The 56,616-nt window shown below is 71.9% G+C and carries 54 protein-coding genes (2 of these 54 running past the window's edge); 25 read left to right on the forward strand and 29 right to left on the reverse strand.

Annotated elements, in window-relative coordinates; all coding sequences use genetic code 11:
• Nucleotides 1-246, reverse strand: the 5' portion of a protein-coding gene (locus LCN96_RS41050) for a Clp protease/crotonase-like domain-containing protein (RefSeq protein ID WP_225267804.1). Its footprint begins 132 nt before the window's first position; 246 of the gene's 378 nt are visible here — the first part of the coding sequence; its start codon is at nt 244-246; its stop codon lies off the left edge, out of view.
• 157 nt (nt 247-403) lie between these two features.
• Here LCN96_RS41050 and LCN96_RS41055 point away from each other — a divergent pair, with 157 nt between their 5' ends.
• Nucleotides 404-1,330: a U32 family peptidase gene (locus LCN96_RS41055; protein ID WP_225267805.1), complete on the forward strand. Its 927-nt coding sequence runs from the start codon at nt 404-406 to the stop codon at nt 1,328-1,330.
• A gap of 222 nt (nt 1,331-1,552) precedes the next feature.
• Nucleotides 1,553-2,182, forward strand: coding sequence for an isochorismatase family cysteine hydrolase (locus LCN96_RS41060; protein WP_225267806.1), 630 nt, complete (start codon nt 1,553-1,555; stop codon nt 2,180-2,182).
• 3 nt (nt 2,183-2,185) lie between these two features.
• On the opposite strand, the gene LCN96_RS41065 is transcribed toward LCN96_RS41060, so the two are convergent.
• Nucleotides 2,186-3,259: a class I SAM-dependent methyltransferase gene (locus LCN96_RS41065; protein WP_225267807.1), complete on the reverse strand. Its 1,074-nt coding sequence runs from the start codon at nt 3,257-3,259 to the stop codon at nt 2,186-2,188.
• A 116-nt stretch (nt 3,260-3,375) separates the two neighbouring features.
• Here LCN96_RS41065 and LCN96_RS41070 point away from each other — a divergent pair, with 116 nt between their 5' ends.
• A complete protein-coding gene (locus LCN96_RS41070) occupies nt 3,376-4,809 on the forward strand; it encodes an aldehyde dehydrogenase family protein (RefSeq protein WP_225267808.1) in 1,434 nt (477 codons plus the stop codon).
• Nucleotides 4,810-4,828: 19 nt separating this feature from the next.
• Entirely contained in the window at nt 4,829-5,704 is an 876-nt protein-coding gene (locus tag LCN96_RS41075; RefSeq protein ID WP_225267809.1) for a tetratricopeptide repeat protein, read from the forward strand.
• Nucleotides 5,705-5,882: 178 nt separating this feature from the next.
• Here the strand turns inward: LCN96_RS41075 and LCN96_RS41080 are convergent, their stop codons facing one another.
• The 3 genes from LCN96_RS41080 to LCN96_RS41090 form a co-directional block, all read right to left on the reverse strand.
• On the reverse strand, nt 5,883-6,836 hold the full coding sequence (locus tag LCN96_RS41080; protein ID WP_225267810.1) for an alpha/beta fold hydrolase: 954 nt from the start codon (nt 6,834-6,836) through the stop codon (nt 5,883-5,885).
• 90 nt (nt 6,837-6,926) lie between these two features.
• On the reverse strand, nt 6,927-7,328 hold the full coding sequence (locus LCN96_RS41085; protein WP_225267811.1) for an RNHCP domain-containing protein: 402 nt from the start codon (nt 7,326-7,328) through the stop codon (nt 6,927-6,929).
• A gap of 1 nt (nt 7,329) precedes the next feature.
• Complete coding sequence (locus tag LCN96_RS41090) at nt 7,330-7,677, reverse strand: RNHCP domain-containing protein (protein WP_225267812.1); 348 nt, start codon at nt 7,675-7,677, stop codon at nt 7,330-7,332.
• Between the two features lie 287 nt (nt 7,678-7,964).
• Here LCN96_RS41090 and LCN96_RS41095 point away from each other — a divergent pair, with 287 nt between their 5' ends.
• Nucleotides 7,965-10,085 (forward strand): acyl-CoA dehydrogenase, encoded by a 2,121-nt coding sequence (locus tag LCN96_RS41095; RefSeq protein WP_225267813.1) that lies wholly within the window; start codon nt 7,965-7,967, stop codon nt 10,083-10,085.
• On the opposite strand, the gene LCN96_RS41100 is transcribed toward LCN96_RS41095, so the two are convergent.
• Both LCN96_RS41100 and LCN96_RS41105 read right to left on the reverse strand, forming a co-directional pair.
• A complete protein-coding gene (locus LCN96_RS41100; protein WP_225267814.1) occupies nt 10,086-10,754 on the reverse strand; it encodes a class F sortase in 669 nt (222 codons plus the stop codon). It lies immediately after the preceding gene.
• A 103-nt stretch (nt 10,755-10,857) separates the two neighbouring features.
• Nucleotides 10,858-11,442: a hypothetical protein gene (locus tag LCN96_RS41105; RefSeq protein ID WP_225267815.1), complete on the reverse strand. Its 585-nt coding sequence runs from the start codon at nt 11,440-11,442 to the stop codon at nt 10,858-10,860.
• Nucleotides 11,443-11,606: 164 nt separating this feature from the next.
• Here LCN96_RS41105 and LCN96_RS41110 point away from each other — a divergent pair, with 164 nt between their 5' ends.
• The 3 genes from LCN96_RS41110 (at nt 11,607) to LCN96_RS41120 (ending at nt 13,140) form a co-directional block, all read left to right on the forward strand.
• Nucleotides 11,607-11,801, forward strand: a complete 195-nt coding sequence (locus tag LCN96_RS41110; protein WP_225267816.1) for a hypothetical protein — start codon at nt 11,607-11,609, stop codon at nt 11,799-11,801.
• Between the two features lie 6 nt (nt 11,802-11,807).
• Entirely contained in the window at nt 11,808-12,620 is an 813-nt protein-coding gene (locus LCN96_RS41115; RefSeq protein WP_225267817.1) for an MBL fold metallo-hydrolase, read from the forward strand.
• Between the two features lie 151 nt (nt 12,621-12,771).
• Nucleotides 12,772-13,140 (forward strand): hypothetical protein, encoded by a 369-nt coding sequence (locus LCN96_RS41120; RefSeq protein ID WP_225276285.1) that lies wholly within the window; start codon nt 12,772-12,774, stop codon nt 13,138-13,140.
• Here the strand turns inward: LCN96_RS41120 and ligD are convergent.
• The gene (ligD, locus tag LCN96_RS41125; RefSeq protein WP_225267818.1) at nt 13,137-14,138 is read right to left on the reverse strand and encodes a non-homologous end-joining DNA ligase; all 1,002 of its coding nucleotides are present in this window, start codon (nt 14,136-14,138) and stop codon (nt 13,137-13,139) included. The two genes, LCN96_RS41120 and ligD, sit on opposite strands and share 4 nt — an antisense overlap.
• A 312-nt stretch (nt 14,139-14,450) precedes the next feature.
• Here ligD and msrB point away from each other — a divergent pair, with 312 nt between their 5' ends.
• Entirely contained in the window at nt 14,451-14,852 is a 402-nt protein-coding gene (gene msrB / locus LCN96_RS41130; protein ID WP_225267819.1) for a peptide-methionine (R)-S-oxide reductase MsrB, read from the forward strand.
• 173 nt (nt 14,853-15,025) lie between these two features.
• Here msrB and LCN96_RS41135 read toward each other — a convergent pair whose 3' ends face one another.
• The 3 genes from LCN96_RS41135 to hemG form a co-directional block, all read right to left on the reverse strand.
• Nucleotides 15,026-16,138, reverse strand: coding sequence for a hypothetical protein (locus LCN96_RS41135; protein WP_225276286.1), 1,113 nt, complete (start codon nt 16,136-16,138; stop codon nt 15,026-15,028).
• A 574-nt stretch (nt 16,139-16,712) separates the two neighbouring features.
• The gene (hemQ, locus tag LCN96_RS41140; RefSeq protein ID WP_225267820.1) at nt 16,713-17,414 is read right to left on the reverse strand and encodes a hydrogen peroxide-dependent heme synthase; all 702 of its coding nucleotides are present in this window, start codon (nt 17,412-17,414) and stop codon (nt 16,713-16,715) included.
• A gap of 5 nt (nt 17,415-17,419) precedes the next feature.
• Nucleotides 17,420-18,823 (reverse strand): protoporphyrinogen oxidase, encoded by a 1,404-nt coding sequence (hemG, locus tag LCN96_RS41145; protein ID WP_225267821.1) that lies wholly within the window; start codon nt 18,821-18,823, stop codon nt 17,420-17,422.
• A 107-nt stretch (nt 18,824-18,930) separates the two neighbouring features.
• On the opposite strand from hemG, the gene LCN96_RS41150 reads away from it, so the two are divergent.
• On the forward strand, nt 18,931-19,875 hold the full coding sequence (locus tag LCN96_RS41150; RefSeq protein ID WP_225267822.1) for a DUF4349 domain-containing protein: 945 nt from the start codon (nt 18,931-18,933) through the stop codon (nt 19,873-19,875).
• 11 nt (nt 19,876-19,886) lie between these two features.
• On the opposite strand, the gene hemE is transcribed toward LCN96_RS41150, so the two are convergent.
• On the reverse strand, nt 19,887-20,963 hold the full coding sequence (hemE, locus tag LCN96_RS41155; RefSeq protein WP_397351793.1) for a uroporphyrinogen decarboxylase: 1,077 nt from the start codon (nt 20,961-20,963) through the stop codon (nt 19,887-19,889).
• A 271-nt stretch (nt 20,964-21,234) separates the two neighbouring features.
• Between hemE and LCN96_RS41160 the strand changes: the two genes are divergently transcribed.
• From LCN96_RS41160 to LCN96_RS41185, 6 genes are all read left to right on the forward strand, one after another.
• A complete protein-coding gene (locus tag LCN96_RS41160) occupies nt 21,235-21,435 on the forward strand; it encodes a hypothetical protein (RefSeq protein ID WP_225267824.1) in 201 nt (66 codons plus the stop codon).
• Between the two features lie 60 nt (nt 21,436-21,495).
• On the forward strand, nt 21,496-22,092 hold the full coding sequence (locus LCN96_RS41165; RefSeq protein ID WP_225267825.1) for a DUF3000 domain-containing protein: 597 nt from the start codon (nt 21,496-21,498) through the stop codon (nt 22,090-22,092).
• 45 nt (nt 22,093-22,137) lie between these two features.
• The gene (locus tag LCN96_RS41170) at nt 22,138-23,364 is read left to right on the forward strand and encodes a ribonuclease D (RefSeq protein WP_225267826.1); all 1,227 of its coding nucleotides are present in this window, start codon (nt 22,138-22,140) and stop codon (nt 23,362-23,364) included.
• A 130-nt stretch (nt 23,365-23,494) separates the two neighbouring features.
• Nucleotides 23,495-24,640: a Gfo/Idh/MocA family protein gene (locus LCN96_RS41175; protein WP_225267827.1), complete on the forward strand. Its 1,146-nt coding sequence runs from the start codon at nt 23,495-23,497 to the stop codon at nt 24,638-24,640.
• Complete coding sequence (locus tag LCN96_RS41180; protein WP_225267828.1) at nt 24,637-25,803, forward strand: dihydrodipicolinate synthase family protein; 1,167 nt, start codon at nt 24,637-24,639, stop codon at nt 25,801-25,803. The genes LCN96_RS41175 and LCN96_RS41180 overlap by 4 nt, the downstream gene beginning before the upstream one ends.
• Nucleotides 25,800-26,663: a sugar phosphate isomerase/epimerase family protein gene (locus LCN96_RS41185; RefSeq protein WP_225267829.1), complete on the forward strand. Its 864-nt coding sequence runs from the start codon at nt 25,800-25,802 to the stop codon at nt 26,661-26,663. Before LCN96_RS41180 ends, LCN96_RS41185 begins: the two co-directional genes overlap by 4 nt.
• A 14-nt stretch (nt 26,664-26,677) precedes the next feature.
• On the opposite strand, the gene LCN96_RS41190 is transcribed toward LCN96_RS41185, so the two are convergent.
• From LCN96_RS41190 to LCN96_RS41235, 10 genes are all read right to left on the reverse strand, one after another.
• Nucleotides 26,678-27,307: a response regulator gene (locus LCN96_RS41190; RefSeq protein ID WP_225267830.1), complete on the reverse strand. Its 630-nt coding sequence runs from the start codon at nt 27,305-27,307 to the stop codon at nt 26,678-26,680.
• Nucleotides 27,283-28,371, reverse strand: coding sequence for a sensor histidine kinase (locus LCN96_RS41195; protein ID WP_225267831.1), 1,089 nt, complete (start codon nt 28,369-28,371; stop codon nt 27,283-27,285). The genes LCN96_RS41190 and LCN96_RS41195 overlap by 25 nt, the downstream gene beginning before the upstream one ends.
• 7 nt (nt 28,372-28,378) lie before the next feature.
• Entirely contained in the window at nt 28,379-29,077 is a 699-nt protein-coding gene (locus LCN96_RS41200) for an ABC transporter permease (protein ID WP_225267832.1), read from the reverse strand.
• Nucleotides 29,074-29,787 carry an ABC transporter ATP-binding protein gene (locus tag LCN96_RS41205; RefSeq protein ID WP_225267833.1) on the reverse strand — a complete coding sequence of 238 codons (714 nt, stop codon included), beginning with the start codon at nt 29,785-29,787 and terminating at the stop codon, nt 29,074-29,076. Before LCN96_RS41205 ends, LCN96_RS41200 begins: the two co-directional genes overlap by 4 nt.
• A 78-nt stretch (nt 29,788-29,865) precedes the next feature.
• Nucleotides 29,866-32,436 carry a PEP/pyruvate-binding domain-containing protein gene (locus LCN96_RS41210; protein ID WP_225267834.1) on the reverse strand — a complete coding sequence of 857 codons (2,571 nt, stop codon included), beginning with the start codon at nt 32,434-32,436 and terminating at the stop codon, nt 29,866-29,868.
• 76 nt (nt 32,437-32,512) lie between these two features.
• Entirely contained in the window at nt 32,513-33,433 is a 921-nt protein-coding gene (locus LCN96_RS41215; protein ID WP_225267835.1) for an alkaline phosphatase family protein, read from the reverse strand.
• Nucleotides 33,434-33,458: 25 nt separating this feature from the next.
• Complete coding sequence (locus tag LCN96_RS41220) at nt 33,459-34,232, reverse strand: sugar phosphate isomerase/epimerase family protein (protein ID WP_225267836.1); 774 nt, start codon at nt 34,230-34,232, stop codon at nt 33,459-33,461.
• 37 nt (nt 34,233-34,269) lie between these two features.
• Nucleotides 34,270-35,262: a LacI family DNA-binding transcriptional regulator gene (locus tag LCN96_RS41225; protein WP_225267837.1), complete on the reverse strand. Its 993-nt coding sequence runs from the start codon at nt 35,260-35,262 to the stop codon at nt 34,270-34,272.
• Between the two features lie 150 nt (nt 35,263-35,412).
• A complete protein-coding gene (locus LCN96_RS41230) occupies nt 35,413-36,555 on the reverse strand; it encodes a hypothetical protein (RefSeq protein WP_225267838.1) in 1,143 nt (380 codons plus the stop codon).
• Between the two features lie 214 nt (nt 36,556-36,769).
• Nucleotides 36,770-38,161, reverse strand: coding sequence for an LCP family protein (locus LCN96_RS41235; protein ID WP_225267839.1), 1,392 nt, complete (start codon nt 38,159-38,161; stop codon nt 36,770-36,772).
• Between the two features lie 353 nt (nt 38,162-38,514).
• On the opposite strand from LCN96_RS41235, the gene LCN96_RS41240 reads away from it, so the two are divergent.
• The 4 genes from LCN96_RS41240 to LCN96_RS41255 all read left to right on the forward strand — a co-directional run bounded on the left by LCN96_RS41240 (nt 38,515) and on the right by LCN96_RS41255 (nt 43,042).
• Nucleotides 38,515-39,252, forward strand: a complete 738-nt coding sequence (locus LCN96_RS41240; protein ID WP_225267840.1) for a hypothetical protein — start codon at nt 38,515-38,517, stop codon at nt 39,250-39,252.
• A gap of 61 nt (nt 39,253-39,313) precedes the next feature.
• Nucleotides 39,314-40,477: a thiolase family protein gene (locus LCN96_RS41245; protein ID WP_225276166.1), complete on the forward strand. Its 1,164-nt coding sequence runs from the start codon at nt 39,314-39,316 to the stop codon at nt 40,475-40,477.
• Nucleotides 40,474-42,561 (forward strand): 3-hydroxyacyl-CoA dehydrogenase NAD-binding domain-containing protein, encoded by a 2,088-nt coding sequence (locus LCN96_RS41250; RefSeq protein ID WP_225267841.1) that lies wholly within the window; start codon nt 40,474-40,476, stop codon nt 42,559-42,561. The genes LCN96_RS41245 and LCN96_RS41250 overlap by 4 nt, the downstream gene beginning before the upstream one ends.
• Nucleotides 42,562-42,658: 97 nt before the next feature.
• Entirely contained in the window at nt 42,659-43,042 is a 384-nt protein-coding gene (locus tag LCN96_RS41255) for an SSI family serine proteinase inhibitor (RefSeq protein WP_225267842.1), read from the forward strand.
• A gap of 9 nt (nt 43,043-43,051) precedes the next feature.
• On the opposite strand, the gene LCN96_RS41260 is transcribed toward LCN96_RS41255, so the two are convergent.
• Nucleotides 43,052-44,524 carry an amino acid permease gene (locus LCN96_RS41260; protein ID WP_311132053.1) on the reverse strand — a complete coding sequence of 491 codons (1,473 nt, stop codon included), beginning with the start codon at nt 44,522-44,524 and terminating at the stop codon, nt 43,052-43,054.
• A 102-nt stretch (nt 44,525-44,626) separates the two neighbouring features.
• On the opposite strand from LCN96_RS41260, the gene LCN96_RS41265 reads away from it, so the two are divergent.
• Nucleotides 44,627-45,262: a DedA family protein gene (locus LCN96_RS41265; RefSeq protein ID WP_225267843.1), complete on the forward strand. Its 636-nt coding sequence runs from the start codon at nt 44,627-44,629 to the stop codon at nt 45,260-45,262.
• Here the strand turns inward: LCN96_RS41265 and dxs are convergent.
• Nucleotides 45,210-47,090, reverse strand: a complete 1,881-nt coding sequence (dxs, locus tag LCN96_RS41270) for a 1-deoxy-D-xylulose-5-phosphate synthase (protein ID WP_225276168.1) — start codon at nt 47,088-47,090, stop codon at nt 45,210-45,212. The genes LCN96_RS41265 and dxs overlap by 53 nt on opposite strands.
• 133 nt (nt 47,091-47,223) lie before the next feature.
• Here dxs and LCN96_RS41275 point away from each other — a divergent pair, with 133 nt between their 5' ends.
• From LCN96_RS41275 to LCN96_RS41285, 3 genes are read left to right on the forward strand one after another with little or no spacing between them, the layout of a single operon-like run.
• Nucleotides 47,224-48,111 (forward strand): neutral zinc metallopeptidase, encoded by an 888-nt coding sequence (locus LCN96_RS41275; RefSeq protein WP_225267844.1) that lies wholly within the window; start codon nt 47,224-47,226, stop codon nt 48,109-48,111.
• A 54-nt stretch (nt 48,112-48,165) separates the two neighbouring features.
• Entirely contained in the window at nt 48,166-48,975 is an 810-nt protein-coding gene (locus tag LCN96_RS41280) for a neutral zinc metallopeptidase (protein WP_225267845.1), read from the forward strand.
• 36 nt (nt 48,976-49,011) lie between these two features.
• Nucleotides 49,012-49,761, forward strand: a complete 750-nt coding sequence (locus LCN96_RS41285; protein WP_225267846.1) for a neutral zinc metallopeptidase — start codon at nt 49,012-49,014, stop codon at nt 49,759-49,761.
• Nucleotides 49,762-49,763: 2 nt separating this feature from the next.
• Here the strand turns inward: LCN96_RS41285 and LCN96_RS41290 are convergent, their stop codons facing one another.
• The 5 genes from LCN96_RS41290 to LCN96_RS41310 all read right to left on the reverse strand — a co-directional run bounded on the left by LCN96_RS41290 (nt 49,764) and on the right by LCN96_RS41310 (nt 54,938).
• Nucleotides 49,764-50,969 (reverse strand): ROK family transcriptional regulator, encoded by a 1,206-nt coding sequence (locus tag LCN96_RS41290; protein WP_225267847.1) that lies wholly within the window; start codon nt 50,967-50,969, stop codon nt 49,764-49,766.
• Between the two features lie 35 nt (nt 50,970-51,004).
• Nucleotides 51,005-52,267, reverse strand: a complete 1,263-nt coding sequence (locus tag LCN96_RS41295; protein WP_225267848.1) for a sugar ABC transporter permease — start codon at nt 52,265-52,267, stop codon at nt 51,005-51,007.
• Nucleotides 52,264-53,028, reverse strand: a complete 765-nt coding sequence (locus LCN96_RS41300; RefSeq protein ID WP_225267849.1) for an ATP-binding cassette domain-containing protein — start codon at nt 53,026-53,028, stop codon at nt 52,264-52,266. Before LCN96_RS41300 ends, LCN96_RS41295 begins: the two co-directional genes overlap by 4 nt.
• A gap of 60 nt (nt 53,029-53,088) precedes the next feature.
• Nucleotides 53,089-54,204, reverse strand: a complete 1,116-nt coding sequence (locus tag LCN96_RS41305) for a sugar ABC transporter substrate-binding protein (RefSeq protein WP_225267850.1) — start codon at nt 54,202-54,204, stop codon at nt 53,089-53,091.
• A 167-nt stretch (nt 54,205-54,371) separates the two neighbouring features.
• Nucleotides 54,372-54,938 (reverse strand): DUF6461 domain-containing protein, encoded by a 567-nt coding sequence (locus LCN96_RS41310; protein WP_225267851.1) that lies wholly within the window; start codon nt 54,936-54,938, stop codon nt 54,372-54,374.
• Nucleotides 54,939-55,106: 168 nt separating this feature from the next.
• On the opposite strand from LCN96_RS41310, the gene LCN96_RS41315 reads away from it, so the two are divergent.
• Nucleotides 55,107-56,616, forward strand: partial view of a LamG-like jellyroll fold domain-containing protein gene (locus tag LCN96_RS41315; protein WP_225267852.1) — the 5' portion only. 1,361 nt of this gene lie beyond the right edge of the window; the window shows 1,510 of its 2,871 coding nt (coding positions 1-1,510); it begins with the start codon at nt 55,107-55,109; the stop codon falls past the right edge of the window.

Raw genomic sequence — 56,616 nt, forward strand, 5'->3', positions numbered from 1 at the left:
CGCCTCCTTGGCCGCCCACATCGACAGCGGCGCGTGGGACAGCAGCCGCTGCTCCACCTCCGCCTGCCGGGCGGCCGGCGCGTCCGGCTCGCACAGCTCGGCCACGAAACCCGCCGCGCACGCCTCCTCCCCGGTGAACATGCGGGCCCGCAGCAGCATGTCCAGGGTCAGCGCGTTGTGCTGGGCGGGGCGGTTGAACACCACGCGCAGCACGGGGCCGTCGGCGGTGACGAGCAGCTCGCTCATATCTTCTCCTTCGTGGACAGCAGCCTGCTCCGGGGTCGGGTGATAGCGACGTCGGGGAACCGGGCAGAGCTGGAGCTGCAGGGCGAGGACGACGCCGGCCGCCGCACCACACGCCCGGACGTACCGAAGTGATCTACAGCGAGGAGACGAACCCCTGATGACCAGCCTTACCGACCTCCACGCCCTGATGTCCAGGCTCGGGCACCCGGTGCTGCAGTCCGCCGGGCCCGACGCCGGGTCGCGGTTCGCGGACGGGGCGCCGTACCGCTTCGAGATCCCCAGCGTCGAGGGGCCGGAGGTGCTGGAGGCGGTGGTCGCCGAGGCCGACCGGCTCGGCGTGCCCGTCGCCAGGACCTCGCAGGGCAGCGGCGTGATGATGCTGACCGACGACGACATCACCCGCATGGCCCGGATCGGGGCCGAGCGCGGCATCGAGGTCAACCTCTTCCTCGGGCCGCGCGCCGCCTGGGACACCGGCGGCCAGGCCAAGCTCACCCAGGCGGTCGGCGCCGCCGCCCGGGGCAACGCGATGGTCGCGGCGTGCGTGGCGGACGCGCTGCGCGCCTGCGCCCTGGGCATCCGCAGCCTGCTGGTCGGCGACCTGGGCACGCTCGACGTGCTGCGCGCGCTCAGGTCCGACGGGACGCTGCCCGCGAACCTGGTGCTGAAGACGTCGGTGCTGATGCCGCTCACCAACGGCCCGACCGCCGCGATCTACGAGCGGCTCGGCGCGACCACCGTCAACGTGGGCACCGACCTGACCGTGCCGCATCTGGCCGAGATCAGGGCCGCCACCGGGCTGCCGATCGACCTCTACCTGGAGGTGCCGGACGACCAGGGCGGGTTCGTCCGCTTCTACGAGGCCGTGGAGATCGTCCGGGCCGCCGCGCCCGTCTACCTGAAGATGGGGCTGCGCAACGCGCCCAACATCTACCCGTCGGGCGGGCATCTCGGGGTGGTGCCCAAGGAGCTGGGACGCGAGCGGGTGCGGCGGGCGGCGCTGGTGCAGCGGCTGATCGAGCAGCTCGACCCGGCGCTGGCCAAGCCGTCGCAGACCTCCGACCTGGGCGTGCCCGAGGTCTGACGGGCCGGGTGATCGGAGACGTGGACGTGCCGGAGGGTCTGACCGGCGGGTGATCGCCAGACTTGGACGTGCCCGAGGTGTGGTGGGCGGGTGATCGGATCGTCATGTGCGGCGAAGGGTTTGGAGAAGGGCCGCGCGTGCGCTCCCGTCCGGCGCGCCGGCTCCGTGATGCTGGGCGGGTGCTGCCTGCGGCGGGGCCTCGCCCGCGGATCGGAGTCCACCTTGTCCCAGACGTACGACCCACGGCACACGGCCGTCCTGCTGGTGGACCCCTACAACGACTTCCTGTCGGAGGGCGGCAGGATCTGGCCGCGCGTGGAGGCGGTGGCCACGCGGGTCGGGCTGCTCGACCATCTGCGTGCCGTGGTCGCCGCCGCCCGTGAGACCGGCGTACGGGTGATGTTCGTGCCGCACCGCCGCTGGGAGCCGGGCGACTACGAGACCTGGGACCACCCCAACCCCACCCAGCGCGGCATCATGGAGCGGCACAGCTTCGCCCGCGGGACCTGGGGCGGGGAGTTCCACCCCGACTTCCAGCCGCGGCCGGGCGAGGTCGTGGCCAGGGAGCACTGGGCGCAGAGCGGCTTCGCCAACACCGACCTGGACATGCAGCTCAAGCAGCACGGCGTCACGCACGTCGTGCTGATCGGGCTGCTGGCGAACACCTGCATCGAGTCCACCGGCCGGTTCGCCATGGAGCTGGGCTACCACGTCACGCTGGTGCGCGACGCGACCGCGGCGTTCCTGCCCGAGATGATGCACGCGGCGCACGAGCTGAACGGCCCCACCTTCGCGCACGCCATCACCACGACCGGCGAGCTCACCGCCGCGTTCGGCGCGGCACGGTCCTGAACGTCAGGCATGCAGGCGGTGGACCGTGAGGGGGCCGCCGCCCCACCGGCCGATCGCCTCCTCGTCGGCGAAGGCGAGCACCCGCATCATGTTCCCGCCGTCGCTCAGCTCCACGTTGCGGCGCAGCCGGGTGACCAGCTCGGCGGGCAGCCTGGTGGTGCCGGCCTCGATCGTGTCGCCGTAGTGCGGGGCGAAGGCCACTCCGGCGAAACCGCACCGGCCGAGCAGCGTGCGCACGGTCTCGGAGGAGTAGAACATCAGGTGGTTCTTGGTGAAGCCGCTCCAGTTGCTCCCGTACGCCTTGAGCAGCAGCGAGTGCGCGTTCACCGTCAGGATGAGCAGCACGCCGCCGGGCGCCAGCAGGTCGCGGAAGCGCCGGAAGTCCTCCAGCGGCCTGGGCAGGTGCGCGAGCACCGACCACAGGGTGATCACATCGAAACCGCCGGCGGCTATCTCCGGCACGTCCTGGGGCGCCCCGAAGTAGGTGCGGGCCTTGCTGAGCCGCTCGTTGGCCTGCTCGACGGACTCCGGCGACAGGTCCACCCCGTAGGCGTCGAAGCCGCGCTGCTCGGCCAGCTCCAGGAACAGCCCGACGCCTGAGCCGAAGTCGAGCAGCCGCCGCTCCTTGCCCTCGTCGAAGACCGGGGCGAACGCCTTCATGGTCAGGTCGTAGCGGCGCTGCCGGTTGGCGGCGTACTTGCCGGTCAGGAAGTTGCTGTAGCCGGTGGCGTACAGGTCTCCGAGGCGCTCGGGGCGGACGTTGGGGTTGCGGTAGAGGAAGCCGCAGGACGGGCAGCGCACGACGTGGTAGCGCCAGCCCTTCCCGCCCGTGGGGGTGAACAGCGGCTGCTGGCGGGACTCCCCGCACATCATGCAGCTCAGGAACTCCTCGATCTCGCCCAGCGGCCGCAGCCGCTCGTACTCGGCGAGCGACATGACCGGCGCCCGTCTGATGAGCAGGCGCCACTGCGCTTCCCTGATGAGCCTCTCGCCTGGACGGACGTAGACCCTCTGGCCCCACGGGACCTGGTCGTAACGCGAGCCGTATGCCAGCCGGCCGAGCAGTTTGGATGCCATAGCCACCACCTTTTGTGCGTTTGTGCCCGGGCGCTTCGCGGCTATGCACGCGTCTTGTGCCGCTTTGCATGATCTTTAGGCTGGCCGCGCTTGTTGAGCAAGCATATGCTTGGTTCATGCCTGAGTTCCGCAACCTCATCGGCGGCGAGCTGGTCCCCGCCGCCCGCACGATGGACACGGTCAACCCGGCCACGGGCGAGGCGTGGGCCACGATCCCCGCCGGCGGCGCCGCGGAGGCCGAGGCGGCCGTCGAGGCGGCCACCCGCGCCTTCCCCGCCTGGTCGGCGCTGCCCGCCCTGGCCAGGGCGCACTACCTGCGCAAGGTCTCGGAGGTGTTCGGCCGGCACGCCGAGGAGCTGGCCAGGCTGGAGACGCGCGACAACGGGCGGATCCTGCGCGACACCCTCAAGCGGGACCTGCCCGGCATGGCGTACCTGTGGCAGCTGGCCGCCGGGCAGTGCCTCGACGCGGTCAAGGGCGACACCGTGCTGCTGGGGCCGGACACGCTCGGGCTGACACGGCGCGAGCCGTACGGGGTGGCGGTCTGCATCATTCCGTGGAACTCCCCCATCTCGACCTTCTCCGCCAAGGCCGCGTACGCGCTGGCCGCCGGGAACACGGTGATCGTCAAGCCGGCCGAGCAGGCCAGCGCGTCGGTGCTGCGGCTGGGCGAGCTGCTGGCAGAGGTGTTCCCGCCCGGGGTGCTGAACATCGTCAGCGGCCTGGGCGAGGAGGTCGGCGACGCCCTCGTCCGGCACCGCGGCGTCGGCAAGATCAGCCTCACCGGCTCCACCGCCACCGGCCAGGCCATCACCCGGGCCTCGGCGGACGCGCTCAAGCCGATGACGTTCGAGCTGGGCGGCAAGTCGCCCAACATCGTCTTCCCCGACGCCGACCTGGACGCCGCCACCCAGGGCGTCACCGTGAACTCCGTCTACACGGGCAACGCCGGCCAGGTGTGCGTGGCCGGCTCGCGCATTCTCATCCACCGCTCGATCTGGGACGAGCTGCTCGGACGCATCGAGCGGGCCTGCGCCGGGCTGGTGCTCGGGGATCCCCTCGACCTGGCGACGACGATGGGGCCGATCGTGTCCGCCGGCCAGTACGAGCGGGTCACGTCGTACCTGGAGCTGGCCGAGAAGGAGGGCGCGCGGCTCGTCTTCGGCGGCCGGACCGGCGCGGACGTGGTGCCCGCGCTGCCCGGCGGTTACTGGGTGGCGCCCACGCTCTACACGAGTGAGGACAACGCGCTGCGCGTCTGCCAGGAGGAGATCTTCGGTCCGGTGGCGGTGGCCATCCCGTTCTCGACGGAGGAGGAGGCGGTGGCGATCGCGAACGATTCGCCGTACGGGCTGGCCGCCGGGGTGTGGACCCGTGACCTGGGGCGGGCGCACCGGCTCGTCCGGGATCTGCGCAGCGGCACGGTGTGGGTGAACACCTTCAGGCAGATGCCGCCGGGGCTGCCGTTCGGCGGGGTCAAGGACAGCGGCTACGGCCACGATTCGGTCCTCGAGTACACCCGCGAAAAGGCGGCCATCATCCAGATTTAGTTGGATAGATTTACGCCTCATGAGCGAGGGGATCAAGGACCATTCCGAGCTGTCCGAGGCGGCCGCCCAGTCGCGCGCCTCGGTGCTGCGCAGCCGGGCCGAATCGTACATCGCGCTCTCGCGGCACGACGCCGCGATCGCGGACCTGACCGAGGCCATCGCCCTCGCGCCCGACAACGCCCGCGCCTGGCGGCTGCGTGGTGAGAGCCACCGGGTGACCGAGCGGTACGAGGCCGCGCTGGAGGACTTCGGCGAGGCGCTGCGCCTGGAGCCCGACAGCGCCTACGCCCTCGGCTCGCGCGGCCAGACCTACGCGGCGATGGGGCGCCTGGACGACGCCATGGACGACTTCGAGCACGCGCTCACCCTCGCGCCGGAATCGTTGTGGATCCTGGAGGCCAAGGCCGACGTCCTGGTGGAGCTGGACCGGCTGGACGAGGCGCTGGCGGAGCACTCCAAGATCATCTCTTTGAACGAGGAGCTGCCTTACTCGTGGGTCGCGCGCGGCGACCTGTACCAGCGGATGCAGCTCTACCCGGAGGCCATCGACGACTACACCAAGGCGCTGGAGGCCGACCCCGACTACGTGCGCGCGCTCAGCCGGCGTGGCGAGGCCCTGCGCATGATGGACCGGTACGAGGAGGCGCTGAGCGATTTGAACCGGGCGCTGGAGCTGGAGCCGGGCAATGATCGGGCGCTGGGGAGCCGGGGGGCGGTGCTGAGCGAGCTGGGGGACAACGAGGCGGCTCTGCGGGACCTGGATGCTGCCATCGAGTTGGATCCGGAGTATGTGTGGGCGTTTCGGGTGCGGGGGGAGATCTTGCAGGAGCTGGATCGGCATGAGGAGGCGATCGCGGACTTCACCCGGGCGTTGCATCTGGACTTCGGCGACTGATCACGGTGGCCAGCGGTCCTGGGTGGGCTCATCGCGGCATGGCGGGCGGCTCAGCACGGTGGGTGCCCAGCGCGGCGAGCCGCCCAGCACGGATGGGCCCCAGCACAGCGGGCGCTGCGCACAGCGGGCGCTCAGCACAGCGGGCCGCTCAGCACGGCGCGTAACCCCAGCACGGCCATCAGCTCAGTGACCGGCGGCGGCCCTCCGTGGCGAGCCATTCCAGGGCCGCCATCCCGGACGACGGCAGGACCGAGATGTGGCCGTCACCGGGCGACACGCGCAGCTGCGCGGTAGGACAGTGGCGGGCCAGCCAGCCACCGTGGCCGACGGGCACCACGCGATCCCGGTCGCCGTGGACGAGCAGGATCGGAGCGGTCACGGCGGCGACGTCGCAACCCCACGGGCTCACGTAGGCCAGGTCGTCGGCGATGAGCCCGCCGGGACCCGACGCCACCGCTGGACCGACCACGCTGTCGAACCAGGACCACTCCCCCTCGAACGCCGCGTGGTCCTCCTGGGTGAACATCTCCGGGTCGTACTCGGCCGCCGCCTCGTGACGTTCCTTGACCGCCCGGCCCTGGACGGCGGCGCGCAGGGACGCCTCGCAGGAGGGCGCCATGCCCGCGAACCAGTCGAAGGCGCTCGCCCCGTGCGCGACGCCCGAACCGGCGGCATCACCCGACACCCGGTCACGCGCGGAGCCCGGCACCCCAGCCGGCCCGCCATGCGACGCGAGGCTCGTGTCCGGAAGCGGCGCGAGACCGGACACGCTCACCGCGGCCAGCACGCGCTCACCCAACAGGGCGGCACAGGCCAGAGCGTGGGAGCCGCCGCCGGAGTGACCGATGACGGCGAAGCGCCCGAGGCCGAGCGCGTCGGCGAGGTGGGTCGCGTAGCCGGCCACCGAGGCCAGGGTGCGGCCCGGCTCCGGGGTGGAGCCGCCGTAGCCGGGGCGGTCGTAGGAGATCCAGCGCAGGCCGAGTCGGTCGTCGAGGAGGGGCGCGGGTGGGGCGCCGATGTTGGGCGTGCCGTGGTGCCAGAGGACCGGCAGGCGGTCGGTGGCTCCCGGGGCCGTGTCGTAGACGTGCAGGACCCGGCCGTCACCGATCGTGAGTTCGAATTCCGCTGCCACGGGACAAGCCTAGCCCTCTCCGGGAGCGCGAAGGACAGCGCGGAACGAACGGCCCGCCGGGACCGCGTACGGCGGCCCCGGCGGGCGGTGTCACAGGGCCAGCAGGGCGCTGACCGGGAGGCGGGAGTCCGACAGCGGGCGGATGGCGATGCGGAGCAGCGCCAGCGCGTTGTCGTCGCCCGCGATGCGGTTGGCGCTGAGCCCGCCGCACGACTGGCAGCAGTGGATGATCAGCCACTCCCCGTCACGCCGGACGGTGACGCTCAGCGCCGCCATCCGGCCCCGGCAGCCCGCCCGCCGATCCCCCGGGATGCGGTGATCGACGTGCAGGCTGGTCAGGCAGTGCGGGCAGTGGTTGCGGTGCGCGGTGCCCGGCGCGATCATGGGCACGTCCATGCGGCATCCGACGCAGCGGAACGCGTCGGCGGGCTGGCCGTGGTGTATCGGTTTGCGCCGTTGCGGCCGTTCCCGGCCGGGGTTCCTCCTGGGCATGTCACAGATCACCGAACGCCTCGAGCGGGAACGGCGGCTGCGCCAGCGGCCTGACGGCCATGCGCATGAGGATGAGCTGATTGTCGTCCCCGCAGATGGGGTTCGACGTCAGCTCACCGCACCGGGTGCACCGGTGGATGAGCATCCACTCGCCGGTGCGCAGGACGGCGATCGAGATGGGGATCATCCGTGACCTGCACTCGTCGAGCAGGTGCAGCGAGTGCAGGCAGCTCGGACAGTGGTTGCGACGGGCACCGTCCGGGGCGTTCGCGGTGACGGTCAGGCCGCAGCGGACGCACTGGAAGGTCTCGGTGCTCGCGATGGAACGAGGTTTGCCGTTGGCAGACAACCTGGGTACTCCTTGCCGGAATGGTCATTCTCAGGACAGCAAGGGAGCCCTGGCGTGCCTCGCGGGCATGCTTGTTGAACGGCGGCTGGTCGTTAGGGGCAGGATCCGCCTAGGACACGGCGAGGCGCGCAGGGCGCGGTGCCAGGCATAAATCCCCCTCCTTGACGGGCGCGAACGGGCACCCGGATGCTCCACCGAACGGACGTGCACGAGCGTAACGGGGCATGTCCGCCGATCGCCAACCATTTTCGGTGGCCATTGACCGAACTAAGTTCTAGGGTCGGTTCATGGGGATCGGTCTCACCGAGGAGCACGTGGCGCTGGCGGCCTCCGTACATGGAGTGGCCGGTCGGGGCGCCGATCATGCGGTGCTGGCGGGGCAGGGGTTGCTGGGGCTGCATCTGCCTGAGACGGGTGGCGGCCAGGGATACGGGCTGCTGGAGCTGTGCGTGGCGCTGGAGGCGCTGGGCGAGCGGCGGCTCTGCGGAGCCTATCTGCCGACCGTGCTGGCCTCGGCGGTGCTCGAGTGGTGCGGGAGGGCGGGCTCCGGGCCGGCCGAGGACTTCCGGGTCGGGTTGCTGCGGGGGCTCGCCGATGGGTCGCTGACCGCCGCCGTCGGGTTGCTGCCCGGGTGTGCGCTCGGGTCCGCGCAGGCCGACCTGTTCGTCGTACCGGATGATGACGGCGGGTGGGCGGTGCTCGATCGAGCCGACGTCACCGCCGAGCCGCTGGAGGGGGTCGATCCGGACCGGCCGCTCTGCTCGGTCACCGCCCGCGCCGTGCCCGCCGACCGGATGCTCGGCCCCGCTCCGGTACGGGAGCTCGCCGCCGTGCTGCTCGGCGCCGACGCGTGCGGGGTGGCGGCGTGGGCCGTGGCGACGGCGGCCGATCATGCCAAGGTACGCGAGCAGTTCGGGCGGCCGATCGGGCAGTTCCAAGGGGTCAAGCACCGGGTGGCGGGCGCCCTGGTGGCCCTGGAGCAGGCCCGCGCCGCCGTCTGGGACGCCGCCAGAGCCCTGGACGAGGGCACCGCTCTGCCAGGCGACGTCCACAGCGAGCCCGGCGAGGCGCCGCTGGCAGACAAAGTGCGCCTGGCCGACAAGGCGCCGCTGGCCGACGAGGTGCGGCTGGCGGTGGGGGTGGCGGCGGTGCTGGCGCCCGATGCCGCCGTCCGGTGCGCGGCGGACGCGATCCAGGTGCTGGGCGGCATCGGCTACACCTTCGAGCATGACGCGCACCGCTACTACCGCAGAGCCCTGTCCGGCCGCATGCTGGCCGGCGACCCCGGCCCCTGGGCGGAGGGGGTGGCGCGGCTGGCGGTGGCGGGGGTGCGCAGGCGGATGGAGCCGGACCTGCCGGAGGAGGCCACCTCCATCAGGGACGCCATCAGGGCGGAGGCCGCGTCGCTGCGGGCGCAGGAGCAACCGGCCAGGCGGGCCAGGCTGGCGCGGGAGGGCTGGATGATGCCGCATCTCCCCCGGCCCTGGGGCCGGGGCGCCACGCCGCTGGAGCAGGTGATCATCCATCAGGAGTTCCGCGACCTCCGCCGCCCGAACCTGGGCATCGCCGCCTGGGCCGTCCCGTCCATCGTCCGGTACGGCACCCGCGAGCAGCAGGAGCGTTTCCTGCCCGGAACGTTCACCGGCGAGATCGTGTGGTGCCAGCTCTTCAGCGAGCCCGGCGCCGGCTCGGACCTGGCCGGGCTGGCGACGAAGGCCGTGCGGGTGGAGGGCGGCTGGTCGCTGACCGGCCAGAAGATCTGGACGTCGCTGGCCCAGTACGCCCACTGGGGCATCTGCCTGGCCCGCACCTCCCCGGACAGGCCCAAGCACGACGGCATCTCCTACTTCCTGGTGGACATGTCGTCCCCCGGCGTCACCGTCAGGCCGCTCAAGGAGATCAACGGCGACGAGATCTTCAACGAGGTGTTCCTGGACGACGTGTTCGTGCCGGACGACCTGGTGGTCGGGGCGGTGGACGAGGGCTGGCGGGTGGCCCGCGACACGCTCTCGCACGAACGGGTCGCGCTCGGCGACTCCTGGGGCCCGGGCTCGCGGCACACCGACATGGCCACGTTCATCGGCCGGCTGCCCGCGCTCAGGCAGGCGCAGTGGGAGCAGGCGGGCCGGCTGTGGGCCGAGGGGCAGGGCGTCTCGGCGCTCGGGCTGCGGGTGACGCTGTCGCAGCTCGCCGGGGCCGATCCGGGCGCGGCGCCCAGCGTACGGAAGCTGCTCGGCATGCGGCACGCGCAGGCGATCTCGGAGTTCTGCTGGTCGCTGGAGCCTTCCGACCGGTATTGGAGCCGCATGATCCTGGCCACCCGCGCGTTCACGATCGGCGGCGGCACGACGGAGGTGCAGCTCAACATCATCGCCGAGCGCGCGCTCGGCCTGCCGCGCGATCCCTGATCAGCTCCGGGGATGGTACGGGGCCGCGAGGTGGGCGTACACGATCGTGTTCTCCTCGTAGCTGTGCGCCCGCTGGTCGAACGCGCCGCCGCAGGTCACCAGCCGCAGCCCCGGGTAGCGGAGCTTGCCGTAGACCTTCTTGGCGGGGAAGCCGCGCTTCGGGGTGTGCTCGACCTTGTCGACGACGAAGACGGCCACCGAGCGGTCGGCGCGCAGCACCTGGATCTGGGCGCCGCGTCTGACGTCCTTGAGCCGGGCGAAGACGGCGGGGCCCGTCCGCGTGTCCAGGTGGCCGGTGATGACGGCGGCGCCGCGCTGGCCGGGGACGGGGCCGTAGCGGTACCAGCCGGCCAGGTTCGGGGGGTCGAAGGGCGGGTTCTGGATGGCCCCCTCGGCGTCCAGGCCCAGCTCCATGAGAGGGGCGGCCACGCCGATGGACGGGATGTAGACGGCGGTGGGCCGGGCCGCGCGCATGGGCTCTGCCACCTTGGACGGTGGCACGCCCGGCAGGTCCTTGAGCGGTGCGGTGGCGGGGCGGGACTGCTGTGCGGCAGGGGCGGTGGCCGTGTCGCCGCCTCCTCCGAGCGCGCCGCTGAGCCCGAGGCCGATCAGCAGCACACCCGCCATCGACACGGCCACCGCCACACCCAGCAGGAGCCGGTTCGCCACCGCTCCTCGCACGGGCCGGTCCCCCGCCGCGAGCCGCGCGTCTCGGTCTACCGGCACGCCCCGCACGGGCCGGTCCTCCGCCGCGCGCCGGGGCGCGGGCGGGTCAGGCGGCATCCCTGCGGCGCCGCACTGCGAAGCCGGTCAGCCCGGCGCCGGTCAGCAGCGCCACCCCGCCCACCGCGAACGGCCACACCGGCTCGCCGTCCGCCAGCGCGCCGCCGCCCGTCTCCGGATGCCCCTTGGGCACCCGGTGCTCGTCCTCCCCCGCCGGACGCCACGGCGGCGCGCTCCCGGAAGGCCAGGAATCAGTGGGTACGGGCACGCTCGACCACGACTCGTTGGGCTCGGGAGCGTTCGACCAGGAATCGTGTGGTTTGGGGGAGTCCTCGGCTCCAGGCGCGCTCGGCCACGAGTCGTCGTGCCCAGGTGCGCTCGACCACGACTCGTCGTGCCCGGGCGCGCTCGACCACGAGTCATCGGGCTCGGCGTCGCCGGACCAGGAGTCGTCCGCGCCCGTGGGGTCGTCGCAGAGCAGCGGCAGGTGCACCCGGCAGGCGGGATCCGCGCCGGCGACCTGGGGATCGGTGCCGGCCGAGGCGGGGCCGCCGAGGCCGACCGCCAGGCTCACGCCGGCCACCACGAAGGCGGTCGCCGCTCCAGCCGCTGCGAGACGTCGCGCTCTTGCCATGAGAAGGCTCCAGACTCGGTTGTCGCCCCCCGATGCACAAGAGAGCCTTGCGAACTATTAGACCGCCAGTCAAGTAATGTGACCGAAGTGAAACCGTCCAGACACGGAGGGTTTGGCGCGCGCCAGGTGTGGCAGGGGATACCCCGCAAAGGGGGACAAAAGCCATGAGCAATCCGCAACAGCCTGAGCTGCGCAGGTCAGGCAAGGCCAGCACCGACTCCAAGTCCGCCGACGCCGCGCGGGAGGCGAAGGGCGGCGCGCGGCGCTCCGGCCGTCCGCACGGCACGGACAAGGGACGCAAGGGAGGCGGCAAGGGCGGCGGCGTGCCCCCGGCCCAGCGACCACAGCATCCGGAGTGAGGTCACGTGAAGGGAAGCCTGCAGTTCATCGGGAATGCCACCACGCTGATCCGTTACAACGGCTTCACGCTGCTGACGGATCCGAACTTCCTGCACCGGGGCCAGCGGGCCTACCTGGGGTACGGGCTGACGTCGCGCCGCCTCACCGACCCGGCCGTGGAGATCGAGGACCTGCCGCCGCTGGACGCGGTGGTGCTGTCCCACATGCACGGTGACCACTGGGACCGCGTGGCGCGCAGGGGCCTGGACAAGGCGACGCCGGTCGTCACCACCACCGCGGCCGCGAGCAGGCTGCGCCGCCAGGGGTTCCGCAGGAGCGTGGGGCTGGCGAACTGGCAGCAGCACGAGCTGCGCGGCCCCGGCGGCACCGTACGGATCACCGCGCTGCCCGGCAAGCACGCGCCGGGCGTGGCGGAGGCGCTGCTGCCGCCGGTGATCGGCACGATGCTGGAGTTCTGCAACCAGGACGAACGGGTGGAGCTGCGCATGCACATCAGCGGCGACACGCTGCTCGACCGCCGCCTGGACTCGATCCCGCGCCGCTTCCCCGAGATCGACCTGGCGATCGTGCACCTGGGGGGCACCAAGCTGTTCGGCACGCTGATGGTGACCATGGACGGCGAGCAGGGGGCGGCCTGGGTGGATCTGATCAATCCGCACACGGTGGTGCCGGTCCACTACGACGACTACAGCGTGTTCAGCTCACCGCTGGACGACTTCCGGCATCACATCGAGCAGGCCGGGCTCGCCGATCGGGTGGTGTACCTGGAGAAGGGGGAGACACGCGAGCTGGCGCCGCATCACCTGGTGCGCCGCTGACCCGCCCCGGCCACTGGTCTCACCCACCGCCGACTCGGCTCGACGCCGACGTCGGCCACCCGCCGTTTCCCGCCCGGCCGAGCCGATGATGCACTACGATCTGCGACGGCGTCGTTTCTCAACGTGAGCATCGTCGGAAGCAGGCGGTCATATGAAGCACGCGCTCAGGCCCGCCGCGGCCTCGCTGATCATCGTGGCGGCGATCGGCTGCGCTGACACGGCGTCCCCGGCCGGCCAGCCTCACGTGATCCCGATGCCGGGCACCCCGGCGGCCGAGTTCGCGGTGCCCGCCGGCCCGCCGCCCGCGCTCGTCTCGCCTCCCGTGCCGGTCCCGACGCCGCTGCCGGAGTCGAAGCCGGAATCGGAGCGGGCGCCCGAGTCGGAGCCCCAGCCGGAGCGGGAGCCGGAGTCGGAGCCCGAGCCGGAGCGGGAGCCCGATCCGAGCAGCGACTCGGACGCGGAGCCCGCGACCGAGCCGAGCCAGGACACCGCCCGCAGGGGCCGCGACGGCTCGCGCTAGGTGTCGGACCTGGCCTTGCTCGGCTGCACGCGCTTGGGCTCGCCGGGCATCTTCGGATAGTTCGGCGGGTACGGCAGGTCGCCCCGCTCGTCCTCGGCGTACAGACCGAGGAGGGGCTCGATGGAGTACGCCCGGTCGTCGATGGCCGCGTGCACGTCGCCCAGCTTGGCGAAGCGGGCGGGCACCGTACGGATGTCGAAGTCGCGCGGATCGGCGTCGGCGAGCTCGTCCCACGTCAGCGGCGTCGAGACGGGGGCGTGCGGCTGGGCGCGCACGGAGTAGGCGCTGGCCACGGTGCGGTCCCTGGCGTTCTGGTTGTAGTCGATGAAGACCCGGTCCCCCCGCTCCTCCTTCCACCAGGCCGTGGTCACCAGGCTCGGGTCGCGCGCCTCGATGGCCCTGGCCAGGGCGATGCCCGCGTGGCGTACCTGGATGAAGTCCCAGCGCGGCTCGATGCGGACGGCGATGTGCGCGCCGCGGTTGCCCGAGGTCTTCACGAAGCCTGCCATGCCCAGCTCCGCGAGCACGTCCCTGGCCAGGAACGCGGCCCTGCGCGCGGCGTCGAAGCCCAGCCCCGGCTGCGGATCCAGGTCGATGCGCAGCTCGTCGGGGTGCTCGACGTCGGCCGCGCGGACCTGCCACGGATGGAAGTCGATGGTGCCGAGGTTGGCGCAGTAGGCGATCGCGGCCACCTCGGTGACGCGCAGCGACTGCGCCGTACGCCCGCTGGGGAAGGTCACGGTGACCGACTCCAGCCACTCGGGGTGCTTGGGCGGCATGCGCTTCTGGTAGATGGCCTCGGTCTGCACGCCGTCGGGGTGGCGCTTGATGTTGGTGGGCCGGTCCTTGAGTGCCCGCAGCGCGCCCTCGCCGACGCTCACGTAGTACTCGACCAGCTCCCGCTTCGTGGCGCCGATCTCAGGAAAGTAGACCTTGTCGGGATTGGTGACCTTGACGGTCCGCTCCCCCACCTCGAGCTCTATGTACGGCGATGCCATGCTCCCGAACCTACTCCAACCGGGGTGGGCCCGTCCCGGAGCCGCCTCGGTGGCGGGACCGAGGGCTCGACGAGACGGGCCGCGAGACCATCCGCCGCCGTTCCGGGCGCTGGCGCGCCACCCGGCCGGCCGTGGCGATCCCCAGCGGCGCCAGCACGGGCGTGGGCTGTGCCGCCTTGCGGGATCTGCGGATGATCACCCCTTGGCAAGGAGGCGATGACACCCCCTTGCCTACAAAGACGCAAATTCACCCCAGAACAGATGCTTCACCCTGCGGAGATCTCTTTTTGCACGATCTCGTACGCTGGAGACATGGACAAGGTGGTCAAGAGCGAGGCGGAGTGGCGGGCCGAGTTGTCGCCCGAGGAGTTCCACGTCCTCAGGCAGGCCGGCACCGAGCGCCCGTTCACGGGGGAGTACGTCGACACCAAGACCGAGGGCGTGTACTCGTGCCGCGCCTGCGGGGCCGAGCTGTTCCGGTCCGACACGAAGTTCGAGTCGCACTGCGGGTGGCCGAGCTTCTTCGAGCCGTCCGGTTCGGACGCGGTGCGGCTGATCGAGGACCGCAGCCTCGGCATGGTGCGGACCGAGGTGCGGTGCGCCCGGTGCGACTCCCACCTGGGGCACGTCTTCCACGGGGAGGGATATCCGACGCCGACGGACGATCGTTACTGCATCAACTCGATCTCGCTGCGGCTCGAACCCAAGGGGTGATCAAGCGGCGACGCGGCGTATCGATCGCCTCCCGGGGGTACGAGTGCCGCGTGCGCTTTGTCCATCTGCGCCACCGATGGGTGACCATCGAGACGATCGGGCGCGTCGTCACCCAACGGTGCGAGGTGTGCTCGAAGACGCGGGTCCGGGTCCGTTGACCCGGGCCTCGCCGGTCAGCCCGGGGCTGGATGGGTGACGCGGCAGCTCCGGTCGCCGGGGCCGAGAATGTTGGCGAGCACCGGATTTCCGTTCTCGCCGAACCGGGCCTGGACGAACACCACCGGATCCTCGACCCCGCGGCTGCGGAGGTAGGCGAAGCCGCGTTCGCAGAGGACTACTGCGGTCAGGGAATTGTCCGCCGTTTCCGGCAGGTCTGTATAAATGCGCAGATATCCGCCGACGCTGCGGACGTCCTTGAGGCGTTTCATGACCTTGTCGTTCGGGCCCCAGTTCGTACGGAAATATGCCACCGCCTGGTGGTCCGTGTGGCGGGAAGGGCCGTCGGCCCGGTAGTCGGCGCCGTCCTCCGGAGCGGGGCCGTCCGCCAGGACGTCGTCGGGGGTGGTGGTGCCGGGGAGCGTTCCTGGTACGGCGTTGCCGATGCGGGCGGGGGTGGTGGCTTGTCCCGGGGCCTCCGAGCGCTGCGCCTCCCGGGCCTCGGCGCCCGCTCCGGGGTTTCCCCGTACGCCCGACTTCGCTACTCCTGTGCCGTCTGGGGCTCCTGCTGGGGCCGGGCCCGTGGTGCTGCCCGTCCCGCCGGACGGCCCCGTCGCTCCGGTCGCTCCGGTCGCCCCCGTGGCGCCGGTCGCGTCGGGTCCGCCTGCCGTGCCTGTGCCGCTCGTGCCTGTGCCGCTCGTGCCTGTGCCGCCGCTCCGGGCCTCGGATCCGGGCGTACCAGTGCCGTCGCGCCCCTCCCCCGTCCCCGGCTCGCCGTTGTGCCGGTCCGCCGCTCCTGAGCCCGCTTGTGCTCCGAGCACGCCGAGCAGGGCGTCCGACCCGATCCCGCCGTTCACGCCGGCCAGCGCGACCGCCCCACCGGCCAGCACCAGCACCGCCGCCACCCACCGGCCCTTCCGCACCGCCGGGCCACCCGTCCGCTCCGCCCCGCGCCTCCTCCGCGCCGCCAAGCCGCTCAGGCTCGCCGCCCACCGTCCCTTCTGCGGCGGCAGCCGCCGCGACCTGACCGCTCTCGGCCCACCCCCGATCACCAGCGGGCCCTGCCCCGCCCGGCCGCTCCCCGAGGCCACGCGGTCGCCCTCGCCGGCGGACCGGCCCCGCGCGGACACCGAGCCGCCGTCCTCCGCGCCTGCCCAGGCTCTCTCAAGCCGCTCGCCGCCACCCTCGCCGCCCGACCGGCGCCGCGCAAAAACCACTCCGCCGTCTTCCGCGTCCGCCCGACCGGTCTCGAACGCCGTCCCGCCGTCCTCAACGCCCGGCAGCCTCTTCCCCCAGGCCGCCCAGCCGCCCCCCGTCCGCCCTCGGGCGTGCCGGGGGCGGCGGCCCGCGACATGGCGTCCGGCCGCGTGCCGGCGGCGGCCTCGCCCTCCGGTCTCCTCCACCCCGACCGACCTCCCCGCAATAGGCCCGTTTCCTAGACGCCCACCCGCCCCGGAACGTTCACACCGGCCCACCACAGATCCAACGGCCGCAGCCACCACCACCACACCACCACCACTGGCGCACGTCACCCCGCACGCCTGGCCCTGGACGGATTCGCCGAGCTGCTGCCCGGGCACGGCACGATCGCCGGCATCCCGCCGCAGCTCGGCGTGCTGACCGCCTTCACCGCGGCCTTTCTTCGCCCTCGGATCGTGGCGGCCGCGCGCCGCACCGATGCGATGGCCGGACGGAACTACGGGGTTACGGCAGGGCGGCGACCAGCTCGGGCAGCGGCTTACGCGCCCCGGTATAGAACGGAATCTCTACACGGGTGTGACGACGGGCCTGCGCCCCCCGCAGCGTACGCATGAGATCCACGATCCGATGCAGCTCATCAGCCTCGAACGCGAGCATCCACTCGTAGTCGTTGAGCGAGAAGCACGCCACCGTGTTGGCCCGCACATCCGGATAGTCGCGCGCCATCCGCCCGTGCTCGGCCAGCATGGCCCGGCGCTCGGAGTCCTCCAGCAGATACCACTCGTACGAGCGCACGAACGGGTAGACGCTCACGTACGCCCGCGGCTCCTCCTCGGCCAGGAAGGCCGGGATGTGCGACTTGTTGAACTCGGCCGGCCGGTGCAGCGCCATCGCCGACCACACGGGCGTGGTGTGCCGGCCCAGCCGGGTGCGGCGGAACCTGGAGTACACGTCCTGAAGGTCCTCGGGGGTGGGCGCGTGCCACCAGAACATGAAGTCGGCGTCGGCCCGCAGCCCGGCCACGTCGTAGACCCCCCTGGTCACGACGTCCTTGCCGGCCGCCTGGTCGAGCAGCTCCTGCACCTCCGCCGCCAGCTCGTCGCGGTCGCCTGGACACGGCTGGCTCACCTGGAAGACGGACCACATCGTGTAACGGATCACCTGGTTGAGATCGCGGGCCTTCGGCCGCGGAGCGCCCTCTGTCATGCTGCCTATTCTCCTCGCCCGTTGAGGTGGTCCAGAATCCGGGCGGCGGCCGTACGCGCCGTGCCGACGCACGCGGGGATGCCGATGCCGTCGTAGGCCGCGCCGCACACGGCCAGCCCCGGCTCGACCGCCACCGCGGCGCGCACCCGCGCCACCCGGTCGAGGTGACCCACGTTGTACTGCGGCAGCCCGCCGCCCCACCGCGTCACCCGGGTGTCGACCGGCAGCCCGCGCACGCCCATGACGTCGCCCATCTCGGCCATGGCCAGCGACACCAGCTCGGCGTCGTCGCGCTGGAGCAGGTGCTCCTCGCCGATCCGGCCGACCGAGCAGCGCAGGATCACCAGGTCCTTGGTCAGATGGGGCCACTTCACCGAGCTGAACGTGACCGCCTTGACCGGCCGCCGCTCCACCGGCGGCACCAGGTAACCGCTGGTGCCTGGCGGCTCGGGGAAGGCGTCCACCGGGTACGCCAGCGTGATCACGGCCATGCTCGCGTACTGGATGCGGGCCAGCTCGGCGGCGGCCTTCGGCACCTCCGACTTCAGCAGCCGGCTCGCGGCGGCCCCCGGCGTGGCCAGGATCACCGCGTCGGCCTCGATCACCTCGGGCCGCGGCACGGGGCCGGTGACCAGCCGCCAGCCGGTCTCGGTGCGGTGCAGCTCGCGGACGGTGACGCCGGTGCGCACGTCGGCCTCCGACGCCTTGGCGACGGCTTCAGGCAGGGTGCCGATGCCGCCGCGCAGCGAGGTGAAGACCGGCCCCGCGTCCTTGGGCGTCTCGGCGGCCAGGTGCCGGGCGGCGCTCAGCAGCGAGCGCTCCGAGCGGGCCACCGCCGCCACCCGCGGCATCGTGGCCTCCAGCGAGAGCATGTCGGCCCGGCCGGCGTAGACGCCGCCGAGCAGCGGCTCGACCAGCCGGTCCACGACCTCGGCGCCCATCCGGGCGCGGATGTAGGCGGCCACGGACACGTCGGTGCGCACGAGGGTCGGCGGCAGGATCTGGTCGAGCGGCACGCGCAGCAGCCCGCCGGGCGAGACGATGCCGGACTTGGCCAGCTCGGTCAGGTCGGACGGCACGCCCATGATCTGGCCCTTGGGCAGGTGACGCAGCTCGCCCCTGCTGTAGACGGCCGAGCTCAGCGTGCCGGGGAAGACCAGCTCGTCACCCAGGCCCACGGCCCTGGCCAGCTCTTTGCCCTCGGGCCGCCTGGCCAGCATGGACTCGGCGCCCGCGTCGACGCTCACCCCGGCGACCTCCGAGGCGTGCAGCTTTCCGCCGATGCGTGGCGAGCCCTCCAGGACCGTCACCCTGATGTGATCGCCCGCGCTCTGGCGGAGATACCACGCGGCGGCGAGGCCGGAGATCCCCGCGCCGACGATGACCACGTGCGCCCGATTCCCTTCCACGTCTCCTGACGCTACCGCCTCAACGGCTCGGTCAGCCGCGCGGGGCGCGTGACCGTACCGTGATTCCCCCTGTCAAACCGGGGCGACGCACGGCCCGTCTTAAGAGCATGACGAGATTCCGGTACGGCATCGCGCTCACGGCGATCTGCGCGACCGCGTTACTGACGGCCTGCGGCGGCGGCGCGTCCTACGACTCCGGCGGGGCACCGGCCTCCGCACCCTCCGCCGGGAGCCAGGCCCAGTCCGCCGAGGAGGCCCAGGGCGAGAGCTCACGCGACCAGGCCCGGCCGGAGAAGGCCGAGATGAGCGCCAACGCCGCCGCCGGGGTCGAGGTGGTGCAGCAGGAACGGCAGGTCATCTACACCAGCAGCATGACGGTACGGGCGGAGCGGGTGGCGCCCACCGTCCTGAAGGCCAAGCAGCTCGTCACGGAGGCCGGCGGCTACCTGTCGAAGGAGGAGAGCGACTCCTCGGCCGACAGCGAGGCGTCCGCCATGCTGGAGTTCAAGATCCCGGTCGCGAAGTACCCCGAGGTGCTGCGGCGGCTCGGGGGCGAGCTGGGCAAGCAGCTCTCGCTGACCCAGAACGCCAAGGACGTCACGCTGAAGGTGGCCGACGTCGAGAGCCGGCTGAAGTCGGCGCAGCAGTCGCTGGAGTCGCTGCGCGCGCTGCTGAAGCGGGCGGACACGATCGGCCAGGTGCTGGACGTGGAGCGGGAGATCTCCACCCGCGAGGCGGACCTGGAGTCGCTGCAGGCCCAGCAGAAGCAGCTGGCCACCCAGACCTCCATGGCCACGCTGACGTTGCGGCTGGTGGGGCCGGTGGTGGAGGTGACGGACCCGGCCGACGAGCCCCGGGGCTTCTTCGCCGGGATGGAGGCCGGGTGGCGGGCGCTGGTGGCGTTCACCAGGACGGCGCTGACGGTGCTCGGGGCGCTGCTGCCGTGGATGGCCGCGTCGCTGCCGCTGGTGGCGCTGGTGGTCTGGCTCGTACGCCGTGACCGCCGCCGGCCCACCGCGCCCCCGGCAGGGCCGGGCCCCGAGTCCGTCTGACCGGCGGGAGGTCAGCGCCCGTGCTCGTGCACCAGGTCGGTGAGGCGCTTGAGCTGGTCGGGATCGGTCGAGGGCAGCACGCCGTGCCCCAGGTTGAACACGTGCCCCTCGGCCGCCTCGCCCCGCCGCAGCACCTCGCGCGCCTTGCGCTCGACGACCTCCCACGGCGCCAGCAGGATCGCCGGGTCGAGGTTGCCCTGCAGCGCCTTGCCCGGCCCGACCCGGCGGGCGGCCTCGTCGAGCGGCACCCGCCAGTCGACGCCCACCACGTCGGCTCCGGCCTCGCCGAGCACCCCGAGCAGCTCGCCCGTGCCGACGCCGAAGTGGATGCGCGGCACCCCCGCGACGCTGTCGAAGATGCGCCTGGTGTGCGGCAGGATGAACTCGCGGTAGTCGTCGGGCGCCACGGCCCCGACCCAGGAGTCGAAGAGCTGCACCGCCGACGCGCCCGCCTCGATCTGGATGCGCAGGTGCTCGGTCACGATGCCGGACAGGCGCTCCATCAGCTCGTGCCACAGCCGCGGCTCGCCGTACATCATGGCCTTGGTGCGGTCGTGGTTCTTGGACGGGCCGCCCTCGATGAGGTAGGAGCCGAGCGTGAACGGCGCGCCGGCGAAGCCGATCAGCGGGGTGCCGCCCAGCTCCGCGGTCAGAGCGCGGATCGACTCGGTGACGTAGGACACGTCGCCCGGCTCCAGCGGGCGCAGCACGTCGAGGCCCTCGGCGTCGCGGATCGGGTCGGCCACGACGGGGCCGACGCCCGGCTTGATGTCGAGGTCGACGCCGATGGCCTTGAGCGGGACCACGATGTCGCTGAAGAAGATGGCCGCGTCGACGCCGTAGCGGCGCACGGGCTGCATGGTGATCTCGACGATCAGGTCGGGCGTCGCGCACGCGGTGAGCATCGGCACGCCCTCGCGGACCTTCAGGTATTCCGGCAGCGACCGCCCGGCCTGGCGCATGAACCAGACAGGGGTGTGCGGGACGGGCTGGCGGCGGCAGGCACGCAGGAACGCTGAGTCGGCGAGGTTCACCCCACCAGGGTAGTGGCTGCCGACTGGAGCCCGGGGTGTCGGAAAAAGATGCATTGGACACCCCAAATCATGATCAGATAGCCAGATGAAGGTTTACCGGTCTGCTCGGCATCGGCACCGCACACGGGTCGAACACACCCCATGTCCGGCCAGAGAGCCGGTCTCGACTGGGCCAAATGTTCCCCAAGTCACCGCGCGGCATCGATTCAGCGACCACTTTCGGGACACGCCGAGCGCGTTGCGGGGAATTGTCAGCGGCTCGTGCCAACGTCGGAGCCACGACCCGAAGAAAGGCCCCGGTTCGATGACTCGTGCGATGACCGCGTTGTGGACTTCCCCAGAGCGCCGCAGTGAGCGCTGCCCCTCCTGCGCCGAGGAGCGGGCGTTCGAGCAGCCGCCGTGCCTCGACGGGCACGAGCCGGGCCAGTGCCCCGAGTGGGCCTGCGTCGACTGCGGCCACGCGATGGTGTTCGCGACCGCCGAGACCATCCGCCCGGCACGCCAGCTGGTTACGGCAGCGGCTTGACTCCGAAGGATGAGCACCCCCGTGGTCCCCTTCCGCCCGTCCTCGACCTACGCTTCCGCTATGACACTCGGTGACCAGCCGCCGCCTCCGGCCGCGTTCACCCGCGCCGCGGACAGCCTGCGGCGGGCCGAGGTCAGGCCGGAGATCGAGCTCGAGGACCTGCCCGCGCCGCAGCGGCTGGCCCCCTACTCGGCCGCCATCGGCGCGTCGGTCTACCGCGACGACGACGAGCTCGCCGTCGGCAGGCTGATCCTGCTCTACGACCCCGACGGCCAGCGCGGCTGGGAGGGCCCGTTCCGCCTGGTGGCCTACGTCAGGGCCGACATGGAGCCGGAGATCACCTCCGACCCGCTGCTCGGGCCCGTCGCGTGGAGCTGGCTGACCGAGTCTCTCGACGCACATCAAGCCGATTACTCCGCCGCTGGCGGTACCGTGACAAGAGCCGTGTCCGAGGGGTTCGGCAACAAGGCCGACGACCCGGTCACGACGGAGCTCGAGCTGCGGGCCTCATGGTCACCCGCGCAGGAGGATCTGTCCGGCCATGTCGCCGCCTGGTGCGACCTCATGTGCCTGGCGGCGGGCATGCCGCCGCTCCCCCCCGACGTGGCCGCCCTGCCCCGCCGACGTGATGATCCGGAGAGTGACCGAACGAAGTGAGGGCACCAGTCAAGACAGCACCAGCGTCATGAGGTCGGTGAGCTCATGACAGAAGAACGCACAGTGGAGCCGCTGCTGGAGCCGCGCGACGGCATACCCGCTGTCGTCGCCGACGCCGCCGGGCTGGCGGAGGTGGTGGCGCGGTTCGCCGCCGGCAGCGGCCCCGTCGCGGTGGACGCCGAGCGTGCCTCCGGCTACCGCTACGGCAACCGCGCCTACCTCGTGCAGCTGCGCCGGGCCGGGGCCGGCACCGCGCTGATCGACCCGATCGGGTGCCCCGACCTGTCCGCGCTCGACCAGGCCGTGGCCGATGCGGAGATCGTGCTGCACGCCGCCTCCCAGGACCTGCCGTGCCTGATGGAGGTGGGGTTCAAGCCGCGCGTGATGTTCGACACCGAGCTGGCCGGGCGGTTGCTCGGCTACGAGCGGGTCGGGCTGGGCACGATGGTCGAGACCGTGCTCGGCCTGCGGCTGGAGAAGGGCCACTCGGCGGCCGACTGGTCCACCAGGCCGCTGCCTGAAGACTGGCTGCGCTACGCCGCGCTCGACGTGGAGGTGCTGGTCGAGCTGCGCGACGTGCTGCACCAGGAGCTGGCGGAGTCGGGCAAGCTGGCGTGGGCTCGCGAGGAGTTCGCCGCCGTGCTCGGCACCCCGCCGCCCGCGCCGCGCTCCGACCCGTGGCGGCGCACGTCGGGCATCCACAAGGTACGCAACGTGCGCGCGCTGGCGATCGTGCGCGAGCTGTGGACCATGCGCGACCGCATCGCCCGTGAGGCCGATCTCGCCCCTGGCCGGGTGCTGCCGGACGCGGCGATCGTCACCGCCGCGCTGGAAGGGCCGCGCACCAAGAAGGCCTTGACCGAAATTTCGGCATTCACCGGGCGAAGTGCGCGCCGGCACATGAGCGACTGGCTCGCCGCCGTGGCCAGGGCCCGCAACCTGCCCGACAACCAGCTCCCCCAGCCCAGCACCCCCGGCGACGGCCCGCCGCCGCCCAACCGCTGGGCCGACCGCGACCCCGCCGCCGCCAAGCGGCTGGCCGCGGCCCGTGCCGTGGTCGCCGCCCTGGCCGAGGAGCACCACATGCCCACGGAGAACCTGCTGCAGCCCGACGCCGTACGCAGGCTCACCTGGGAGCCGCCCGCCGAGGTCACCGAGGAGAGCGTGACGGCCAGGCTGCGCGAGCTGGGCGCCCGCGAGTGGCAGCTCTCGCTCACGGCCGCGCCCATCGCCAAGGCCCTGTCCAGGCTGGGGGCACGCGGCGCGCCGTAAGCTCGGCTGCGGGCGCCCCGGCCGGAGGTCCGGCAGGCCCACCTGAGGTTCGCGCTACTTGACGCCTTCGGTGGCCCGGCCGTACCGTTCGGGAAAGCGCTTTCCAAACGTTGTGCCCGAAGGGATCCTCATGAGCGTGCGCACCATCGGCGTCGTGATGAACGGCGTCACCGGACGGATGGGCTACCGTCAGCATCTGGTCCGGTCCGTCCTGGCCATCAACGAGCAGGGCGGCGTGACGCTCTCGGACGGCTCCAGGGTGAAGCTCAAGCCCGTACTGGTCGGCCGCAACGCCGACAAACTTGCAGATATCGCGGCAAAGCATGACATTGCGGATTTCACCACGGACCTCGACGCGGCACTCGCCGACGACGACAACCTGATCTACTTCGACGCCCAGGTCACCAGCGCCCGGGTGAAGGCGGTGCTCAAGGCCATCGAGGCCGGCAAGCACGTTTACGCCGAGAAGCCGACGGCCGAATCGACGCAGGAGGCGATCGCGCTGGCCGAGGCCGCCACGGCCAAGGGCGTCAAGAACGGCGTCGTCCAGGACAAGCTGTTCCTGCCCGGCCTGCTCAAGCTGAAGCGGCTGATCGACGGCGGCTTCTTCGGCCGCATCCTGTCGGTGCGCGGCGAGTTCGGCTACTGGGTGTTCGAGGGTGACTGGCAGGAGGCCCAGCGCCCGTCGTGGAACTACCGCTCCGAGGACGGCGGCGGCATCGTGCTCGACATGTTCCCGCACTGGCACTACGTGATGGAGAACCTGTTCGGCCGCGTGCGGTCGGTCTACGCCCGCGCCGTGACGCACATCCCGGCCCGCGTGGACGAGCAGGGCAAGCAGTACCAGGCCACCGCCGACGACGCCGCGTACGGGATCTTCGAGCTGGAGGGCGGCATCGTCGCCCAGATCAACTCCTCCTGGACGGTCCGCGTGAACCGGGACGAGCTGGTCGAGTTCCAGGTGGACGGCACGCACGGCAGCGCGGTCGCGGGCCTGCGCAACTGCCGCGTCCAGCACCGCTCCGCCACCCCCAAGCCCGTCTGGAACCCCGACCTGCCCGCCACGGCGCGCTTCCGCGACGGCTGGCAGGAGGTGCCCGACAACGCCGACTTCGACAACGGCTTCAAGATCCAGTGGGAGGCGTTCGTCCGGCACGTGCTGGAGGACGCGCCGTTCCCGAACGACTTCGCCTCCGGCGCCCGCGGCGTGCAGCTCGCCGAGCTGGGGCTGCGCTCCAACGCCGAGGGCCGCAGGATCGAGGTGCCGGGCCTGTGAGGATCGACCTGCCCGGGTTCGGCTCGTACCCGCTGAGCGAGCCCACGACCTGGCCGGCCGTGGACCGGCCGGCCACCAGCCGCATCGTGTACGCCGCCGCGCACGTGGTGGCCGACCCGCTGGGCGACAACACGCCCGGCGCCCCGGCGGCCGTGGACTGGGAGGCCACGCTGCGCTTCCGCCGCCACCTGTGGTCGCTGGGCCTGCGCGTGGCCGACGCCATGGACACCGCCCAGCGCAACATGGGCCTGGACTGGGCGGCGACCAGGGAGCTGATCCGGCGCAGCGCCGCCGAGGCCCGCTCGCTCGGCGAGCCGGCCACGCTGGTCTCCTGCGGCGCCGGCACCGACCACGACCCCGACGCCGGCACCCTGGACGCGGTCACCGCGGCGTACGCCGAGCAGATCGAGACCGTGCAGTCGGCGGGCGCCGGCGTGATCGTCATGGCCTCCCGCCAGCTCGCCAGGATCGCCTCGGGCCCGCGGGACTACCACCAGGTCTACGGCAAGCTGTTCGGCGTGGCCGAGCGCCCGGTGATCCTGCACTGGCTGGGCGAGATGTTCGACCCCAACCTGGCCGGCTACTGGGGCTCGCGCGACGTGGCGGCGGCCACGGAGTCGTTCCTGGAGCTGATCCACGCCAACGCCTCGATGGTGGACGGCGTGAAGGTGTCGCTGCTGGACGAGGAGCACGAGATCGGGCTGCGGGCCGCGCTGCCCGAGGGCGTCAAGCTCTACACCGGTGACGACTTCAACTACCCGTCGCTGATCAAGTCGGGCTCGCACGCGCTGCTCGGCATCTTCGACGCGATCGCCCCGGCCGCGGCGGCGGCGCTGCAGGTGCTGGACGCGGCCGAGGCGTCCTGCACCGACGAGGGCCGGGAGCGGCTGCTGGCCCAGTACGACGAGATCCTCGCGCCGACCGTCCCGCTGTCGCGCAAGATCTTCGAGACGCCGACCTACCACTACAAGACCGGCATCGTCTTCCTGGCCTGGCTGAACGGCCACCAGGACGCGTTCGCCATGGTGAACGCCGCCCAGTCGGCCCGCTCGCTGCTGCACCTGTCGGAGGTGTTCCGCCTGGCCGACCAGGCCGGGCTGCTGGCCGACCAGGAGCTGGCCGTGCGCCGTATGAAGGCCCTGCTGGCGGTGAACGGGCTGTGAGCCTTTCTCTCAACCAGTGGACGACCCGGCACTGGACGCTGCCGGAGGCCGTGGACGGCTGCGTGCGGCACGGCCTGGAGGCGATCGGGCTGTGGCGGGAGAAGGTCGCAGAGACGGGGCTCGCCGAGAGCGTCAAGCTCGTGCGGGCGGCCGGGCTGCGCGTGTCGTCGTTGTGCCGCGGCGGCTTCCTCACCGCGGGCGGGCTCCCGGGCGAGGAGGGCCGCACGGCCTTCGCACGGGCGCTGGAGGACAACCGGCGGGCCATCGACGAGGCGGCCGAGCTGGAGGCGGCCTGCCTCGTGCTGGTCGTGGGCGGGCTGCCCGGCGTCAAGCCCGGCGAGCCGCTGCCCGCCGCCTTCGGCCGTGACCTGGCCGGGGCCCGCGAGCGGGTGGCCGAGGCGCTGGCGGAGCTGGCGCCGTACGCCGGGGAGCGGGGCGTCAGGCTGGCCCTGGAGCCGCTGCACCCGATCTACTGCCCGGACCGGGCGGTGATCTCCACGCTGGGGCAGGCGCTGGAGCTGAGCCTGCCGCACCCCGAGGAGCAGGTCGGCGTCGTCGTGGACACCTTCCACGTGTGGTGGGACCCGCGCCTGTTCGAGGACATCGCGCGTGCCGGCAGCCGGATCGCCAGCTACCAGGTGTGCGACTACCTGCACCCGCTGCCCGCGGACGTGCTGCTCGGGCGGGGCATGATGGGCGACGGCGTGATCGGTTTCCGGCCGATCACGGCGGCGGTCCAGGCTGCCGGGTACACCGGGGACGTCGAGGTGGAGATCTTCAACGCCGACGTCTGGGCCGCCGACCCCGACGAGGTGGTGGCCACGATGAAGGCGCGCTACGAGGAGGTCGTGCTCGCCTGAGGCAGAGGGCGGCGTCAGATGAGACGCCGCTCCATCGCCGCCACCACGGCCGCCGCCCTGTTGTCCACGCCGAGCTTGGCGAAGACGTGCTTGAGGTGCGTCTTCACGGTGGTCTCGCTGATCAGCAGGGCCCGCGCCACCTCCTTGTTGGCGGCCCCGCGCGCGATCAGCCTGAGCACTTCCAGCTCCCGGGGCGTCGGCGCCGCCGCGGGCTTGCGGCCCAGGCCGTCGATGAGCTGCGAGGTGATCCGCTGGGCCAGCACCCGCCCGCCGGCCGCCGCCGTGCGCACGGCCGCCTGGAGCTCCTCGCGCGGCGCGTCCTTGAGCAGGTAGCCCGCCACCCCGGCGGCCAGCGCCCGCGACACGTCGGCGTCGGTGTCGTACGTGGTCAGCACCACGACCCTGATCCGCGGATGGTCGGCGGCCAGCCGCTCGATCGCCCCCACGCCGTCGAGCCCCGGCATGCGCAGGTCCATCAGCACCACGTCGGGCTCGGTGGCCCTGGCCTGGGCGAGGGCCTCGTGCCCGTCGCCCGCCTCGGCCACCACCTCGATGCCGGGCACGCCGTCGAAGATGCCGCGCAGCCCGTCGCGGACCACGGGGTGGTCGTCGACGATCATCAGGCGCAGGGGATGCTCACGCACAACGCCGTCCCTTCGCCCAGCGCCGACTCCACCGTGACGGTGCCGCCCGAGCGCGCGGCCCGCTCGCGCATCGCGATCAGCCCGTAGCCGCCGGCCGTGCCCGCGGGGTCGAAGCCCGCGCCGTCGTCGAGCACGTCCAGGGTGACCTCCTCCTCCATGTACGACAGCGTCAGCACCGCGCGGCGGGCGCCGGCGTGCTTGGCCACGTTGGCCAGGCCCTCCTGGGCGGCGCGCAGCAGCGTGGCCTCCACGTCCTCCGGCAGCCGCCGCGGCTCGCCGTCCACCGAGACGGTGGCGGGCACGCCGGTCGCGGCCGACCAGCGCCCGGCCACGGCCTTCAGCGCCTCGTGCAGCGGCGCCCGCTCCAGCGGCTCGGGGCGCAGCGCGTCCACCGACCGCCTGGCCTCCTTGAGGCTGTCGCGGGCCAGTCGCTTGGCCTGGGCGATGCGCCTGCGCACCGCCTCGGGGTCGTCGATGCCCTGCTCGGCCGCTTCGAGCTGGGCGATGATGCCGCTGAACCCCTGGGCGAGCGTGTCGTGGATCTCGCGGGCGAGCCTGGCCCGCTCCTCCAGCGCGCCCACGACCAGGTTCTGCTCGCTGTGCTTGACCAGCTCGTGCGTGAACAGGCCCATGATGAGCGTCAGCGCCGTGCTGCCCAGGACGTAGGCCAGCACGGCCGGATCGTCGCGGGCGGCCTCGAACGCCCCGGCCGCGGCGGCGCTCGACACGACGAACAGCACCGCGCCCGCGTAGCCCCACCGGCCCGGCAGCAGCAGGTAGGGCATCGCGATCAGGCCGTACGACATCGCCTGGTAGGAGGAGTTCGTCCGGACGAGCGCGTAGTTCAGCCCCACCAGCACCAGGAAGTGCCACACCATGGGGTTGAACCGTTCGAGCAGCGCGGGCCGGCGGGCGATGAAGAACGTGTACCAGGCGCCCAGCAGCGCCGTCAGCCCGAGCCCGAGGGGGTCGGGCCCGTCCTGCACGGTCGCGATCGTCGCCGCCATCGCGAGGCAGGTGTAGAAGAGCAGGTGGAAGACCCGGGGCCAGCCTGCCTCGTCCAACGTCCGATCACTCCCAGCGGAACAGTGCGACCGCGATGGCGGTGCCGAGCACGATTATCGCCGAAAGGATGAGGAAGGGCATCGGCGCGGGGTCGCCGAGCCAGCTCTCCCGCAGCGCGGTGACGCCCTGGGTGAGCGGCAGGTACGCGCCGATCTCGCGCAGCTCCCCCGGCACGCCCTCGCGCGGGATGGCCGCGCCCGCCAGGAAGATCATGGGGAACATGACGAGCAGCCCCATCAGGTCCGCCGTCCTGGCGCGCGGGGCGAGGGCGGCCAGCACGAAGCCGATGGCGTAACACATCAGGGCGCACAGCACGAAGGACAGCACCAGCGCGGCCGGGTGCGCGGGCGGCGCCACCCCGAACCCGAGCATCGCCACACCGATCAGGATGGCGGCCCCCGCCAGCGCCATCACGAGCTGGGCCGCGATCTGCGCGGTGAGCAGCACGAGCGGGGAGATCGGGGTGGTGGCCAGGCGGCGCAGCACCTTGCGCTCCCGGTAGCTCGCCATGACGCCGGGCAGCGTGGAGATCCCGCCGATGGCCAGCACCATCGCCAGGTAGCCGGGCACGAAGACCTCCAGGCGGTCGTTGCTGCCGTTCAGGAGCAGCAGCATGGCGGGGAAGGCGACCATGAAGAACAGCGTGGCGGGATCCCTGGACAGCAGCCGCAGCTCCGTGGCCGACAGGTGCGCGAACGCCTTCATCGCCCCTCCTCCGCCAGCGCCAGGTACGCGGCCTCCAGCGAGTCCGTCCCGGTGCGGCCGATCAGCTCGCGCGGGCTGCCCAGCGCCACGACCTTGCCCCGGCGGAAGACGGCCACCCGGTCGCACAGCTCCTCTGCCTCGTCCAGGTAGTGGCTCACCAGCACCACCGTGGTGCCGGCCGCCTTCAGGTCGCCGATGAGCGTCCACGTCTCCCGGCGGGCCACGGGGTCCAGCCCGGTGGTCAGCTCGTCGAGCACCACCAGCTCCGGCCCGCCGACCAGGGCCAGGGCCAGCTTGAGCCGCTGCTTCTGCCCGCCGGACAGGTCGCCGTACGCCTTGGCCGCGATCGGGCCGAGGTCCCAGCGCCGCAGCACCGCCTCCCAGTCGTCCGGCCGCTCGTACAGGGCCGCGAACAGCCGCATGGCCTCGGCCACCCTGAGCCTGTCGGGCAGCTCCCCCTCCTGCAGCTGCACGCCCATGCGCTGGGCCAGGGCCCGCCGGCGGCGCGCGGGGTCCTGGCCCAGCACGCGCACCGTCCCCGAGTCGGGCCTGCGCAGGCCCGACAGGCATTCCACCGTGGTGGTCTTGCCCGCGCCGTTGTGGCCGAGCACGCCGAACGTCTCGCCCTTGCGCACCGCGAACGACACGCCGTCCACGGCGCGGTTGTAGCCGTAGGCCTTGTGGAGGTCCTCCAGCTCGATCACCGTCATGCTCCGAGCCTCCCGCCGGGAGGCGCGCGGCGGCATCGCCCGTTCGTGCGCGCGGCATCCTCCATCCGGAGGATGCCGTCACTCGTCGATCGTCACCGTCCCGGCGGCGCCGTTCACCGTGATCCGCTGACCGGAGGTGATGCGGTGGGTGGCGTCCGGCACGCCCACCACGGCGGGGATGCCGTACTCCCTGGCCACGACCGCGCCGTGGGACATCGCGCCGCCCATCTCCATCACCAGCCCGCCCGCCGTCAGGAACAGCGGTGTCCAGCCCGGGTCGGTGGAGGGGCAGACGAGGATCTCGCCCGGCTCCAGGTGCGCGCCGATCGGGTCGAGCACCACCCTGGCCACGCCCGTGACCGTGCCGGGGGAGGCGGGCGTGCCGGCGATCCCGCCGTCGCCGCCGGGCTGCGACAGGGCCTCCGGTTCCGTGCCGTCGGAGAGCAGCACCCGGGGGACGTGCCTGCGGCGCCGCTCCCGCTCGTACGTGGCCCGCCGCTCCGCCACCAGCGCCCGCAGGTCGCCTCCCGCCAGCGCGGCCCTGGTCTCGCGCAGGTCCAGGAAGAACACGTCCTGCGCGGAGTCCAGCACGCCCAGGCCCACCAGGTGCTCCCCCACGACCAGGAGGCTGCGGCGGACCGCCGCCAGCGTCTTGACCAGGTAGAACTTGGGCAGCTCGCGCAGCCCGGCGTACCGGCGGGTGCGCCCGAGCGCGAAGCGCACGACGGGGGCCCGCCACCGCCCCCTGCGCCGGGCCCGCGCGGCCACGTGCGCGATCGTCGCGCGGGCCTGCCGGACTCCGTCGGCGAACTGCTCGGACGGGGGTACTCCAGTGTCCATGCGCAGGTAGTTGGCCAGCACGCCGAGGATGTGGCCGGGCTCCTCCGACCATCGCGGCACGCCCAGGTCGATCTCGGCGACGCCGCGGTGGCCGTACTCGTCCAGGAACGCGGCGATCTCGCGCTGGGCGAGCGGCGGGAGCCGTCCCTCCTGGTAGTGCTCGACCAGCTCGGGCACGGACAGCTCGCGGAACGGGCCCGGCTCGATGCGGGTGGCCAGCCGCCACAGCTCCAGGTCCATCTCGGTGGTCGGGTTGTGCGGCAGGCTGCGCAGCACGTCGCTCATCTCGGCCACGGGCACACCGGAGAGCTTGGAGGCCAGCGCGAACAGGCCGTAGCCGGTGACCACGGTCGGCATGATGGAGATGATCAGCGGGAAGGTGCCCGCCAGGACCCGTTCGGCGTGGTCGAGGCGCTGTGCTGGGGTCGCGGAGCCGGGCACCCGGAGCCTCGCGTCCAGCCTCTCGCCGGTCGTCACCGTGGCGGCGAGGGCCTGGTCCGGCCGGGTGAGCGCCTTCAGGACCCGCTGCGGCAGGCGCAGGTTGCGGGCGAACCTGGCCAGGCCCCGCAGGAAGGGCCGGACGGACGTGTGCGCCTGGCTCAGGCGCGGGTCCTCGAAGAGCCGCTCCACCACGCTCACCGCGCGGGCCTCGCCGAGCGTCAGCACGCGGGGCAGCAGGGCGCGGCCGGGACGGCTGCGCACGGCGGTGGTGAGGTCGAGCCAGAGCCGCTCCCCCGAGACCGTCAGGAAGCCGGCGCCGCCGAGGAGGTCGGCGGGCCGGTGGCCGGCCAGGCCCGCGCCGCCCGCGCTGATCACCTTGAACGCCGACTGCCCCATCGGGGTCAGCGGCCCCATCACGCCCTGGACGACGTTGACGGAGAAGTACACCCGCAGGCCGGGCCGGGTGGGCTCGGGCAGCGGGTAGAGCGTGGTGATCGGCCTGGCCTGGGTGAGCCAGAGCGTGCCGTGGCCGTCGATGGCCCACTCGGTGTCCTGCGGGGCGCCGTAGTGGGCCTCGACGCGGGCGCCGAGTGCGGCGAGCCCGCGTACCTCGCGGTCGGTCAGGCAGAGGCCGGGCTCGGCCGTCTCGACGCGTTCGGTGCCGCCGCCGGGCAGGGAGCGGATGGCCAGCCGCTTGTCGCCGGCGTGGCGTTCGAGGATCTCGCCGTCGAAGACGCGGAAGCGGTCGGGGTTCACCGCGCCGGAGACCACGGCCTCGCCGAGACCGGGGCTGGCGTCGATGACGCTCTCGCGCCGCCTGCCCGTCACCGGGTTGGCGGTGAACATCACGCCCGCGACTCGCGCGTCCACCATCCGCTGGACGACCACCGCGAGCCGGACGGCGGCGTGGTCGATGCCGTTGGACTCGCGGTAGGCCACCGCGCGGTCGGTCCAGAGCGAGGCCCAGCAGCGGCGTACGGCCTCCACCACCGCCTGGGCGCCCACCACGTTGAGGAAGGTGTCCTGCTGGCCGGCGAAGCTGGCGAACGGCAGGTCCTCGGCGGTGGCGGAGGAGCGCACGGCCACGGGCACGTCGTCGCCGAGCCCCGCGTACGCCTTCACGATCGCCTCCTGCACGGCGTCCGGGACCGGGGCCTCCAGCAGGTGCCGCCTGGCCCGCTCGGCCAGGTCGTCGCCGCTGGTCAGCAGACCCTGCGCGACCTGCCGGTACGCCTCCGTGGTGAGCACCCAGCCGGGCGGCACCGGCAGGCCCGCAGCGGTCAGCTCGCCCAGGTTGGCCGCCTTGCCGCCCACCTCGGCGAGCATGCCCGCGTCGATCTCCGAGAAGTCAAGGACCGTGGTCTTCATCGCACGCTCTCCCGCCGTTCAGCGTCCCGTCACCCCAGTGTTCCGCTTTCCGGCCAAGAATTCAACACGCGATGAATCAGGGTTGCAGGGGGCGGCCGTCCAGGTCCCAGTCCGGCTCGGCGGGCACGCCGATCGCGGCCAGCGCCGTCGGCCCGACGTCCACCAGCCGGGGCTCACCGAGCGGGCGCCCGCCGAGGTCCTCGCCCAGCCGGTTGAGGATCACGAAGACCGTGCGCTCCTCGTCGGAGGTGCCGCCGTGCCCGCCCGCGTCCACGTGACCGTGATCGGTGGTGACCAGCACCGTCCAGCGCTCGTCCGCGTACCCCGGACGCGCGCGGATCGTGTCGAGCAGACGGCCCAGGTAGGCGTCCTGGGTCTGGAGGGCGACGGCGTACTCGGGGCAGTGCGGGCCGAGGTCGTGGGCCACCTCGTCGGTGTCGCCGAGGTAGACGAAGACCGCGTCCGGGTCGTCCTCGGCCAGGTGGCGCTCGGCGGCCTCGGCGACCTGCTTGTCGGCGGCGGCCCAGCCGACGGTGTACCCGTCGAGCACGAACCGGTGGTCGATCGCCGGGCCGAAGGCTCCGTGCTCGGCCAGGGCGGCCCAGGAGAAGAACGCCGAGGTGGTCAGCTCGGGCCTGGCGCGCTTGGCCCGCGTCAGGAAGTCCGGGAATCTCTGGAACCGGGGGCCGGCGAAGCCGTTGTCCACGACACCGTGCTTGTCCGGCCAGACACCGGTGGCGATCGACGACCAGCCGGGGCCCGAGTCGGTCCTCGACCTGATCACCCGGCCGCCGTCACCGGGCTCGGGGGTCTTGGGGACGACCTCGCCGGGGGACTCGGTGCGCGGGGTGCCGGCCTCGCCGTAGGGGAGCATGCTGGTGCCGTACGCGCCGGTGGACCTCAGCCCGGCCAGGACGGGGGCGTCCAGGGCGAGCAGCCGGTCGAACCTGAGCCCGTCCATGCCGACGACGAGCACCTTGCTTGTAAAAGCGGACATACCCCCATCTAAGCGGTGCGGCCCGCTAGGGGATGAAGCGCCGTACCCACTCCGCGGCGCCGGGCAGGATCTCCTCGACCGGGGCCACCTGCGGGTACCAGGTGCGCTCCCACTCCAGCGACACCCACCCGCCGAACCCGTCGGCCCGCAGCAGCTCCCCCGCCTCCTCCAGCGGCACCGAGCCCGTCCCCATCGGCACCGGGGTCGTGTCCTGCGCCGAGACCGCGTCCTTGACCTGCACGTAGTCGAGATACGGGCGCAGCGCCGCGAGCGTCCGCGCGGGCGGCTCGCCGTGGCGCCACGGGTGCAGCAGGTCCCAGATCGCGCCGGTGGTCTCCGGGCAGCCCGCCTCGGCCAGCAGCGCGGCCACCCCCTCGCCGGTCGCCAGGTGGTCGTGGGTCTCGACGAGCACGCGGCGGCCGAGGTCGCCGGCCGTACCGGCGACGGCCTTGAGGCGGCGGGCGCCGGTGGCCAGGTCGTCGCCGCGCGGGAACACCCGGACGCCGGGCGCGCCGAGGTCGGCGGCGAGCCGCAGGTCGGCGCGCAGGGCCTCGACGACCGGCTCGTCCGGGCCCGCCTCGCAGATGCCGGCATATCCCGCCAGGGCGGAGATCCGCAGCCCCGCCTGCTCGATCCGCTCCCGCACCGATGCCCTGGCCGCGGCGTCGAGGCCGGCGTGCACGCCGGTGTCGGGATGCAGCCGCAGCTCCAGCCCCTGGCAACCGTGCCCGGCCGCGACCTCGATCGCCCTGTCCAGCCCCTCGCCGGGCATCCCCAGCGTGCTGACCGCCAGCTTCACGCCATCCTCCCCATCACGCCTTCGGCTCCCGGTGGCGTCAAGCCATCCTCCGTACGCTCTCCCGCAGCACGACCTCGCCGGCCACCTGCTCGACCACGACCGGGTCGTCCTCGTTCAGCGCCAGCTCCAGCGCCCGCGCCCCCATGTCCTTCAGCGGCAGCCGGACGGTCGTCAGCGCGGGGACATGATCACGCAGGGTGACGATGTCGTCGAAACCGGCCACCGAGACGTCCTCGGGCACCCGGACCCCGCGCTCGCGGTAGGCCGCCAGGGCGCCCACCGCCATCACGTCGTTGACGGCGAACACGCAGGTGGCCTCCCCGACCTGCTGGGCGGCGGTGTAGCCGCCGTCGCGGTCGAACGGGCCGTGGATCACCTGCGGGGCGGGCAACCCCAGCTCGTCGAGCGCCCCGGCGAAGCCGGCGCACCGGTCGGCGGCCGTCACCAGGTGCGGCGGGCCCGCCAGGATCGCGAACCGCGTGTGGCCCAGCTCCGCCAGCGCCCTGGCCAGCTCGGCGGCGCCCTCCCTGTTGGCGGGCGCGACGGTGTCCACGCCGAGGAGGTCCTGCCCGACGCAGGCCGCCCGGCCGCCGCCCGCCTGGTAGCGGGCCAGCTCCTCGCGCAGCCGCCTGGTGACGCCCTGGTCGGCGACGCGCGAGCCGACCAGCAGCACGGCGCGCACGCGCTGGGCGTGCAGCGTGGCCAGGTAGGCGATCTCCTGCTCGGGGTCGCGATGGGTGGTGCCCACCATGACCAGCAGCCCCTCGGTGGCCGCCGCCCGCATGGCCCCGTCGGCCAGGGCCGCGAAGTAGGGGTCGGTGAGGTCGTGCACCACGATGCCGATGACGTTGCTCGCCCCGCGCGCCAGCGTCTGCGCGGCGATGTTGGCCCGGTAGCCGAGCTCGTCCGCGGCGCGCTCGACACGCGCCCGCAGGGCCGCGCCCACCTGGCGGGTGCTGCCGTTCAGCACCCGCGAGGCGGTCGCGAGCGAGACGCCCGCCTGCTTGGCGACGTCTTCAAGCGTGACCACGAGACCTCCCGGAAAGCGGTTTCCAAGTCTGCCAGACCGGCACCTGGATCCGCATCCTGCCACGCCCGCGGCCGTGGCGACAGAACGCCCCGCCCCGGCGACGGTGGGCGACCCGCCGCCGGGCGGGGCGTGCCCGCCGATCCTGCGGGATCAGGCCCAGGGGAACAGGATGTCCAGCAGGCCCTTGCGCTCCTCCTGCGTCGGCGTGGGCGCCGGCGCCTGGGTCTGGGCGGGGGGCTGGGTGGTCGTCGAGTTCCCCGAGTCGCCCGTGTCGTCCTGCTTGTTCGTCGAGGACGACGAGGAGGAGTCGTCGCCGCCGCCGTCCTGCCCGCGCGAGTCCGCGGTGTCGTTCATCGTGTCCTGCGGCTCGCCGGTGGCCTTGCGGGTCGGCTCGGTGGTGGCCTTCTGCCGCGTGGGAGTCGGGCGCGGCTCGGCCTCGCGCGTGGGCCGGGCCCGCTCCTGCGTCGGCGTCGGGATTGCGGACTCGGGCTCGGACGGCTCGTCGGTGACCGAATCCGTCGGCTCGGGCGTCTCCACCGGCTCCTCGACCGGCGCCTCCTCCGGAGCGGCGGACTCCGACGGCGAGGTCACCTCGCCCGCGCTGGCGCACTGCACGCCGGCGCACGGGTCGTCGGAGGAGGTGCCGGTGAGCATCCAGCCGGCGCCCACGCCGACCAGCACCACCGCGACGGCGGCCACCAGCAGCACCCTGGTACGGCGGCGCACCTCCCCCTCGCCTCCGGATGAGCGCCCGTCGTAGGAGTCACCCGAGTCGTCGGTCCAGCCCGAGCCGAGGAAGCCGCGCTTGGGGCGCTCCTCGTCCAGGTCGTCGCCGTGCCCCGACTCGTAGCTGCGGTCCAGCGGGAGGTAGGGGTTGTCGTCGTCGTCGTCCGCCACCCGGTGCGGCCCGCTGTGCTCGGCCAATTCGTCGTACGGCGAGCCGGCGCGCACCTCGTGCGGCCCGCTCGGCTCGTCGTAGTACGTGTCGGCGCGCAGGTCGTGCGGCCCGCTCGCGCCGGCCGGGTCGTAGCCCCCCAGCACGTCGTGGGGGCCGCTCTGGCCGCCGAGGTCGTAGGCGGCGGGGGCGGCGCCGAGCACGTCGCGCGGGTCGCCGGCCAACACGTCGTGCGGCGGGGCGGGGTCGGCGAGCACGTCGCGCGGGGTCTCACCGATCAGCTGCGGCTCGCCGGTCAGCGCGCCCCTGTCGGGCGGCAGGATGTAGGTCTCGTTGCCGACGACCTGGATGGCGGGCTGCTCGTCAGTGTCGTCGGTGCTCCACCGTGGAGAGAGCACGTCACCCGTCATCTCCGGGTTTAACGACTTACCCTGCCCGTCCTCGTATGGCCTGTCGTTCTCGTCGCGCGCCACGGTGGAACCTCTCTTGTACGAATAGTAACCGCGCCCCTTCCTACCACTACTTGTCCGGAAATTTCACTTGTTTCCCTAAAATCACTCTGAGTAACAATCGCCCCAGAGCGTCACCAGCCGAGCACGGAGCCGAGCGGCGTCACTTGCACGGGTCCGTGTTGCTGTCCACGACCTTGTCCTTGAGCGCGTCCGGGATCGCCGACTGGACCCGGACCCCCGGCCAGTCCTTGCCGATGACGAGCTGGATGACCGGCCCGGTGGCCGGCTGGGCGGGCGGGCTCTTCAGCTCGTACGGCTGCGAGGCGACCGCCTTGACCTTGCCCTGCACGGGCGTGCGCTTGTCCTTCGACAGCCGGGCGGCCACCGCGTCCCCGTAGGCGGGGCCGTCCGTGGCGTCCTTCTTGGCGTACCTGATCGTGGTGGTGTCGGCTGGCGCGGCGTTGCCCACCTGCGTGACCACGAAGCCCTGCGCGGCCAGCGCGTCCGCCACCTGAAGGGCCTTGCCCTGCTCGCCGGTGGCGTTGAGCACCTGCAGGCGCACCTGCTCGTGCTCGATCTTCGGCGCGCTCGTCCTGGCGGCCGACGCGGTGGGCTTGATGTCGGTGTCGTTGCGCACGGCCTCGAAGAAGTCGCGCGCCGCCGGCTGGGCGAACTGCACCCTGGCCGTGTTCTCCGGGTACGGCTCGGTGGGCACCGTGATGCCCTTGAGCTCCTTGGCGGTCAGCCCGCTGACGCTCCTGGCGATCTCCAGCATGCGGTCCAGGCCGAGGCCGTCGTCCACGGTGACGGCCTGGGTGGCGGCCTGGAGGAAGGCGTTCAGCTTGCCGGGGTCGGTGAGCAGGCCGCCGTCGGTGACCTTCTTCATCACCTGGGTGAGGAAGATCTGCTGGCGCTCGATCCGGCTGAGGTCGCTGCCGTCGCCCAGGGAGTACCTGGTCCGTACGTAGCCCAGCGCCTGCTCCCCGTTGACCGTGTGCCTGCCGGCGCCGAGCACGAACTTGGCCTCTTTGTCGTTGACGGCCTTGGGCAGGCAGATCTCGATGCCGCCGAGCGCGTCGATGATGCCCTTGAAGCCGGTGAAGTCGACCTTCACGAAGTGGTCGATCTTGATGTTGGTCAGCGACTCGAGGGTCTTGATCGTGCAGTTGATGCCGCCGTCGTTGAAGGCGGAGTTGACCTGGCGCAGCCCGGCGGCCAGCACGGCCCCGTTCCTGCCCTTGCACTCGGGGATCTGCACCATCGAGTCGCGCGGGAAGCTGATCATCGTGGCGCCGTCGCGGTTGGGCGCGATGTGCAGGAGCATGATCGTGTCGGTGCGCTCGCCCGCCCCCACGGTCGTGGCGCCGTACTTCTTGTTGTCGCCCTCGCGGGAGTCGGAGCCGACGAGCAGCACGTTGAGCGCGCCGGTGTCGGGCGGGCGGGTGGTGCCCGGGTCGATGGGCTCGCGCGGGATGCGGTCGTCGAGGTAGCGGTAGTAGCCGTACGCGCCGAGCGCGACGGCCACCAGCACCAGCGTCAGCGCGACACTCACCCAGCCCAGCGGCGTCAGCGGGTTGCGCGACGGCGTGGAGCGGCGTGTGCGTCCGGACTGTTTCGGGGCCCGCGACGGGGCCCGCATCGGGGGCCCGGGATGCGGCATCGGGACGGCACGCCGCCCCGGACCGCCCTCACTCCGCCGTTCTCTCACGCGGTCCACCCCCTGCGCCATGATCGCGAAGCATAGCCACAAACCGGTATTCGCAAGATAAGTACCGTCATCTCGGCTTGTTCGCCTGTTCATCATGAGCGAGACGATGGCCCTGCGGATAGTCCCTTCTCACCCCGAGCGAGGGCTCCATCCAATGCACCCGAATGCGGGGCGACACCACGCAGGGTGACGCCATCATGACGGTCATGCTGTTGACCGAGATGGCCCCTCCACCGGGCGCCCAGGAGGTGGCCGGGCTGCGGGCCACGGCCAGGGCGGCCCGGCGCGGCGCACTCGTGGCGCTCACCGCCTCGATCGCGCTGCTGACCACCGTGCAGTTACTCGCCGACCGGGCCGCGACCAGAGAGCAGACGCTGCCGCTGGCCGTGCTGTCCCTGGCGCTCTTCGTCGCCGCCCTGCCGGTGATGGCGATCACCCAGTACGTCTGGGGCACCCGCGCCCGCCTGGTCCGGCGCAGGGAGCGGGAGCTGTACGCCGCGCCCCGCTCCGGCAGGCTGCGCCCGCTGACCCGGCTGGCGGTGGCCGCCTGCTGGACGGTGACGCTCCTGCTCGGCTGGACCGTTCCGCGCCTGTTCCGCGACGCCGCGCTGCCTGCCTTCGCCGACGCCCTGAGCTGGGCCGCCGAGGCGCTGTCGGTGGTCAGCGTCGCGGCGGGGGTGTTGTTCCTGCTGTGGTGGGCACGGGACGCGGCGGGGATGCTGGCGCGTGCCCTGCGCTCGGGCGGATCACCTGGCGATCCCTGGGACCCGGGCGCCGGCACGCGGCCCGGCGCGGGCGCGGCGCTCTGGACGGGCGCGGCCGTGGCGGTCGTGGCCCTGCTCGGAGCCCGCGCCCATCTGTGGGAGCCGGCGACGGGCGTCGTCTACGCGTTGCTCACCGCCGCCCTCGTCTGCGGGGTAGTTACTGACGAGTAGCATGGGCACGGAACCCCTTTCAGCAACGAGGAGCGAATCCGTGCCTTCCTCTCGTGACGTCGTGTTCGTCGACGGCGTACGCACGCCTTTCGGCAGGTCAGGGCCGAAGGGCCTGTACGCGGAGACCCGCGCGGACGACCTGGTCGTCCGCGTCATCCGCGAGCTCATCAGGCGCAACCCCGGCCTGCCGCCCGAGCGCGTGGACGAGGTGGCCATCGCCGCGACCACGCAGATCGGCGACCAGGGCCTGACCATCGGCCGCTCGGCCGCCGTGCTGGCCGGGCTGCCCAAGACCGTGCCGGGCTACGCCATCGACCGGATGTGCGCGGGCGCGATGACCGCGGTCACCACGGTCGCGGGCGGCATCGCGTTCGGCGCGTACGACGTCGCCATCGCCGGCGGCGTCGAGCACATGGGCCGACACCCGATGGGCGAGGGCGTCGACCCCAACCCGCGCTTCCTGTCGGAGAAGCTGGTCGACCCGAGTGCGCTGGTCATGGGCATGACGGCGGAGAACCTGCACGACCGCTACCCGACGATCAGCAAGGAGCGCGCCGACGCGTACGCGGTGCTCTCGCAGGAGAAGGCCGCCAAGGCGTACGCCGACGGCAAGATCCAGCCCGACCTGGTGCCGACCGCGATCAGGACGGCCGAGAAGGGCTGGGGCCTGGCCGTGGAGGACGAGGCGCCCAGGCCGGGCACCACGCTGGAGGGGCTGAGCGGGCTCAAGACGCCGTTCCGCCCGCACGGCCACGTCACGGCGGGCAACTCCTCCGGCATCAACGACGGCGCCACCGGCTGCGTCGTGGCGGCCGGAGAGGTCGCCGAGGAGCTGGGGCTGGCGCCGAAGATGCGCCTGGTGTCGTACGCCTTCGCGGGCGTGGACCCCGAGGTCATGGGCGTCGGGCCGATCCCGTCCACCGAGCGGGCGCTGCGCCTGGCCGGGCTGGACAGCTCCGACATCGGGCTGTTCGAGATCAACGAGGCGTTCGCCGTCCAGGTGCTGGCGTTCCTGGAGCACTTCGGCATCGCCGACGACGACCCCCGCGTCAACCCCTACGGCGGCGCCATCGCCTACGGGCACCCGCTCGCCTCCTCGGGCGTGCGGCTGATGACGCAGCTCGCCCGGCAGTTCGGCGAGCGTCCCGACGTGCGTTACGGCATCACCACGATGTGCGTCGGCATGGGCATGGGCGGCACCGTGATCTGGGAGAACCTGGCATGAGCAACATCGACACCTGGCGGGCGCTGCTGAGCGAGCGCAACTCGGACGAGGTCGTCACCAAGGCGCTGGTGCGCGACGTGCAGCTGCCCTACGGGGCCGGCACGATGGCGCTGATCACGCTGGACAACGGCTTCGACCACACCAAGCCCAACACGTTCGGCCCGCACGGCCTGTTCGCGCTGAACGGCGCGCTGTCGGAGATCGCCCAGCGCACCGACCTGGCCGCGGTGGGCGTGACCGGCAAGCCGTTCATCTTCGCCGTCGGCGCCGATCTCAAGGGCGCGGCCGCCGTGACCTCGCGCGAGGAGGCGCTGGCCATCGGCGCGCTCGGCCACCACGTCTTCCGCCGGCTGGGCGAGCTGCCGATCCCGTCGTTCGCGTTCGTCAACGGCGCGGCCATGGGCGGCGGGCTGGAGATCGCGCTGCACTGCACCTACCGGACGATCTCGTCGGGCGTGCCCGCGGTGGCGCTGCCGGAGTGCTTCCTCGGCCTGGTGCCGGGCTGGGGCGGCACGCAGCTCCTGCCCCGCCTGATCGGCCCGGCGAACGCGGTCAAGCTCGTCATCGACAACCCGCTGTCCAACAACCGCATGATCAAGGGCAGCGACGCGTACGAGCTGGGCGTCGCCGACGCGCTGTTCGAGCCCGCCGACTTCCTGGAGGAGTCGCTGCGCTGGGCCGCCCGCGTCGTCAACGGCGAGGTCGCCGTCGAGCGGAAGGAGCACGACGGCTGGGACAAGGCCGTCGCCGACGCGCGGTTCCTGGTGGACATGAAGCTGCGCGGCGCCGCGCCGGCGCCGTACCGGGCGCTGGACCTGATCGCCATGGCCGAGAACGCCGGCCGCGACGAGGGTTTCGCGGCCGAGGACGAGGCGCTGGCCGACCTGCTCATGGGCGACGAGCTGCGGGCCGGGCTCTACTCCTTCGACCTGGTGCAGCGCCGCGCCAAGCGGCCCGCGGGCGCGCCGGACAAGTCGCTGGCCCGCAAGGTCACCAAGGTCGGCGTGGTGGGCGCGGGGCTGATGGCCTCGCAGATGGCGCTGCTGTTCGCGCGCCGCCTGGAGGTGCCGGTCGTGCTGACCGACCTCGACCAGGCCAGGCTGGACAAGGGCGTCGGGTACGTGCACGCCGAGGTGGACAAGCTGCTCGCCAAGGGCCGCGTCTCGCAGGACCAGGCCAACCGGCTCAAGGCGCTGGTGAGCGGCTCGCTGACCAAGGACGCCTTCGCCGACGCCGACTTCGTGATCGAGGCCGTGTTCGAGGACATGGCGGTCAAGAAGCAGGTGTTCGCCGAGGTCGAGGCCGTGGTGTCGGCCGAGTGCGTGCTGGCCACGAACACCTCCTCGCTGTCGCTGACCGAGATGGGCTCGGGCCTGGCGCGGCCGGAGCGGCTGGTCGGGTTCCACTTCTTCAACCCGGTCGCGGTCATGCCGCTGCTGGAGATCATCAGGGGCGCCGCGACCGACGACGCCACGCTGGCCACGGCGTTCGCGGTGGGCAAGTCGCTGAAGAAGTCGTCGGTGCTGGTCAAGGACGCGCCCGCGTTCGTGGTCAACCGGCTGCTGACCTGCTTCATGGGCGAGGTCGTGGCGGCCGTGGACGAGGGCACGCCGCTGGAGACGGCCGAGCACGCGCTCGACGGGCTCGGGCTGCCGATGACGCCGTTCGCGCTGCTGCAGCTCGTCGGCCCGGCGGTCGGCCTGCACGTGGCCGAGACGCTGCACGAGGCGTTCCCCGACCGCTTCGGCGTCTCGGCGAACATGGCGAAGCTGGTCGAGTCGGGCAAGCCCGGCGTCTACCGGCCGGACTTCACGCTCGACCCGGAAGCGGTGGCCCTGTTCGCCGGCGGCGACTCCCCCTCCACCGCCGAGCAGGTGCGCGAGCGCGTGCTGGCGGCGCTGGCCGGGGAGATCCGGATCATGCTGGACGAGGGCGTCGTGGCCGCGCCGCAGGACATCGACCTGTGCATGATCCTGGGCGCCGGCTGGCCGTTCCACCTGGGCGGTATCACGCCGTACCTGGACAGGGCGGGCATCGCGCAGCCGCGCTTCCTGCCGCCGGGCGTGGCGTCCGTGCCCGCCTGACTTTGCGCAGTCTTTGAGGAGGTCCTGACCGGACCTCCTCACCTGCGCCCGCACTCCGTCGTAGCCTTTGGTGCCGTCCTACGAACGGAGAGTAACCATGATCAAGGCAGCCGGCGCACTCGCGCTCTGCGGCGCCCTGCTGGCGGGCGGGCCCTCATTCGCGCAGGCCGCACCGCCTCCCAAGGCGAAGCTCAAGATCGTTGACGGGATGAAGGGCGGGCCCGTGAAGTCCGTCTGGCTCCACTGCTCGCCCGTCGGCGGCACCCACCCCAACGCGCAGGCCGCCTGCCGCATGCTGAAGCAGGTCAAGGGCGATCCGTCCCGGTTCAAGGTCGACCCCAGGACCTCCTGCACCCAGGAGATCAAGCCGCACGCGGTCGCCATCGCGGGCACCTGGTACGGCAGGAAGGTGCACTGGGCGAAGTTCTTCGCCAACGCCTGCCAGATGCGGGCGATGACCGGCGTGGTCACCGCTCTCTGACCCGGGCGTTCAGCGGCGGGCCTTCTGCCTGGAGAAGGCCTGCCTGCTGTTCCAGTAGCCGAAGCCGAAGTAGACGACCAGCCCGATGAGCATCCAGACGACGAAGCGCAGCCACGTCTGCGCCGGCAGGTTGAGCATCAGGTAGAGGCAGGCCAGCACGGACACGATCGGCAGGAACGGCACCAGCGGCGCCTTGAACACCCGCGGCAGGTCGGGCCTGGTCCGGCGCAGGATGATCACCCCGATCGAGACCACCACGAACGCGAACAGCGTGCCGATGTTGACCAGCTCGGCCAGCTCCCCGAACGAGACGAACCCCGCCAGCACCATCGTGACGAGCCCGATGAGCACCGTGAGCCTGGCCGGGGTGCCGTAGTGCCGATCGACCTTCGCCAGCCAGCGCGGCAGCAGCCCGTCGCGGCTCATCGCGAACAGCACCCGGGTCTGGCCCAGCAGCAGCACCAGGACCACGGTCGTCAGGCCCGCGATCGCGCCCACGCTGATGATCGCGGCCAGCCACGACTGGCCCACCGCGATGAAGGCGTCGGACAGCGGGGCCGCCGTGCTCAGCTCGCTGTAGCGCTGCATGCCGACGACGACCAGGGAGACGGCCACGTACAGGACCGTGCAGATGAGCAGCGAGCCGATGATGCCGCGCGGCACGTCCCGCTGGGGGTTGATGGTCTCCTCGGCGGCGGTGGCCACGATGTCGAAGCCGATGAAGGCGAAGAAGACGATCGCCGCCGCGGAGAAGATGCCGATCACGCCGAACGCCACCGGCGTGATGCCGAACAGGAGCTGGATGAGCGGTGCCTGGAGGCCCTCCACGCGGGGTGTGGACACCGGCTCGGGGATGAACGGCGTGTAGTTGGCCCCCTTGATGAAGAACAGGCCCGCCACGATGACCAGCAGCACCACGCCGACCTTGGTGATCACCAGGATCAGGTTGACCCGCGACGACAGCTTGATCCCCGCCACCAGGACCGAGGTGAGAAGCAGCACGATGAGGACGGCGGGCACGTTCACCACCGGATCCTCCCCGGCGATGGCGGCGGGCAGCTCCATGCCGATGGAGGCCAGCAGGGACGCGAAGTACCCCGACCAGCCGACCGCCACCACGGCCGCGGCCAGCGCCAGCTCCAGGAACAGGTCCCAGCCGATGATCCAGGCGGGGAACTCGCCGAGCGTGGCGAAGGAGAAGGTGTAGGCGGAGCCGGCGACCGGGATCGTGGAGGCGAACTCGGCGTAGCACAGCGCCGCGAGCCCGCACACGATGCCCGCCACGACGAACGAGACGGCCACCGCCGGGCCGGCCATCTCCTTGGCCACCTGGCCCGTGAGCACGAAGATCCCGGTACCGACGATCACGCCGATGCCGAAGACCGTCAGGTCCGTGGCCGTCAGCCGTTTGCGGAGCTGGTGCTCGGGCGCCTCGGTGTCGCGGATCGACTGCTCGACGCTCTTCGTGCGAAAGATGTCCACGCTCAGTGCTCCTTCCCAGACCCTGGGTGCTCATGCCCGATCCCGGGTGGGATCGGGGGCTGTCCCGGTGCTGGTCCGCGAACTGGGTAGCAGGCTGAAGCTATGCTCAACGATCTGCTCGACGCCCTGGCCGGGCAAGACCTCGGCGTGGTGCTACCCCTGTTGCTGGTCTTCCTGACGCTGGACGCCTCGGTCGGGATCGGGCTGATCACGCCGGGGGACGGGCTGCTGCTCGTGGCCGGCGCCACGGCCGACAGCCCCGGCGAGGCGCTGGCGCTGATCGGGGCGGGCCTGGTGGCCTGCTTCGCGGGCGCGTCCGGGGGGCACTGGCTGGGCAGGCGCTACGGCTCGCGGCTGCGGCACGGCAGGCTGGGGCGGCGCGTCGGCGAGCGCCGGTGGGCACGCGCGGAGCGACTGTTCGAGCGCAGCGGATGGGCGCTGGCGCTGGCGTACTTCCTGCCGGTGCTGCACGCGCTGACGCCGGCCGTGGCGGGCACGGTGGGCATGCCGTACCGCAGGTTCATGCCGTGGGCGATGCTGGGCAGCGCGGCGTGGGTGAGCACGTACGTGACGCTCGGCGCGCTCGCCGGGCAGGTGGTGCGGCAGCACGCCGAGTGGCTGCTGCCGGTGCTGGCCGCGGCGGTGGTCGTCGTGGTCGGGATCACCGCCGCGGTGCGCAGGGCGGTCAGTGGCGGGCGGGCTCCACGGAGGAGGTCCGCTTCGCGACCGCCTCGGTGATCTGGCGGGCGAGGTCCTGGCCGGTCAGGCCGATCTTGCCGAGGATCGCGGCCCGCTTGGCGTGGTCGAGGAACTCCTGCGGGATGCCGAAGGTGCGGACCGGCACGTCCACGTCGGCGTCGCGCAGCAGCCGGGCCACGGCGTCGCCCACGCCGCCGACGCGGCCGTTGTCCTCCACGACGGCCACCAGCTTGTGCGCGCCGGCGGCCAGCACCAGCGCCTCGTCCAGCGGCTTGACCCAGCGCGGGTCCACGACGGTGGCCGAGATGCCCTGGGCGTCGAGCAGGACGGCGGCCTCCATGCAGACCTGGGCCATCGGGCCCACGCCCACCAGCAGCACGCCGGGATCGCCCTCGGCGGCCCGCAGGAGGTCCATCTCGCCGAGCCTGCCGACCGGCTCGATCGGCTCGGCGACGGGACCCTTGGGGAAGCGCAGCACGGTGGGGCCGTCGGTGACCTCCACGGCCTCGCGCAGCAGCTCGGTGAGGCGGTCGCCGTCGCGCGGCACCGCGATCCGCAGGCCGGGCACGACCTGGAGGATCGACAGGTCCCACATGCCGTTGTGGCTGGCGCCGTCGTCGCCCGTGACGCCCGCCCGGTCGAGCACCACGGTGACCGGCAGGCGGTGCAGGGCGACGTCCATGAGGAGCTGGTCGAAGGCGCGGTTGAGGAAGGTGGCGTAGACGGCCACGACCGGGTGCATGCCGCCCAGCGCGAGCCCGGCGGCGCTGGTCAGCGCGTGCTGCTCGGCGATGCCGACGTCGTAGATGCGCTCGGGGAAGGCCTCGGCGAAGGCGTTGAGGCCGGTCGGGTGGAGCATCGCGGCGGTGATCGCGACCAGGTCCTCGCGCTCCTTGCCGAGCCGGACGAGCTCCTCGCTGAAGACGTTGGTCCAGATGCGGCCCTTGGGCTTCTCCGTGCCGGTGGCCCGGTCGAAGGCGCCGGGCGAGTGGAACTGGTCCTCGTCGTGGTTCTCCGCGGGGCTGTAGCCGCGGCCCTTCTGGGTGAGCGCGTGCACGATGACCGGGCCGCGGAAGTCGCGGGCCTGGCGCAGCGCCGCCTCCATGGCCTGCTCGTCGTGGCCGTCGATGGGGCCGACGTACTTCATGCCGAGGTCCTCGAACATCACCTGCGGCGACAGGACATCCTTGACGCCCTTCTTGAAGCCGTGCAGGGCGTCGTAGAGGACAGGAACGTTTCCGATCTTGTCCTTGACGAAGTCGAGCATGTCCTCGTAGCGGCGGTTGACCCGCAGCGAGGACAGGTGGGAGGCCAGGCCGCCGATCGTCGGCGAGTAGGAGCGCCCGTTGTCGTTGACCACGATCACGACCGGCAGGTCCTTGACGGCGGCGATGTTGTTGAGCGCCTCCCAGGCCATGCCGCCGGTGAGGGCGCCGTCGCCGATGATCGCCACCACCGTGCGGTCGCGCTCGCGGCGCAGCTTGAACGCCTTGGCCAGGCCGTCGGCGTAGGACAGGGCGGTCGAGGCGTGGGAGTTCTCGACGAAGTCGTGCTCGGACTCGGCCTGGCTCGGATAGCCCGACAGGCCGCCCTCCTGCTTGAGCGCCGTGAAGCCGTCGGCCCTGCCGGTGAGGATCTTGTGCACGTACGCCTGGTGGCCGGTGTCCCAGACGACGGGGTCGTGGGGTGAGTCGAAGACCCGGTGAACGGCGATGGTGAGCTCCACCACACCGAGGTTGGGGCCGAGGTGACCGCCGAACCTGGCGCACGAGTCGACGAGCACGTCGCGGATCTCCCCCGCCAGCTGCGGCAACTCCTCGACACTGAGCCGTTTGACGTCCTGCGGTCCCTTGATCGAGCCCAGCAACCCGCTCACGGATGCGTCTCCCCTCTGCTCTTTTGCGCCGATCCCACCGAGTCTAGTTCGCGAAGGCCCCACTGACTCCATCGAGTCAAATGCACCCACATATGTCCGATCTTGACCTAGTCTTTCGGTACCTATGAACTCCGTCCCCAAAAGCAGACTCCTGACCCTCGCGGCGGCCGTGCTGGCGCTCGCGCTGGCGGCGGCCGCGCTGGTGATGGTGCTGGCGGACGTGGCCACGACCTCGACGGGTCCCGTCAACGAGGCCCAGCAGCTCGCCTCCCCGCCCTCGAAGGTCTCCAGCGAGCAGGCGGGCACCGGTCTGCCCTCCAGGAAGCTGGCCGTGGCCAACCCCCTGTACAAGACCGGGCGGCTCACCGACGTGAACTGCTCGCCCGGCGACCTGCCCGCCGGGAGCATGGTGGCCTACCGGCGGTTCCTGACGCGCGTGACCGCCTGCCTGAACAAGGCGTGGGCGGCGCAGTTCCGCAAGGCCAAGATGCCCTTCACCAAGCCGCGGCTGCGCATCATCACCAGCAAGGTCAGGACGCCCTGCGGGGCCTGGAACACGGGCGCGGACGGCGTCTACTGCTCCACCGACCGCACGATGTACCTGATGATCAGCAAGGCGCAGCTGCGCAACCCGTTCCCGCTGGGGATCACCCGGCTGATCGCGCACGAGTACGGCCATCACGTGCAGCAGGTCTCCGGCATCTGGAGTTACTACTGGACGGCGCGCACGTCCGCCGGCAAGGCCAAGCGGCTGCAACTGTCGCGCAATTCGGAGTTGCAGGCCGAGTGTTTCTCCGCGGTCTTCATGAGCACGATGGCGGGCACGCCGCTGGTCACCCCGGGCGACTGGGACTACACGGTGGGCTGGTTCAGGAAGAACGGGGCCAAGGGGTGGCCGCAGAACGACCACGGCAAGGGGCCGACGCAGGCGGCGTGGATGACGCGGGGGTTCAATCGCGGGACTCCCGGCTCATGCAACACGTGGGCGGCAAATCCGCGAAATGTCACCTAATGGCTCTTTAGTCGCGCTTTACCTGGAACTCCCTCTTTAATAGGGTGCCTTCTCATGCGTATCCCTCGATTGGCGCTCATGGCGGGCGCTCTGGCCGGCGTGCTGTTCGCCGGCACGGCCCACGCGGCCACCTCCTCGGCCCCGTCGTACAAGCCGGTCCTGACGAAGAACAAGCTCTACAAGACGGGCAAGCTGGGCGTCACGGCGTGCGAGGAGCCGGAGGTCACGAGCGGGACGGTCGACGAGGCGAAGATCTACTTCGAGGCCGTGATGGAGTGCCTCGACAAGGCGTGGAGCCCCGTGGTGAAGAAGGCCGGCTACCGCTTCAGCCGGCCGAAGCTCACCGTGCTCACCAAGGTGGGCGAGAAGATGGGGCCGTGCGGGCGCTTCCCCGCCGGCGCGCAGGCGGTCTACTGCCCCCAGGTCAGGTCCATCTACTTCCTGCTGAGCGACAACGTCGTCGAGGAGCCGTCGGACCTGGCGCTGATGCAGGTGCTGGCCCATGAGTACGGCCATCACATCCAGCAGCTCACGGGCATCATGAAGGCCGCCGACGTGGCCATTCTCAAGAACAGGAGCGAGTCGCGCGCACTGGAGGCCCTGCGCCGCACCGAGCTGCAGGCACAGTGCCTGAGCGCGTCGTTCGTCGGGCGCGTGTGGAACTCACTCGGCCGCCCCGACACCGACTGGACCATCCTGCTCAAGGGCAGCCACAACCCGGTCGCCTCGCTGGGCGTGCGCAACAGCGGCGATGAGACCCACGCCTCCCAGGCCAGCAACAAGTACTGGCTGGAGCGCGGCTTCAAGGCCCAGTCGGCGGACGTCTGCAACACCTGGACCGCCCCCAGCCGCCGGGTGTACTAAGACAAAATCGCATAAGACCGTCTAAGATCCGCGATCGTGCGCATCCCCCTAACGGCGTTGGCCGGGTGCATGGTCGCGGGTCTTCTCGTTCCCGCACCGGCCGCCGCCGCGGGCCGGGTCGGCCAGGCCGGGCTCATGGCCACGATGGGCGGCGAGGTGATGCCACAGAAGTGCGCGGTCCCGAAGATCCGCGCGGGCAGCGTCCCCTCGCTCAGGTCCTTCCACGAGGCGATGGCGAAGTGCGCCGACACGTTCTGGGCGGGCAGGTTCGCCGCCGCCGGCCTGCCGTACAGCTCGCCCGAGGTGACGATCACCACGGGCAAGGACTCCGTGTGCGGGGCCATCACCGGCAGCGGCGCGCAGTACTGCCCCGACCACCGCACGATCGTCATCCGGATCACGAAGCAGGACCTGCGCGACCCGTTCAGGATGAACATCGCGCACTCGGTCGCCCACGAGTGGGGTCACCACGTGCAGCAGCTCATCGGCGTGCTGGCCGCGCAGGCCGCGTTGTACGAGCCCGCCTCGGACAAGGCGCGCAAGCTGCTGAGCCACCGGGTGGAGATGCAGGCCGAGTGCTTCGCCGGGGTGTTCTACAGCGCCACGCTGAAGTCCATCAGGCCCGGCATCTCGTGGCAGAACTGGATCGAGGCGGTGCGCAACGCCGACGAGAGCGACATCCACGGCAAGCCGCGCAACCTGGCGCACTGGCAGGACCGGGGATACCGGGGCGGGGCCACGGGGTTCTGCAACACGTGGACGGCGAGCAAGGCCAAGATCACCTAGAGTCACGCGTTGGCGCGGGCGAGGACTTCCAGGGGGTCGGACAGCACGTGGGCGAAGGCCAGCTCGGCGGCGCCCACCAGGGTGGCGGCGTCCCCGAGGGCCGAGGTGCGCAGCCGTACGCGCTCGCGCTGCGGAGCCATCGCGTGCAGGGTGAGCTGCGAGCGGACCTGGGCCGCAGAGCCGAGGTAGATCTCCCGCAGCATCCCGCCGAAGATGACCATCTCCGGGTTGAAGATGTTGACCAGGTTCGCGACGCCGAGGCCCAGCCAGTCGCCGACGCGGCTGAGCGCCTCCTGGGCCACGATGTCGCCGCGGTCGGCGGCCTCCACCACCGCACGCACCGCGTCGCGGCCCTGGTGACCGGCCGAGACCCGGCCCGCCGACTCCAGCAGGGCCCGCTCCCCCACCTCGGCCTCCAGGCAGCCGTGCGAGCCGCAGCCGCAGGCCCGCCCGCCGGGGTTGACGACCATGTGGCCGACCTCGCCGCCGTAGCCGTCGTGCCCGCCGAGCAGGTGGCCGGCCGCGATGATGCCGCCGCCGATGCCGACGTCCCCGTGCAGGTAGATGAGGTCGCGTACGGCGATGCCGACGCCGCGGCTGTGCTCGGCCAGGGCGGCCAGGTTGGCGTCGTTGCCCACGCTGACGGGCAGGCCGAGGCCGAGCCGGCGGCCCAGCTCCTCGCCGAACGGCACGTCCTCGGCCTTCAGGTTCGGCCCGAAGGAGACGACGCCGTCGGCCTTGCGCACGCCGCCGGACACGGCCGCCGCCGCGCCGACGCAGACCGTGTCGTCCCTGGTCTTGCGGCGCATCTGGCGGGCGAACCCGGCCAGCGTGCCGGCCAGCTCGTCCACCTCGAAGCGGCCGCGGTCGCGTACGGCCTCGCGGCGGTCGAGTATCACGCCGCCGAGCCCGACGCGGGCCACGGCCAGCCGGTCGGGGCCCACGTCGAAGGCGAAGACGTAGACCCGCGCCGACTCCGGGCGCACCACGAGCGAGGGTCTGCCCGCCCGGCCCGTCTCGCGCGGCAGCTCCTCGCGCACCAGCCCGGCGGCTGTGAGATCCGACGTCAGGGCCATGATCGTGCTGCGGTTGAGCCCCATCCTCGAGGTCAGCTCGGCACGCGAGATCGGCCCGCCCAGGTGGACATGACGCAGCAGCGCGCCGAGGTTGTGGCGCCTGATGTCCTCTTGGGAGGGGCCGGCACGCATCGTCTGGGGTTCCTTCAGGGGCTGTGAGTCGCTGATCACCTTAGACCAGCAGCAGCCGCCCGCTTGCGCGCCAGGGCGTCGACACCCGCGGCGAGCAGCAGGACCGACCCCGTGACCAGGTACTTCACGCTCGCCCCGTACCCCATCAGACCCATGCCGTTCTCGATCACGGCCACCACGGCGCCGCCGAGCACGGCGTCCAGCACCCTGCCCTTGCCGCCGAAGAGGCTGGTGCCGCCGATGACCGCCGCGCCGACCGCGTACAGCAGGACGGAGCTGCCGCCCGTGTTCGGGTCGACCGAGCTGGCCCGGGAGGCGGCCACGATGCCGCCGACGGCGGCCATCGAGGAGCAGATCACGAAGGCGCTGATCTTGATCCGGTCCACCGCGATACCGGCCCGCCTGGCCGCCTCGGTGTTGCCGCCGACCGCGTACAGGTGACGGCCGAACCCGGTGCGGCGCAGCACCAGTGTCCAGAAGACCAGCAGCACCAGGATGACCGGCACCACGATCGGCACGCCGGTGAGGGAGACGAGCGCGGGGTTGCGGCTGCGCTCCAGGTTGAGCGCGGCGACCGCGAGCCCGGCGAACAGCGCCAGCATGCCGACGCGGAAGGCGATCAGCGAGAGCGGGTCGGCGACCAGCCCGCGCTTGGTCCGGCTCCTGGCCCGCCTGAGCTGCACCGCCGCGTAGATCGCCACGCACGCCGCGTACAGGGCCCAGCCGAGCCAGGGCGGCAGGTTCCTGTTGGCGATGGCGTTGACGATGTCGTCGCGGATGGAGATGTTGGTGCCCTCCCTGACCAGCACCAGCACCAGGCCCTGGAAGGCGAGGAAGGCCGCCAGCGTGACCACGAACGACGGGATGCCGACCTTGGCCACCAGCGTGCCCAGCACCGTGCCGATGACGACGCCGGTGAGGATGGCGGCCAGCATGCAGACGTACCAGGGCAGACCGGTGTTGATCAGCGTGACGGCGAGCACCGCCGCACAGACGCCGCTGGCGTACCCGGCGGACAGGTCGATCTCGCCGAGCAGCAGCACGAACACCAGGCCCATGGCGATGATCGTGATCGCCGCGCCCTGCGTGAACAGGTTGGCGAAGTTGATCGCCGTGAGGAAGGACGGCCGCGCGATGGCGAAGACCACGCACAGCACGAGCAGCCCCAGCACGGCCGGCAGCGCACCCATGTCGCCGCCGCGCACCCGCTGGGTGTAGGCGAGGAAGCTGTTCTTGATCGAGGGGGCCTGCGCCGCGGCGACGATGGCCTCGCCGGGCAGTTCCTTGACCTTGTTCATGGGGTGACCCCGTTCTTGAGGCCCAGTTCGCCGCTGCGGCCGGAGGTGATCAGTTCGACGACCTGCGCGTGCGTCACGTCGGCGGTCTTGACCTGGGCGGCCATCCTGCCGAGGTAGAGCGCCGCGATCCGGTCGGAGACGGCGAACACGTCGTTCATGTTGTGCGAGATGAGCACCACGGCCAGGCCGGTGTCGGCGAGCCTGCGCACCAGCTCCAGCACCTGCGCGGTCTGGGCCACGCCCAGCGCCGCGGTGGGCTCGTCGAGGATGACGACCTTGCTGTTCCACAGCACGGCCTTGGCGATGGCGACGGTCTGCCGCTGCCCGCCGGACAGGCTGGAGACCTGCTGCCTGATGGACTTCACCGTGCGGACGGACAGGCCGCTGAGGGTCTTCTCCGCCAGCTCCTCCATGCTGTCCTCGTCGAGCAGGATGCCGTTCTTGCGTTCCCTGCCGAGGAACATGTTCTGGACGATGTCGAGGTTGTCGCACAGGGCGAGGTCCTGGTAGACGATCTCGATGCCCAGCTCCCCCGCGTCGCGGGGGCTGTGCACGTGCACCTCTTTGCCGTCGAACAGCAACTGGCCGCCGTCGACCGGGTAGATGCCGCCGATGCACTTGACCAGGGTGGACTTGCCGGCGCCGTTGTCACCGACGAGCGCGGTGACCTCGCCGGCGTAGGCGGAGAACTCGACGTTGTGCAGGACCTTCACCGGGCCGAAGCTCTTGTCGATCCCGCGCACTTCAAGGAGGGGGGTCATGGGGCTCCCTACACGAGGGTACGGCCCTCGCTCGTGGCGCGGGCCGTACCCCTCTCGGTGTTAACTGATTCCTGCCTCGGTGCACTTGGCGGCGAAGTCGCCCGTGCAGAGCTCCTCCTTGGTGACGTAACCGTCGGCCACCACGTCCTTGACGTTGTCGAAGTAGATGGCCTGCGGCTCCATCAGCTCGGCGGGCACGTCCTGACCCGACTCGGGGTCCTTGACGCTGCTGCTCGCCGCGGGCTTCTCACCCTTGGCCAGCGCGACGGCGAGCTTGGCCGCCGCGTCGGCCTCCTTCTTGACGGCCTTGTAGACGGTCATGCACTGGTCACCCGCGAGGATGTTCTGCAGGCCCTGGACGGTGGCGTCCTGGCCGGTCACGGGCACCTTGCCGTTCAGCTTGTTCTTCTTCAGCACCGTGATGGCGGCGTTGCCGAGCCCGTCGTTGGCGGCCAGCACTCCGGCGATCTTCGGCTGCTCGGTCAGCATCTGCTCGAAGAGCGTTCCGGCCTGGGTGTTGTCCCATTCGGGCACCGACTGCTCGGGGCCCTTGACGTACTCGCCGCCGTCGAACTTGGGCTTCAGCACACCGTCGTAACCGGCCTTGAACAGCGTCGCGTTGTTGTCCGTCGGCGAGCCGTTCAGGTAGGCCACGATCGGCTTTTCCACCTTCTTGTCGGTCAGGCACTTGCTCAGGCCCTCGCCCTGCAGCGTGCCCACCTTGGTGTTGTCGAAGCTGACGTAGTAGGCGGCACCGCCGCCGAGCGTCAGCCGGTCATAGTCGATGGTGGCCACGCCCTGGGACTTGGCCTTCTCGATGACCGTCTTGCCGGTGCCGCTGTCCAGGTTCACGATCATCAGGACGGTGGCACCGTTAGTGATCATCTGGTCGGCGATGGTCTGGAACGCCGTCTTGTCGTTCTGGGCGTTCTGGATGTCGTACTGGACGCCGGCGGCCTTGAACGCCTCTTCCAGGTACTTGCGGTCCGCCGTCTCCCATCGGGCGGAGGACTTGCTGTCCGGGAGGATGACACCGATCTTGCCGGCCTTGGCCGCGTCCGTGGCCGAGGCGGTCGAGGTCGACGTCGTGGTCTGACCGCTGTCGCCCCCGCAGGCGGTGAGACCGAGGGCGAGCGCGGCTGCCGCGGCGGTCAGGCTGAGGATCCCCTTGCGCATGGTGCAGGGTCCTTTCTTCCGGAGGGGCCCGGATGAATGTTGTTTGCGGCAACGTATTCCGGGACGGACCACATTGGAAGGGGGTAGCGACGCCCAGTTTGTTGTTTCCGGTAACAATCCAGAAACGCCAGCTCAACCTTTTCGACGCCTGGCGGCTATCACCCCCGCTACGGGACGACCGCGCCCAGGTAGGCGGAGCCCTCCAGCAGCTCCGCCGTCAAGGTGATGCCGGTCAGCCGCTCGGCCAGCAGGAACGCCGGCCCTTCGCTGGGATACAGGTCCGTGTCGACGCCCCGCATGACCTCCGCGATCTCGTCCGGCACCTCCTCGGAGTAGCCCTCGTCGGCGAGGAAGCAGAACCGGAGCTCGCCGTCCTCCGCCCAGAAGAAGTACTCGACGCCTTCGACGTCTCGGAAGTGGGAGACGACGCGGGTCCCCGCCGACAGCGAGGCGATGATCCGCTCGTCGGCGCCGAGCCCGCCGTTGGGCTCGACGGCGAACGCCCAGCCGCCGATGGCCGTGACGCCGACGAGCACGGTGTCGTAGCCGGCCAGGCGGCGGGTCTCGGTCAGCTCCGCGAGGGTCATGGGCGTCGGCTCCTCCGGCCGGGCACCGAGCCGGAGCAGCAGCTGCTCAGGTGTCAGGCCGCGGACGTAGGTGAAGCAGTAGGCCTCCGCGAGGTCGGGGAAGCGCTCGTAGGAGAACCAGGCGTGGTCGCCGGGGGTCGTGATCATCCGGTCATGTTGTCAGCGCCGGCCGACAGGATCGAGCCGCAGGCGCCCGCCAACTCTCTTGCGTCCACATGCGGCCACAACTCGTGACAAACCGCCCCTTCATCTGCGATACATCGATCAAGGCCATTCGGCGTGCGGGGACGCTGTTCCTACCCATCTGGGGGTTCCGTGAAGCGGCTCTGCAGCGCCCTGGGCACGATCCTGCTCCTCTCCGCCGCCCTCATCGCCGGGAACGTTCCACCGGCGGCGGCGTTACCCGCGCAGTTCCAGAAACAGACGGTCTTCAGCGGCCTGAACCACCCGTCCAACATCGAGTTCTCCCCCGACGGGCGAGTCTTCGTGGCCGAGAAGAGCGGCCTGATCAAAGTCTTCGACTCGCTCTCCGACACCACCCCGACCACGTACGCCGACCTGCGCACCCAGGTGCACAACTTCTGGGACCGCGGCCTGCTCGGCCTCGCGCTGCACCCGGACTTCCCCGCCGACCCGCGCATGTACGTCCTGTACGCCTACGACGCCGTCCCCGGCGGCACCGCGCCCCGCTGGGGCACCCCGGGCGGCACCGACGACCCCTGCCCGACCCCGCCCGGCGCCACCGCCGACGGCTGCCTGGTCACCGGCCGCCTGTCGGTGATCTCCCCGGCCGGGGCGGAGACGCCGCTGATCACCGACTGGTGCCAGCAGCACCCCAGCCACTCGGTGGGGGACCTGCAGTTCGGCGCCGACGGCGCGCTGTACGCCTCCGGCGGCGACGGGGCCAGCTTCAACTTCGCCGACTACGGCCAGGACAACCTGCCCGCCTCCGACATCACCCCGGACAACCCGTGCGGCGACCCGCCGTCGCCCGTCGGCACCGCGCTCACCCCGCCCACCGCCGAGGGTGGCGCGCTGCGCTCGCAGGACGTGCGCAGCAGCGCCGACCCCGCCGGGCTGGCCGGCACCGTGATCCGGATCGATCCCGACACGGGGGCCGCCGCGGCCGGGAACCCGAACGCGGGCAGCGCCGACCCGAACGTCGCCAGGATCGTCGCCCACGGCCTGCGCAACCCGTTCCGCATCACCCACCGCCCCGGCACCAGCGAGATCTGGTCCGGCGAGGTCGGCTGGAGCACGTTCGAGGAGCTCAACCGGATCGCCTCGCCCACGACCGCCGTGCCCAACTTCGGCTGGCCCTGCTACGAGGGCACCGGCCGCCAGGGGGGCTACGACAACCTCAACCTGAACCTGTGCGAGAGCCTCTACACGGCCGGCGCCGCCGCGCACGCCGCCCCGTACTTCGCCTGGAACCACAACTCCAGGCCCGCCCCGAACGACCCCTGCCCCACCGGCGGCTCGTCCTCCAGCGGCGTGGCCTTCTACCAGGGCGGCGACTACCCGGCCGCCTACGACGGCGCGCTGTTCTTCTCCGACTACAGCCGCTCGTGCGTGTGGGTGATGACCGCGGGCGCGAACGGCCTGCCCGACCCCGCCACCGTGGCCAACTTCGACTCCGGCATCCCCGCGGTCGAGCTGGAGATCGGCCCCGGCGGCGACCTGTTCGCGGTCGACTACACCAACGGCACCGTCGTCCGCTACATCTACGCCAACACGCCGCCCACCGCCGTCATCGACGCCTCCCCCACCTCGGGCGACGCGCCGCTCACGGTGAACTTCTCCGCCGCCCGCTCCGGCGACGCCG

This window comes from Nonomuraea gerenzanensis (assembly GCF_020215645.1).
Classification (GTDB): Bacteria; Actinomycetota; Actinomycetes; order Streptosporangiales; family Streptosporangiaceae; genus Nonomuraea; species Nonomuraea gerenzanensis.

Coding starts and splice junctions, on each gene's coding strand:
- LCN96_RS41055 (WP_225267805.1), top strand. CDS start 404: ATGACCAGCCTTACCGACCTCCACGCCCTGATGTCCAGGCTCGGGCAC.
- LCN96_RS41065 (WP_225267807.1), bottom strand. CDS start 3,259: ATGGCATCCAAACTGCTCGGCCGGCTGGCATACGGCTCGCGTTACGAC.
- LCN96_RS41070 (WP_225267808.1), top strand. CDS start 3,376: ATGCCTGAGTTCCGCAACCTCATCGGCGGCGAGCTGGTCCCCGCCGCC.
- LCN96_RS41075 (WP_225267809.1), top strand. CDS start 4,829: ATGAGCGAGGGGATCAAGGACCATTCCGAGCTGTCCGAGGCGGCCGCC.
- LCN96_RS41085 (WP_225267811.1), bottom strand. CDS start 7,328: ATGCCCAGGAGGAACCCCGGCCGGGAACGGCCGCAACGGCGCAAACCG.
- LCN96_RS41095 (WP_225267813.1), top strand. CDS start 7,965: ATGGGGATCGGTCTCACCGAGGAGCACGTGGCGCTGGCGGCCTCCGTA.
- LCN96_RS41105 (WP_225267815.1), bottom strand. CDS start 11,442: ATGGCAAGAGCGCGACGTCTCGCAGCGGCTGGAGCGGCGACCGCCTTC.
- LCN96_RS41110 (WP_225267816.1), top strand. CDS start 11,607: ATGAGCAATCCGCAACAGCCTGAGCTGCGCAGGTCAGGCAAGGCCAGC.
- LCN96_RS41120 (WP_225276285.1), top strand. CDS start 12,772: ATGAAGCACGCGCTCAGGCCCGCCGCGGCCTCGCTGATCATCGTGGCG.
- ligD (WP_225267818.1), bottom strand. CDS start 14,138: ATGGCATCGCCGTACATAGAGCTCGAGGTGGGGGAGCGGACCGTCAAG.
- msrB (WP_225267819.1), top strand. CDS start 14,451: ATGGACAAGGTGGTCAAGAGCGAGGCGGAGTGGCGGGCCGAGTTGTCG.
- hemQ (WP_225267820.1), bottom strand. CDS start 17,414: ATGACAGAGGGCGCTCCGCGGCCGAAGGCCCGCGATCTCAACCAGGTG.
- LCN96_RS41150 (WP_225267822.1), top strand. CDS start 18,931: ATGACGAGATTCCGGTACGGCATCGCGCTCACGGCGATCTGCGCGACC.
- hemE (WP_397351793.1), bottom strand. CDS start 20,963: ATGCATCTTTTTCCGACACCCCGGGCTCCAGTCGGCAGCCACTACCCT.
- LCN96_RS41165 (WP_225267825.1), top strand. CDS start 21,496: ATGACACTCGGTGACCAGCCGCCGCCTCCGGCCGCGTTCACCCGCGCC.
- LCN96_RS41170 (WP_225267826.1), top strand. CDS start 22,138: ATGACAGAAGAACGCACAGTGGAGCCGCTGCTGGAGCCGCGCGACGGC.
- LCN96_RS41175 (WP_225267827.1), top strand. CDS start 23,495: ATGAGCGTGCGCACCATCGGCGTCGTGATGAACGGCGTCACCGGACGG.
- LCN96_RS41200 (WP_225267832.1), bottom strand. CDS start 29,077: ATGAAGGCGTTCGCGCACCTGTCGGCCACGGAGCTGCGGCTGCTGTCC.
- LCN96_RS41205 (WP_225267833.1), bottom strand. CDS start 29,787: ATGACGGTGATCGAGCTGGAGGACCTCCACAAGGCCTACGGCTACAAC.
- LCN96_RS41210 (WP_225267834.1), bottom strand. CDS start 32,436: ATGAAGACCACGGTCCTTGACTTCTCGGAGATCGACGCGGGCATGCTC.
- LCN96_RS41215 (WP_225267835.1), bottom strand. CDS start 33,433: ATGTCCGCTTTTACAAGCAAGGTGCTCGTCGTCGGCATGGACGGGCTC.
- LCN96_RS41240 (WP_225267840.1), top strand. CDS start 38,515: ATGACGGTCATGCTGTTGACCGAGATGGCCCCTCCACCGGGCGCCCAG.
- LCN96_RS41250 (WP_225267841.1), top strand. CDS start 40,474: ATGAGCAACATCGACACCTGGCGGGCGCTGCTGAGCGAGCGCAACTCG.
- LCN96_RS41255 (WP_225267842.1), top strand. CDS start 42,659: ATGATCAAGGCAGCCGGCGCACTCGCGCTCTGCGGCGCCCTGCTGGCG.
- LCN96_RS41265 (WP_225267843.1), top strand. CDS start 44,627: ATGCTCAACGATCTGCTCGACGCCCTGGCCGGGCAAGACCTCGGCGTG.
- LCN96_RS41275 (WP_225267844.1), top strand. CDS start 47,224: ATGAACTCCGTCCCCAAAAGCAGACTCCTGACCCTCGCGGCGGCCGTG.
- LCN96_RS41280 (WP_225267845.1), top strand. CDS start 48,166: ATGCGTATCCCTCGATTGGCGCTCATGGCGGGCGCTCTGGCCGGCGTG.
- LCN96_RS41290 (WP_225267847.1), bottom strand. CDS start 50,969: ATGCGTGCCGGCCCCTCCCAAGAGGACATCAGGCGCCACAACCTCGGC.
- LCN96_RS41295 (WP_225267848.1), bottom strand. CDS start 52,267: ATGAACAAGGTCAAGGAACTGCCCGGCGAGGCCATCGTCGCCGCGGCG.
- LCN96_RS41300 (WP_225267849.1), bottom strand. CDS start 53,028: ATGACCCCCCTCCTTGAAGTGCGCGGGATCGACAAGAGCTTCGGCCCG.
- LCN96_RS41305 (WP_225267850.1), bottom strand. CDS start 54,204: ATGCGCAAGGGGATCCTCAGCCTGACCGCCGCGGCAGCCGCGCTCGCC.
- LCN96_RS41310 (WP_225267851.1), bottom strand. CDS start 54,938: ATGATCACGACCCCCGGCGACCACGCCTGGTTCTCCTACGAGCGCTTC.